Source organism: Geodermatophilus sp. SYSU D00079, from assembly GCF_054050635.1.
In genome coordinates this window covers 1-49,459 of record NZ_JBJGZS010000031.1, presented here as the reverse complement: position 1 = coordinate 49,459, position 49,459 = coordinate 1, and the positions used below count along the sequence as shown (strand labels likewise).

Below are 49,459 nucleotides of genomic sequence, written 5' to 3'. Positions count from 1 at the left end.
CCCCCCCCCCCCCCCCCCCCCCCCCCCCCCCCCCCCCCCCCCCCCCCCCCCCCCCCCCCCCCCCCCCCCCCCCCCCCCCCCCCCCCCCCCCCCCCCCTCGCCGCCCCGTCCCTCCCGCGGGCAGGATGCCCGCGTGGAGACCGCGGACCTGCTGGTGCACGACGCGGAGCTGCTGGCCACCGTCGACGACGCCCGGCGGGAGATCGCCGGCGGCTGGGTGGCGGTCACCGGCGGCGTGGTCAGCGGGGTGGGCGGGCCGGCGGACCCGCCACCGGACGCCGCCCGCCGGATCGACGCGCGCGGGTGCCTGGTCACCCCGGGCCTGGTCAACACCCACCACCACCTCTACCAGAACCTGACCCGCGCCTTCGCGCCCGCGCTGACCGGTGGCCTGTTCGAGTGGCTGGTCACCCTGTACCCGCTGTGGGCCCGGCTGGACGAGGAAGCGGCCCACGTCAGCGCCTTCGTGGGGCTGACCGAGCTCGCGCTGTCCGGGTGCACCACGTCCAGCGACCACCTCTACGTCCACCCGCGCGGCGCCGGTGACCTCATCGCGGCGGAGGTGGCCGCCGCCCGCGACGTGGGGGTGCGCCTCACCGCCACCCGCGGCTCGATGTCGCTGTCGGTCGAGGACGGCGGCCTGCCGCCGGCGTCCGTCGTCCAGGACGACGACGAGGTCCTCGCCGACTCCGCACGGCTGGTCGCCGCGCACCACGACCCGTCGCCGCACGCCATGACGCGGATCGCGCTGGCCCCGTGCTCGCCGTTCAGCGTGTCGACCTCGCTCATGACGCGCACCGCCGAGCTGGCCGAGGCGCTGGACGTGCGGCTGCACACGCACCTGGCCGAGACCCGCGACGAGGACGCGTTCTGCGAGGCCACCTTCGGCCGCCGTCCCGTGGAGTACCTGGCCGACGTCGGCTGGCTCACCGGCCGGGCGTGGCTGGCGCACGTGGTGTGGCCCTCGGCGGCCGACGTGCTGCGGCTGGGTGCCGCCGGGGTGGGGGCGGCGCACTGCCCGTCGTCCAACATGGTCCTGGGCAGCGGCCTGGCGCCGGTCGCCGAGCTGCGCGCCGCCGGCGTGCCGGTCGGGCTGGGCGTGGACGGCTCCGCCTCGGCCGACTCCGCCTCGCTGTGGCTGGAGGCCCGGACGGCGATGCTGCAGGGCAAGCTGCGGCACGGCGCCGGGGCGATGTCGGCCCGCGACGCGCTGGAGATGGCCACCCGCGGCGGGGCGACCTGCCTCGGCCGCGGCGGGGAGGTCGGTGAGCTGTCGGTCGGGGCGTGCGGTGACCTGGCGGTGTGGCCGCTGGACGGCGTCCGGTTCGCCGGCGCGCTGTCGGACCCGGTGGAGGCCTGGCTGCGCTGCGGGCCGGTGTCGGCGCGGCACACCGTCGTCGCGGGCCGGCCGGTGGTCGCCGAGGGGGTGCCCGTGCACCCGGCGCTGGAGGAGCGGCTCGCCGTCCACCGCCGGGTGTCGGCCGCGATGCAGGCCGCGGCGGGCTAGAGGGCGGCGGCGAGGGCCTCCAGGTCGTCGACGGTGGCGTCCAGGTGCGGGGAGATCCGCAGCACCGGGCCGGTCATCTCCCCGGGCGCGCGCTCCGGGCCGATCGCGGTGGTCACGATGCCGTGCTCGGTGAGCAGCCGCGCCCGCGTGGTGACGACGTCGACGCCCTCCGGTGGCCGCAGCGTGGTCGTGGCGGTCGGCTCCTCCAGCGGCTCCACGACCCGCCAGCCGGCCACCCCCTCCAGCACCTCCCGGCTGGTCCGGCCCAGCGCCGACAGCCGGGCCCGCACCCGCTCCGGCCCGGCCGCCAGGTGCTCCCCGACGGCCAGCACGAGGCCGACCCGGCCCGCGACGTGCGCCTCGCCGGACTCGAAGGCCCGCAGCGGCGGGACGTCGGCCGGCTCGGGCAGCACCGGGGTGAGCTGCGCGGTGGTCGCCGGGCGGACGCACAGCACGCCGACCCCGCGCGGCCCGGCCAGCCACTTGCGCGACGTCGAGTAGACGACGTCGGCGCCCAGGTCGGTGTCGACGTGCCCCAGCGACTGCGCGGCGTCCAGCACCAGCGGCACGCCGGCCTCGCGGCACAGCGCGGCGACCTCACGGGCGGGCTGGACGATCCCGCGGTGGCTGCCGATGTGGGTCAGGTGCACGAACCGCGGCGGCGCGGTGGCCAGCAGGCGGGCCACGCCGTCGAGGTCGGCCCGGCCCAGGTCGTCGACCGGCAACGGCTCCGGCGTCAGCCCGGCCGCCCGCAGCTGGGCGACGTTCGGCGCGTACTCGCCGGGCAGGCAGGCCACCCGCGTGCCCGGCGGCAGCCGCCACCCGGACAGCAGCGCGACGAGCGCGGCCTGCGCCGACTCCACGAAGGCGACGTCCGCGGCCGCCATGCCGACCAGCCCGCCGAGCACCGACCGGCCCTGCTGCAGCAGGTCGTCGGCGGTCGCCTCGGCCACGTACCCGCCCAGCTCGGCCTCGTGCCGGGCGTGGTGCGCGACCGCCTCCAGCACCCGGTGGCTCTGCCGGCTGCAGGCCGCGGAGTCCAGGTGCCGGCCGGCGGGGCGGGGTCGGGCGGAGCGCCAGGCGGCGCCGAGGTCCTCGTGGACGAGGTCGGGGTCGAGCAGGGTCACGGAAGCCTCCTCGCTGGCGCTCGTCGGCTCCGTGCCCGACGGTGCTCTGCTGCTGCGTGACCGCGCACGCCCGGTCACGGGCCCCACGTTAGGCGCGCGTTCCGTCGGGCGGCGGTCAGGTCTCGAGCAGGCCGCGCGCCACCGAGTCGCCGGAGTGCGTGGGGTCGCCGTCCAGGGGCTCGACGGAGACGTCGACCACCGGGTACTGCCCGAGGTCGATGCCGGCGGGCAGCGGCAGCGCCACCCGGCGGCCGCCCTGGACGACGCCGACGGACACCATGTCCTCCACGGCCTCGTCGATCAGCCAGACCTCGTAGAAGCCCTCGCGCAGGGCCGCGGCGGTGAGGTCCACCTCGAGCACGAGGGTGCCGTCGTCCCGTTCGACGACCCGCGCCTGGCCGGAGGCGCCGCTGCCGCCGAGGGGGTCGAGCGCGGTCGCGGCCACCGCGGAGCCGCCGTCGTCCCGGCTGCCGAGGGCCACCGCACCCGCGCCGATGCCGACACCGACGACGAGCGCCGCGGCGGCGGCCAGCAGCAACCGCGACCGTCGGGGTCGCAGCGGGGTCACGGTCGCCGCAGGGGCCTCCGGCGCCGGGGACGGCGGTGCGGCGGCGGTCGCGGCGACGACCTCGGGTCGCGGTTGCGCGCTCACGCCGGTGGCGGCGGCGATCGCCGCCCAGACCGCCGGCGGCGGGGGCACCGGGGCGCCGGGTGCGGCCAGCGCCGGGACGGCGAGGGCGTCGACGCCGCGCTGCAGGGACGCCACCTCCGCCTGGCACCGTGCGCAGCTCTCCAGGTGCGCGGCGTCGACGGCTGGCAGCGGCTCGCGCAGCGCGGCGAGGGCCAGTTGGTCAGGCGTGCAGTGCGGCACCGTCCACCTCCAACCGGGTCCGCAGGCGCTCCAGGGTGCGCCGGATGTGGCTCTTGACGGTGCCCAGGGGCAGCCCGGTGCGGGCGGCGATCTGGCTGTGGGTGAGGTCCTCGAAGAAGGCCATCTCGATGATGCCCCGCTGCGGTTGGCCGAGCTGGTCCAGCTCGCCGAGGAGCAGGACGCGGTCGGCGACGGCGGTGTCGACCGGCGGCCCACCGGCCTGGGGCGCCGCCTGGGCCTGGGCGACGGCCGCCTCGGCGGTGCGGCGCTGCCGGTCGCGGCGGGCCCAGGCATCGGCGATCTTGTGCCGGCAGACGCCGACCAGCCAGGCCGGCAGGGGACCCTGGTCCGGGCGGTAGCCGGCGCGGCCGGTCCAGGCCGAGACGAACGTCTGCTGGGTGACGTCCTCGGCGTCCGGACCGGGGCCGAACGCCCGGACCGCCATGCCGTGCACCTGCCCGGCGAAGCGTTCGTAGGCCCAGGCCAGGGCCTGCTCGTCGCCGGCGGCGAAGCGGCGGCCCACCTCGGCGTCGTCCGGCTCGGGAGCCGGCGTCACCGGGGCGGGGGGCACGCGCCCGACCCTAGGCCCTGCGGCGCCGCGTTCCAGGGTCCCGGTCACGGGGAGGGCTCCGCGACGACGACGACGTTGTCCCGGTAGCCGCGCAGCTCGGGGAGGAACGGCCCGCCGCAGGTGACCAGCACCAGGCGCGGGGGACCGGTGCGGGTGAACAGGCGGTCCAGCGGCAGCACCTGCTTCTGGACGGTCTCCCGCGACACGACCCGCCACCGGGTGACGGTCCCCGCCGCGTCGGTGACCAGCACCTCGACGCCGACGGCGGCGTCCCGGAGCCGTGCGAGGACCCCCAGGCCCTGCTCGCGGTCGTCGACGTGCGCGGCGACGACCGCCGCCCCCTCCGCTCCGGGGACGGGCCCGAACCGGTACCAGCCCACGCGGTCGACGTCGTCGGGGATGGCCATCTGGCCGTCGTCGCGCACGCCCACCGGGTCCACGGGGGCGGCGATGCCGGCGTCCGGCACGGCCAGCGCGACCGGCGGTGGCGCGGCGGGGACCGCGGCCGGGGTGGCCGGCCGCGCCGTTCCGGCCGGCAGGGCGGGGACTCGGGCCGGTGCCGTCGCCGGGCTGCTCGACGACGGCACCGGCGTGGTCGTGGCGGGGAGCGCCTGGTCCAGCCGTGCGCCCGCCGCCGCCGTGTCCCGGGTGCCCAGCCAGGCGGCCGGCGCCCCGACCGCCAGGGCCAGGCCCAGCACCACGCCGGCGGCGGCGGGGCGCACCATCGGACCGCTCCCGCTGCCGGTCAGGCCCGTGAGCCGGCCAGGCGGCGGGCGGCCAGACCGGCCGCGGCCAGACCGGCCAGCGACAGGGCTGCCAGCGGCGCGGGGAACGAGCCGTCGTCGGCCAGGCCGGCCGACCCGCCGGGGATGCCGGAGGGTGCGGAGTGGGCGCCGGCGATCGTCTGGACGGCCAGCTGGTAACCGGCCTGCTCGGAGCCCCAGGCGTAGACGACCGTGGTCGCGCCCTCGGTCAGGGACAGGTCGGCCGGGCCGATCGCGACGGTGTCGGTGCCGGCGAGCACGACGTCGGCGCTCACGGTGCCCGCGGGCACGGTGAGGGCGGCCTCGTCGGGGTTGGTGAGGCCGGGGGCGACGACACTCCCGCCGGCCCGCACGTCGACGGCCGGGGCGGCGGCGGTGTGCCGCACGACGGCGCGCGCCTGGCCGGCCGGGACGGGCGAGGTGTCGTTGACGAAGGGGGTCAGCGCGGGCGCGCCGCTCGCGTCGAGGTGGGCGACGACGGTGGCGTTCGCCCCCGCGGGGACGGCGACCCCGTCGGCCGACAGCAGCGGGGCGCCGGAGGCGTCGGGCGCGTCGGCCGGGTACAGCGCGAGGTCGTAGTCGCCGCCGGGCAGCTGCAGGGGGTCGGTCAGGGTGCCGGGCTGGAAGTCGTCGATGAGCCGCTCGCCGTTGGCGTAGACGTCGACCGGGGTGGCCGGCACACCGTGCAGGACCGAGACGGTCGCGGTGTCGGCGGCCAGGGCCGGGGCTGTCCCGAGGGCGAGCAGGGTGCCGGTGGTGCCTGCGGCGAGCACGAGGGCGGTGCGGGTCCGGATCACGGTGCGGTCCTCTCGGTGGTGCGCTGGGGTGTCTGTCACCCCTCCCTTCCAGGCCACCTGCGCAGCCGGATGCAGGTGAGGGCGGTGCGGCTCCCGGTCGGGCCCGGAGCGACCCCGGCACCGAGCACCTGTCTCCTGGGGAGCTCGTGCTCTGCCCGTCCACGTGGGCAGAGCACGAGCGTGCGGCGCGGGAGGTGGGGATGCGCTGCTCGTGCTGTGCCCGTCCACGTGGGCAGAGCACGAGCGTGCTCGGGGAAGGTCCCCGGGGGCGGCGGACGGTGGCCTGGGAGCGCCCGGCCCTCAGGCGGGGACGGACAGGGAGAGGGCGAAGTCGCCGTCCGGGTCGGTCCACCAGTGCGCCAGCCGCAGGCCCGCGGCGGCCAGCTCGGCCTCGACGCCGTCCCGGCGGAACTTCGCCGACACCTCCGTCCGCAGCTCCTCACCGGCAGCGAACGGGACGTCGAGGTCGAGCGCGGCCACCCGCACGACCTGGTCGACCCGCGACCGCAGCCGCATCTCGATCCACTCCTGCTGCTCGTCCCACACGGCCACGTGCTCGAAGGCGGCCGGGTCGAACGACGCCCCCAACTCCCGGTCCAGCACCGCCAGCACGTTCCGGTTGAACGCCGCGGTGACCCCCGCCGCGTCGTCGTAGGCGCGCAGCAGCCGGTCCCGGTCCTTCACCAGGTCGGTGCCGAGCAGGAAGGAGTCCCCCGGTTGCAGGGTGCCGGCGAGCTCGGCCAGGAACGCCGCGCGCGGCCCCGGTTCGAGGTTGCCGATCGTCGAGCCGAGGAAGGCCACCAGCCGCCGTCCGGACCGCGGCAGCTCGCCCAGGTGCCGGGTGAAGTCGCCGACCACCGCGTCCACCTCGACCCCGGGGTACTCGGCGGTGACCGCGGCGGCGGCGTCCTGCAGCACCGAGGGGTCGACGTCGACGGGCACGAACCGGCGCAGCGTGCCCGCGTCGCGCAGTGCGGTGAGCAGCAGGCGGGTCTTCTCCGACGTGCCGCTGCCGAGCTCGACGAGCACCTCGGCACCCGACGCCGCGGCGACCTCCCCCGCGCGCGCGGTGAGGATGGCCCGCTCCGCGCGGGTCGGGTAGTACTCCGGCAGCCGGGTGATCCGGTCGAACAGCTCGCTGCCGCGCGCGTCGTAGAACCACCGCGGCGGCAGCCACTTCGGCGTCGCGGTCAGCCCGGCCAGCGCGTCGGCGCGCAACGCGGCCGCGGCGTCGCCGGGGGCGAGGTGGCTGGTCAGCGAGTTGGGCACGGGGCTCCTCGGGCGTCAGTCGAGCGGGGTCAGGGTCAGGCCGTCGGGGGTGGCCTCGACCAGGCAGCGGTCGGGGACGTCGGTCCACGCCGGGTCGTCGTCCCACGGCTCGCTGGCCAGGGCGGTGCCCTCGGCGGTCACCAGCGCCGAGAGGGTGTCGCCCCAGGTGGTGGCCAGCAGCCGGGTGCCGTCGGCGGCCAGCAGGTTCAGCCGGGCGCCAGGGTCGGCCGCGGCGACCTCGCGGACCGTCGTCCCCAGGGCGTCCAGGCCACGGGCGAACACCAGGGCCGCCAGCAGGGCGCTGTCGACGGTGGACTCGGCGTCCCGCACCGGCGGCAGCACCGCGCGGTCGACGCGGCCGTTGTGCGAGACCAGCCACCGGCCGTCGGTGAACGGGGCGACCGCGCTCTCCTCCAGCGGCATGCCCACCGTCGCCGACCGGACGGCGGCCACCACGCACCCCGAGCTGAGCACCGGGGCGACGGAGGCGAACGACGGGTCCGCCCACAGCGGCCGCGACGACCGCCAGCGCGCCGGCTCCGCCCGGCCGGGGGAGAAGAAGCCGACGCCCCAGCCGTCGGCGTTGACCGTGCCGTAGCGCTGGCGGCGGGGCGCCCAGGACTGCACCAGCAGCGACGACGGCGGGTCGAGCACCAGCGAGGCGAGCGTGCGGGGCCGGCCCAGCCAGGCGAGGTGGCGGCACATCAGGCGTCCCAGGCCAGCCGGAACCCGCTGAACAGCTGCCGGCGGACGGGGTGGTCCCAGTTGCGGAAGCCCGGCCGCAGGATCGACGGCGCCACCGCCCACGACCCGCCGCGCAGCACCCGGTGGTCGCCGCCGAAGAAGGGCGCGGAGTAGTCGGCGTAGAGCATCGGCCGGAAGCCCGGCCACGGCTGGAACGACGACGACGTCCACTCCCAGACCTCGCCCATGAGCTGCTCGGCGCCGTAGGCGGAGGCGCCGGCGGGATACGCCCCGACCGGCGCCGGGCGCAGCGCCGTCCCGCCCAGGTTGGCCAGCGCGGGCGTGGGCTCCGCGGAGCCCCACGGGAAGCGGCGGCGCCGGCCGGTGGACGGGTCCCAGACCGCCGCCTTCTCCCACTCCACCTCGGTGGGCAGCCGCGCCCCGGCCGGGACGACGCCCGTCGCGCCCGCCCACGTCGCGTACGCCTCGGCCTCGAAGAACGTGACGTGCTGGACCGGTTCGTCCGGAGGCAGGGCCTCGACCACGCCGAAGCGGGTGCGGGTGCCGTCGGGGCCCCAGAACTGCGGCCGGGCCAGGCCCGCCTCCACCCGGTGCGCCCAGCCCCGGGCCGACCACCACCGCCGCTCGGCGTAGCCCCCGTCGGCGACGAAGGCGGCGTACTCGGCGTTGGTCACCGGCACCCGCCCGAGCCGGAAGGCCGGCACGTCGACCCGGTGCGCCGGGCGCTCGTTGTCCAGCGAGAACGGCTCGTCAGCGGCGTCCACCCCGAGGACGAACTCCCCGGCCGGCACGGCCACCGACGTCCCCGCCACCCCGGGACGGCCGGGCGGCAGCGCGGTGCCGGAACCCAGCAGTGGCGGCCCGGGGCGCAGGTTGAGCGCCTGCAGCATCGTCTCGTCGTGCTGCTGCTCGTGGCTGACCACCATCGCGACGTCGAAGGCGTCGTCGTCCGGGTGCCGGCGCTCCAGCCGGTCGAGCACCCGGCCGCGCACCTCCGCGCAGAACGCCCGCGCCTCCACCGGCGGCAGCAGCGGCAGCCGGGCCCGGACGGCGCGCGGCTGGGTGAACGCGTCGTAGAGCACCTCGACGTCCGGCGGCAGCAGGCCGGGGCACGAGGCGTCGCCACCGCGCAGCAGCCAGAGGTCCTCCTGCTGACCGATGTGGGCGAGGTCCCAGACCAGCGGGCTCAGCAACGGCGTGTGCTGGGCCAGCAGCTCGGGCTCGTCGTGGTCGGTGAGCCGCAGGGTGCGGTCGCGGGCGGCGGTCAGCTCACGGGCGAGCAGCTCCCGCAGGTCGCTCATCGGGCCTCCGGTGCGGTCGGGGCGGACAGGGCGGGCGCCGTGGCGGCGAGCAGGGCGGCGACGGGGCCGCCGGCGCGGGCGGCGGCGAGCAGGGCGTCCCCGGGGCTGCGCCCGCGGTCGACGAGGTCGGCCAGCGCCTCCACCTCCGGGCGCATCGGCGCGGGGACGGCGTCACAGGCGGCGGTCAGGCAGGCGCGCGCCGCCCGGTGCAGGGCGGGGTCGGCCAGGCCGGCGGAGGCCGCGCGGTCCCACATCCCGGCCACGGGGGCGCTGGCCGCCGCGGCCCGCTCCGCGGCGGCGGGGGAGTCGACGAGCGTCGCGGTCACCGCGGCGAGGGCCGGCCACCACGGCTCGGGGGCGGCGTCCAGGTAGCGGATCTCGAGGTAGCCGCGGGGGCGGACCGGTGGGAAGAGCGTGGTCAGGTGGTAGGCGAGGTCCGCCGGGGTCGGGCGCCGGCCACCCAGCAGCGCCTCGCCGCGCACCCACGCGGCGAAGGGCACCCGGGCCCGCACGGGCGCGGCGCCGCCGTCGACGGGGTCGCGGACCAGCATCACCGGGGCGGCCAGGGCGTACTCCGCCCACTCGCCCGCGGGGTCCGCGCCGCCCAGCAGCGGGCCGCACCGGGCCTGGTCGAGGTCGCCCCACACCTGCTGCCGGTGAGACGCCCAGCCGGTGACCCGCCCCCCGGCCAGGGGTGAGCAGGCCGCGACGGCGACGAGGACGGGGCCCAGCTGGTGGACCAGCGCGACCCGCTCGCTCCACCCGCTGCCGGGCCCGGCATCGAGGTTGACCTGCAGGGACGCCGTCCCCGCCATCATCGCCGTGCCCGCCGCCGCGCAACCCACGGCGGCGAAGTGCTCCTCCATCGCGGCGTAGCGGGCCGCCGGGTTGACCCGCCGCGGGGCACGCAGCGGATCGGCACCCAGCGGGGCCAGGCCCAGCCGGTCCGCGGCCAGCGCGGCGGTGAGCACGTCGCGGTCGGCGCGCAGGGCGGTCACCGCGGCGGTGACGCCGGGCAGGGGCGGGCCCGACAGCTCCACCTGCCCGCCCGGCTCGACGGTGACCCGGCTGCCGCCCGGCAGTGTGGGCAGGGCGTCGACGGCTCCGCGGACCCGCGACCACGGCACCCGCGCCGCCGGGGCGTCGAGGTCGACCAGGTGCGCCTCGAGCTCCAGTCCGACCGTGCCGACCCGGCCGGGGCGCAACGCCGAGCCGGCGACCTGCGCCCACGCGGTGTCGACGTCGAGGACTGCTGCGCGCTCCTCCATGACGGGGGCCACGGGCCCCACCCCCTCCAGGTCCGGACCGGTCGGGATCGACCGCGGGTCGGTGCGGGGGCGGCCGCTCGGCCGTCCTCGGACCCATCGTGCACCCGCGCCCTGACAGGAACGGCCGCGCGGCGCATCCGGGAGGCGTCCGCGCCAGGATGGGCCGGTGGATGCCGACCGGGACCGCGACCGGGAGGGCCGCGCACGCAACGCCCGCCCGCGGGACGCGCTGGGCCGTCCCCTGCCCTACGGCGCGACGGGGGTGGAGCGTGCTCCGGAGGGGGTGGTGCGGCCGCCGGCGGAGTCCCTCGCCGAGGCGCAGCGGCTGCTCGACGCCGGCCGTCCCTTCCACGCCCACGAGGTGCTCGAGGACGCCTGGAAGAGCGCCCCCGGGGCCGAGCGTCGGTTGTGGCGGGGGCTGGCGCAGCTCGCGGTCGGACTGACGCACGCCGCCCGCGGCAACCTGCAGGGGGCGGCGACGCTGCTGGAGCGCGGCGCGGGCAACGTCGAGGGCTACGCCGCGGACCCGCCGCACGGCATCGACGTCGAGGGGCTGGTGGCGTGGGCCCGCGCGCTGGCGGCGGCCGCGGCCGGGGGGCGGCCGCCGGGTGACGCTCCGCCGCGCCTGGGTCAGGGGTCCCGGTGACGACGAGACGACGTGCCGACGCCCTGCGGTCCGGGGCGGTGGTGCGCGCGGCCGCCGCCGAGTCGCGGGGAGCCCTACCGGCCGGGCTGTGGTGCGGGGCACACTGCGGGCATGACCGCCTCCACCCCCGCGCGCAGCCGGGAGGTCTGGGCGGCCGGGGACTACCAGAAGGTCGGGGTCCGGCTCGTGCCGGCCAGCGAGCACCTGGTCGCCGACCTCGCCGTCCGGCCCGGGGACCGGCTGCTGGACGTCGCCGGCGGCACCGGCAACACGGCACTGGCCGCCGCCCGCCGGGACGCGGAGGTCGTCTGCAGCGACATCGTCCCCGAGCTGCTCGACTACGCCGTCCGCCGGGCCGAGGTGGAGGGGCTGACCTTCGCCACCGAGGCCGCGGACGCCTGCGACCTGCCCTTCCCCGACGCGTCGTTCGACGTCGTGGTCTCCACCTTCGGCGTCGTGTTCGCCGCCGACCCGGCGCGGGCCGCGCAGGAGCTGCTGCGGGTGCTGCGGCCCGGCGGCCGGCTGGGGCTGACCGCCTGGCTCCCGCAGGCGCCCGGCGGCCGGCTGCTCGCGCTGGTGGCCCGCCACGACCCGGAGGCCGCCACCGGGGACCCCCTGCGGTGGGGCACCCCGGACGGCGTGGAGGCGTTCCTCGGCCGCGGGGAGCTGTGGCAGGTCAAGCACGTCGAGCGCACCGTGGAGTTCACCGCGCCCTCGGTCGAGGCGCAGTGGCAGCGCTACCGCGACTGGTTCGGCCCCGTGCACACGGCGTGGCAGCGGCTGGACGAGGCCGGGCGGGACGCCCTGGAGCGCGAGTTCGCGGACATGTGGGGCAGTGCCACCCGCGGCGGCGGGCCGGGGATCGTCGTGCCCAACACGTACCTGCAGGTCACCGGCGTGCGGGCCGGGTGAGGGGGAGCGATGAGGAGCTTCGAGGCGACCGCCCGGATCGACGCGTCCCCGGACCAGGTGTGGGCGCTGCTGGTCGACGTCGGCAGCTGGCGGGACTGGGACTCCGGCGTGGACCGGGTGGAGGGTCGGGTCGCGCTCGGGGAGCGGCTGACGCTCTACGCCACGATGATCCGCAGCCGTCCGTTCGTCGTCACCGTCACCGAGCTCCGGCCCCGCGAGGCCATGCGCTGGCGGGGCGGGCTGCCGTTCGGGCTGGCGGTCATCGAGCGCACCTACCGCCTCGACGAGCAGGAGGACGGCGGCACGGTGGTCACCGTGCGCGAGGACCACACCGGCCCCCTGGCCGCCGTCCTCGGCCGCACCACCCCCGACCTCAACCCCTCGTTCCGCCAGTTCTGCGACGGGCTCAAGGCCCGGGCCGAGGGGCGGGTGTCGCGGCCGCCGTCCTGAGCCGTCGTGGTCGCCTCCCCCGCGGGACCGGAGCGTGCGGTGGCCGACCTGGCGCACCGCCCGGCCCTGGACGACGCGGCGCGGGTGGCCCTCGCCGCCGACGGCGGACTGGAACTGGTGCTGGACCCCACACGACCGTTGTGACCGCAAGGGTCTCGGACGCCGCGCGGGGTGGGACGATGGCACCCGCCATGAGCACCGACACCGCAGCCACGCCCAGCACCGACGACACCTCCCTCGGCGAGCCGGCGACGCCGCCCCGCGGGCCGGTGACCTCGGCCTCGTACTCGATCACCGTGCGGCTCACCGCCGACGGCGACCCGGCGTCCATCGGCCGGATCGCCACGGCGGTCGGCTCGGCCGGTGGCGCGGTCACCGCGATCGACGTCGTCGACTCCCGCTCCGACGGGCTCACCGTCGACGTGACCTGCTCGGCCGCCGACGCCGCGCACTCCGAGGAGATGGTCGACGCACTGCGCGCCGTCCCCGGGGTGAAGGTCCGCAAGGTCAGCGACCGGACCTTCCTGCTGCACCTGGGCGGCAAGCTGGAGGTCGCCTCCAAGGTGCCGCTGAAGACCCGCGACGACCTGTCGATGGCCTACACCCCCGGCGTGGCGCGGGTCTGCCTGGCGCTGGCGGAGAACCCCGACGACGTCCGCCGGCTGACGATCAAGGGCAACACCGTCGCCGTGGTCACCGACGGCTCCGCCGTCCTCGGTCTCGGCGACATCGGCCCGGGCGCGGCGATGCCGGTGATGGAGGGCAAGGCGGTCCTGTTCAAGCGGTTCGCCGACATCGACGCCTGGCCGATCTGCCTGGACACCCAGGACGTCGACGAGATCGTGCGCACCGTGGAGCTGCTGGCCCCCGGCTTCGGCGGCATCAACCTCGAGGACATCGCCGCCCCGCGCTGCTTCGAGATCGAGGCGCGGCTGCGCGAGAAGCTCGACATCCCGGTGTTCCACGACGACCAGCACGGGACGGCGATCGTCGCCCTGGCCGCGCTGCGCAACGCCCTGCGCGTCGTCGACAAGCAGCTCGAGGACGTGCGGATCGTGGTCGCCGGTGGCGGTGCCGCCGGGACGGCGATCGTGCACCTCATGCTCAAGGCCGGCGCCCGGCACGTCCTGGTGTGGGACCGCGAGGGCATCCTCTCGCCCGACGACGAGCGGCTCTCCCCGGCCAAGCGCGACCTGGCCGAGCGCACCAACCCCGACTGCGTGCGCGGGGAGCTGCCCGACGCGCTCGAGGGCGCCGACGTGTTCATCGGCGTCAGCGCCGGCAACGTGCTCGACGTCGACGACCTCGCCCGGATGGCCGAGGACGCGGTCGTCTTCCCGATGGCCAACCCCACCCCCGAGGTGGACCCGGTGCGCGCCCGGCAGCACGCGGCGATCGTCGCGTCCGGCCGCTCGGACCTGCCCAACCAGATCAACAACGTGCTGGCCTTCCCCGGCGTCTTCCGCGGCCTGCTCGACGCGCGGGCCCGGGAGATCAGCGACGGGATGCTGCTGGCGGCGGCCGAGGCCATCGCGGCGGTGGTCAAGGACGACCAGCTCAACGCCAACTACATCATCCCGAGCGTGTTCGACCCCGAGGTCACCCACGCGGTGGCCGCCGCGGTCGCCGAGCAGGCGCGGCACGAGCCCGGCGCGACCGTGCGGCTGAACGGGGACACCGGCGCCACCGCCTGAGGCAGGCGCCGGCCCCTCGCCGGCCCGCGAGGGGCCGGCGAGGGGCCACCCGATCGGCGGACGGCGCGGGTGGCGGGTTCGGTGGATCATGGCCGGGTGCCCGAGTTGCCCGAGGTGGAGGCCCTGGTCGCGTTCCTCCGTGAGAACGCCGTCGGCCGGGTGGTGACGCGGGTCGACCTCGCCGCCGTCCAGGCGATCAAGACCTTCGACCCGCCGCTGTCCGCGCTGGGCGGCCTCGAGCTGACCGGCGTCACCCGGCACGGCAAGTTCCTCGACCTCGACGTCTCCGGCCTGCACCTGGTCGTCCACCTGGCCCGGGCCGGCTGGCTGCACTGGCGCGCCGGGCTGCCGACCGCCCCGCCCAAGCCGGGCAAGGGTCCCCTCGCCGTGAGGGTGCACCTGGAGGGCGGCGACGGCTTCGACCTCACCGAGGCCGGCACCCGCAAGGGGCTGGCGGTCCACGTCGTCCGGACCCCGGCCGAGGTCCCCGGCATCGCCCGCCTCGGCCCCGACGCGCTGGCCGTCGACCGGGAGACGTTCGCGGCGCTGCTGGCCGGCCGCTCCGGGCAGCTCAAGGGCGCCCTCACCGACCAGACGCTGCTCGCCGGCATCGGCAACGCCTACTCCGACGAGATACTGCACGCCGCCCGGCTCTCGCCGTTCAAGATGGCCGACAAGCTCAGCGACGACGAGGTGGTCCGTCTCCACGACGCCGTGCGGGCCACGCTCACCGACGCGCTGGAGCGCCAGGTCGGCCAGCAGGCGGCGACGATGAAGGGCGAGAAGCGGTCGGGGTTGCAGGTGCACGCCCGCACCGGCCTGCCCTGCCCGGTGTGCGGGGACACCGTCCGCGAGGTGAGCTTCGCCGACACCTCGCTGCAGTACTGCCCGACCTGTCAGACCGGCGGCAAGCCGCTGGCCGACCGGCGGCTGTCCAAGCTGCTGCGCTGAGCGCAGTCGCCCGGGGTGCGGGGCCGGCACCGGGCGACTCGGCCACACTGGGCGGGTGCTCGTCACCGTCGACCTGTTCAGCGCGCTGGTGGACTCCCGCACGGGCGGCTCGGCCGCGCTGACGCGGATCACCGGCGGGGACGGCGAGCGGCTCTACGACCTCTGGGACGCGGCCAACAAGACCTCGCAGCGCGACGAGCCCACCTGGGTCCCGTTCGCCGAGCACAGCCGCCGCGCGCTTGCCGCCGCCTACGCGCAGCTGGGCGTCGACCGGGACGCCGCGGCCGACTGCACCGCGCTGCTGGACTCGGTGGCCGACTGGCCGCTGTGGCCCGACGTGCCCGACGGCCTGGCGGCGCTGGCGCGGGTGGCGACGGTCGGCGTCCTGTCCAACGTGGACGACGCCGTCTTCGCCCGCACCCGCGTCGCGCCGCTGGTCGACAGCCTGATCGACCCGGCCGCCGTCCTCACCTCCGAGCGGCTGGGCGCCTACAAGCCCGCCGCGGAGCTCTACCGGCGGGCGCGGGAGCGGGCCGGCGGGCGGCTGACCCACGTGGCGACGTCGGCGCGGGACGTGCGCGGTGCGCTGGCCGCCGGCATCGACGTCGTCCGGCTGCGGCGGCCCGGGCACGTGCTCGACCCCGACGGCGGCACGCCGCGCCGGGAGGCCGCCGACCTGCCCGAGGTCGCCCGGCTGCTGACCTGAGCGCCGCCGGACGGGGTGCCGCTACTGGCGGCGGGCCACCAGCCAGGACGCCGCCCGCGCGAGCACCGAGCTGCCCACGCCGGCGTCGCCCTCCTCGCCCGGCTCGTCGACGGCCGAGCCGACCGGCGTCCACCAGTCCTCCAGCGGCGGCGGTGCGAGCACGTCGACCCGCTCACCCGGCCGCGGCACGGCCACCTCCACGCCCGAGCGGCGGGCCGCCGCGCACAGCCGCTGCACCGGCTCGGCCCAGCGGTGGAAGGCGAGGTTGAACGTCGCCCAGTGGACCGGCACGAGCAGCCGGCCACCGAGGTCGCCGTGGGCGCGGACGGCCTCCTCGGGCGTCATGTGGATGAACTGCCAGGCGTCGTTGTAGGCGCCGACCGGCAGCAGCGTGAGGTCGAAGGGGCCCAGCCGGGCGCCGATGCCGGCGAAGGCCGGGGTGTAGCCGGTGTCGCCGCCGAAGAACACCCGGTGCCGCGGGCCGGCGACGACCCACGAGGCCCACAGCGTGGTGTCGCGGGTGAGGAACCGGCCGGAGAAGTGCCGCGCCTCGGTGCAGGTCAGCGTCAGGCCGGCGACCTCGGCCGCGTCGTCCCAGTCCAGCTCGACGATGCGCTCCTCCGGCACGCCCCAGCCGCGCAGGTGCGCGCCGATGCCCAGCGGCACGACGAACGGCGCGGTCTGCGTGCGCAGCAGCTCGCGCACCGTCGGCAGGTCGAGGTGGTCGTAGTGGTCGTGGGAGACCAGGACGGCGTCCACCGGGGGGAGCTCGGCCAGCGGCCCCGGCGCCGGGTGGAGCCGGGTGGGGCCCAGCAGCGGGGACGGCGAGACCCGCTCGCCCCACACGGGGTCGACCAGCACCCGGCGTCCGTCGACCTCGACCAGTGCGCTGGAGTGGCCGAACCAGGTGACGGCCAGCTCCCCGGCCTCGGCCGGCAGCTCCGGGTGCGCCAGCGGCACCGGCCGTGCGGGCAGGCCGGTGTGCCGCTCCTCGTGCATCTGCCGCAGCAGCCCGCGCCGGGCGCTGGCCGGCGGCAGCTGGGGGGTGGTCAGGCGGTTGTGGAACCGGCCGCCGGCGAACTGCGGGGAGCCCGCGGCGTAGGCGCGCACCTCGCGGCGGCTGGCGCCGAGGGCGGTGGGCAGACCCCACGCGGCGCGGGCGACCCAGGCAGCGGGACCGGCGAGGGTGGCGACGAGGGCGAAGGCGGTTCGGCGGGCGGAGGCGGACGGCACGACCGCCAGCATCCCAGCCCGCGGACCGCCGAGGCGCCGATCAGGGGTCGGCGTCCCCACGGCCCGCCGCGCGTCCGGCCTTGCCGCTGCGGCACGCCCGCCCGACGATGGGCACCGTGACGCCGTCGTCCGCCGGTGGGCCGGCAGCCGAACCGGAGGGCGGGGACCCGGCCTGCTGGCTGCGGCGGGTGTGCCCCGCCTGTGGCCGCCTGGCCGACGAGGACCCGCCCACCCGGTGCCCCGACTGCGGGGAGCTGCTGCCCGCCGAGTGAGCGTGGCGGGGGCCCGGGCTCAGGCGACGCCGCGCAGCCGGGGGACGGCGTCGGCGAAGTCGCACAGCGCCTGCCGCAGGGCCACCCCCAGCCGGTCGGCCCGCACGTGCAGCTCCTCGCGCAGGTCCAGGGGCAGGCCGCGGCCGGGCAGCAGGGCCTGGACGGCGAGGTCCTCGGCGAGCACCTGCCGCTGGATGCCGACCTCGCGGGCGACGTCGTCGGGCCAGGGCAGGCGCGCGCCCGGGCCCGCGGACAGCAGCATCCGGGTGTAGACGCGGGTCGAGTCGGCGTCCTCCGGCTGCAGCAGGCAGAGGACCGTCGTCACGGCGCCGGTCTCCGGGGAGTCCAGCCGCAGCCGCAGCTGGAACGGGGCCCGGAAGGTGTAGGTGGCCCGGCGCCGGACCGGCGGGCCGTCGATCCCGTCCGGGTGGTGCGGCGTCTCGTACGGCCGTTCGAGGGCGGCCCGGAACCCGCCCGGCTCGGGGGTCACCTCGAACGGCGGGACCTCGGCGTCGTCCGGCCGGCCGCCGATCCGGCTGTGCACGAACGGGGCGTGCGCGACGTCGAGGAAGGTGTCGGCCAGCGGCCCGGCCGGTCCGGGCGAGCGCACCGGTGGCAGCCAGGTGCTCACGAACCGCCGGTCGCCGTCCTCGGGCACCTCCAGCGGCACGTCCCGCGGCTGCGCCGGTGCCAGCCAGACGACGCCGAGCCGCTCGCGCACCGCGAACGCCGGGGGATCGGCCTCCAGCCCCTCCTCCGTGCGGCGCAGCAGCCAGGTGCGGCCGAGCAGCCGGACCTGCAGCCAGCCGCCGGCGCGCAGCTCGCTGGACAGCGCCACCGGGTGCCAGGCGTGCTCGAGGGCCGGTTCGAGGTTGCCGAAGACCGGCCCGCGGGGCTCCGGCGGCGGCGGTGCCGGCTCCGCGGCGGTGCCGGCGGAGGGCCGCGGCGGGACGGCGGCGGCGGTGCGCTCGGGAGCCAGCCAGATCCAGCCGTGCCGCTCGTCGACGGCCCACGGCACGGCCAGGTCGGCGCGCGGGGGCGGGGTGCCGTCGCCGCCGAGCGAGGGGACCGACGTGCAGCGGCCCTCACCGTCGAACCGCCACCCGTGGTACGGGCACTGCAGCCGGCCCTCGCTCACGGTGGCCGTGGCCAGCGGGACCAGCCGGTGCGGGCACCGGGCGGGGAAGGCGCTCACCTCACCGCCGGGCCGCAGCCGGACCACCACGTACGCCCGCCCACCGGCGCCCACCGGCACCGGCGTCGTCCCGACCTCGCTCGCCCGCGCCACCGGGAACCAGCCCGTCGACGTGCCTCCGGATGCAGCCATGACCCATTGCAGCGTCGGCGTGTTCCCGCACCGTTACGCCTGTCGGACGGTCGTGCGACACGGATCGGTGTCGATGGGGAGACGCGGGGGTGTGCGCTGCCTACAGTGACCCCGATCACGCTTCCGCTGGTCACTGGTCCGACAGGGGAGGACACACCGTGACAGAACCAGAACGCAGGCTGCTCACGCCGGAGGAGTACCGACAGGCGCAGAACTCACCGGAGTTCACCGAGCTGAAGCGGCGTTTCCGGCGGTTCGCCTTCCCCATGACCGTGGCGTTCCTGGCCTGGTACCTGCTCTACGTGCTGCTGTCGACCTACGCGCCGGACTTCATGGCCACGCGGGTGTTCGGCAACGTCAACCTCGGCATCCTGCTGGGCCTGGCGCAGTTCCTCACCACGTTCGTCATCACGCACCTGTACGTCGCGCACGCGGACAAGCGGACCGACCCCATCGCCGACGAGATGCGCAACCGGCTGGAGCACCACGAGTACGCGCCCGGCGCCTCCGGCCCGGACAGCTCGCTGAGCGGGGGTGCGCCCCGTGGCTGACACCCTGCTCGCCGCCGACAGCGCGACGATCGGCAACCCGGCGATCAACATCTCCATCTTCGCGGTCTTCGTCGCGGTCACGCTGGTCATCACGTTCCGGGCCAGCCGCACCAACAAGAGCGCCGCGGACTACTACGCGGCCGGCCGCAACATCAGCGGCACCCAGAACGGGCTGGCCATCGCCGGTGACTACCTGTCAGCGGCCTCGTTCCTCGGCATCGCCGGCGCCATCGCCGTCTTCGGCTACGACGGCTTCCTCTACTCGATCGGCTTCCTCGTCGCCTGGCTGGTGGCGCTGCTGCTGGTCGCCGAGCTGATGCGCAACACCGCCCGGTTCACCATGGCCGACGTCCTGGCCTTCCGCATGCGGCAGGGCCCGGTGCGGACGGCGGCGGCGATCTCCACGCTGGCGGTGTCGCTGTTCTACCTGCTGGCGCAGATGTCCGGCGCGGGCGGTCTGGTGACCCTGCTGCTGGGGGTCACCGGCGAGGCGGCGCAGGCCCTGGTCGTCGTCCTGGTGGGCGCGCTGATGATCATCTACGTGCTCGTCGGCGGCATGCGCGGCACGACCTACGTGCAGATCATCAAGGCCTCGCTGCTCATCGCCGGCGCCCTGGTCATGACGCTGTGGGTGCTGGCGAAGTTCGGCTTCAACCTGTCGTCGCTGCTGGGCGGCTCGGTGGACAACGCGGTGGCCGGGCGCGACGTCCTGGCGCCGGGTGCGCAGTACGGCGCGACCAGCACCTCGAAGCTGGACTTCGTCTCCCTGGGCCTGGCCCTGGTCCTCGGGACGGCGGGCCTGCCGCACGTGCTCATGCGCTTCTACACCGTGCCGACGGCGAAGGACGCCCGGCGCTCGGTCGTGTGGGCGATCTGGCTGATCGGCATCTTCTACCTGTTCAGCCTGGTCATCGGCTACGGCGCGGGCGCGCTGGTCGGCCCGGAGACGATCACCACGGCGCCCGGCGGGGTGAACTCCGCGGCGCCGCTGCTGGCCTTCGAGCTCGGTGGCACGGTGCTGCTGGGCATCATCGCCGGCGTCGCGTTCGCCACGATCCTCGCCGTCGTCGCGGGCCTGACCATCACCGCGTCGGCGTCCTTCGCGCACGACGTCTACGCGTCGGTGCTCAAGAAGGGCAACGTGCCGCCCAACGGCGAGGTGCGGGTCGCCCGCATCACCGCCGTCGTCATCGGCGCGATCGCCATCGGGCTGGGCATCCTGGCGCTGCAGGCCGGGCTGAACATCGCCTTCCTCGTGGCGCTGGCCTTCGCCGTGGCCGCCTCGGCGAACCTGCCGACCATCCTCTACACGCTGTTCTGGAAGCGCTTCACCACCCAGGGCGCGCTGTGGTCGATGTACGGCGGGCTGATCGCCTGCATCGTCCTGATCATCTTCTCGCCGGTGGTGTCCGGTGCGCCGATCGTCGAGGCGACCGGCAAGAGCACCTCGCTGATCCAGGGCGTCGACTTCTCCTGGTTCCCGCTCAACAACCCGGGCCTGGTCTCCATCCCGCTGTCGTTCTTCCTCGGCTGGCTGGGCACCGTCCTGTCCAAGGAGCGGCCCAACGAGGAGAAGTGGGCGGAGCTGGAGGTGCGGGCGCTCACCGGGATCGGCGCGGAGAAGGCCGTCCAGCACTGACGGGACCCGGTGCCCCCACCGCTCGCGAACTCGCGGCGGGACCCTGCACGGGGCCGTTGCGGTGGGGCCCGGGACGGGGCCGTGCCAGCACGTCACCACGGCCGGGTCGAGGCGCGCGTCCCCTGGGGGGCGCGCGCCTCGCGCGTTGCCGGGGCGGACGGCGGTCAGGCGGCGGCTCGGGCCGGGGCGGTGTCGGGCGCCAGGACGGCGTCGACGGCGGGCGCGACGGGAGCGGGCGAGACCCCGGCGCGACGGTGGCGCACGGCCCAGCGGGTGACCAGGCCGGCGAGGACGACGAGACCGGCCACGGCGTGCTCGCCGGGCGCGGTGACCGCCACGGCGACGGCCGCGGCGTAGACCACCGTCAGCAGGACGGCGGGGAGGGACAGGTGCACGGTGCTTCCTCCGGGGGTGGAGGCGTCCCGCCGGCCGGCGGCCAGGTCGTCGAGGACCCGGCCACCGGCGCGGCGACGGCGCAGGACGGGGTGGATCAGCTGCGGGACGGGGCGAGCACGCTCACTTGAGCATGTCCTTGGCCTTCTGCAGCATCGACTGCCCCGGCTGCTGGGGCGTCGGGAACAGCCGCGGGTCACCCGGGGGCAGGATCGGCGCGTCGGCGGTCGCCTCGATCGGCCGGGCGGAGAACTGGCCGCGGCCGTCGACCGACGGGCCGGACGCCCAGCGACCGGCGGCGGCGTCGGGGCCGTCGGAGGCGTCGATGAAGGTGTAGCCGAGGTCGCCGACCTCCTCCTCCAGCGGGAACGCCTCGGGCACCGGGATGCCCTCCAGCCCGTCGTCCTTGAGCTCCTCGCACGCGGCCAGCCACTGCTGCTGGTGGTAGTGGTCGCGGGTGATGAGGAACCGCAACATGTCCTTGACGCCGGGGTCGTCGGTCATGTTGTAGAGCCGGGCCACCTGCAGCCGGCCCTGCATCTCGGCCGTGGCGTTGTACATGAAGTCGGCCATGAGGTTGCCGCTGGCGGTGACGTAGGCACCGGTCCAGGGGTTGCCCATGCTGTCCATGTACGAGGCGCCGGCGCCGTTGACGATCGGGTGCTGCGGGTTGTGCTGCCCGTACCCGGCGGCGGCCTCCTTGGTGCGGTCGGCGGCGTCCGGCTTGAGCGGGATGTGGTCCAGCAGCCGGTCGATCATCGTCACGATCATCTCGACGTGGGCCAGCTCCTCGGTGCCGATGGCGAGGAGCAGGTCCTTGTACTTGCCGGGCAGCCGGCAGTTCCAGCCCTGCAGCAGGTACTGGGTGGCGACGGTCATCTCGCCCCACTGCCCGCCGAGGATCTCCTGCATCTTGCGGGCGAAGTCCGGGTCGGGGCCGTCGGGCTTGGCCTCGTACTGCAGGGCGTGGGTGTGCGTGAACATGTGCGTGTTCTCCCTGGCGTCGTCGCGACCACCGCCGATGCGGTGACACCAGGGACCTGCCCGCGCCGGGTGGCCCGCCCGTGCCGAGCGGTGGCCCCCCGGTGCCAACCTGCGCGGCCGGACGACGAGGCCGTGCGCGGCCGCGTCCTCAGCGGTCGGGCAGCTGCACGGTCAGCGTGAGCGCGCCGCCGCCGACGTCCCACACGACCCGCCCGCCGAGCTCCCGGCTCTGCCGTCGCACCGACCACAGACCCAGGCCGGTCAGGTCCGGCGGCGGCAGGTCGGCGCCGAGGTGGCCGATCAGCCGCTCGGGGCGGGCGACGGCCTGGGTGAGGGCGAGGTCGACCCAGCCCGGCCGCCGGGTGACCGCCAGCTGCACGGGGGCGCCGTCCCCGTGGCGGTGGGCGTTCTCCAGCAGGTTCACCAGGATCCGCTGGACGCGGGCGTCGGCGACCCCGACGTCCTCCGCGCCGGCCTCGAAGCGCACGGTCAGCTGCTCCGGGGGGAGGCCGGCGGTGGCGGTCGAGACGCGGACGACGTCGCCCAGCGTGCGGGCCCCCCGGCCGCGGGAGATCGCCCCGCCGGTGGCCGTCGCGGTGCGCAGCATCGACGACAGGTGGGCGGTCTGGGCGCGGGCCAGCTCCAGCAGCTCGGCCGGGTCGGCCGCCTGCCCCGAGGCGCTCGCGCCCCGGCCGAGCGACCCGAGCACCGCCTCCAGGGAGGCCAGGGGGCTGCGCATGTCGTGGCACAGGGCCCGGACGACCGCGTCCTCGGGACTCGGCGCCCCCTCGTCGGGGACCTCCGGCCGGCGGTGGGGCAGGTGGGCGCGGACACGGGAGAGCAGGTCGGCGAGCAGCCGGGGGCAGGCGTGCGCGGTCGAGGGGTTGGCGGCCAGGGTCATGGGCACCTCCGTCGTGCGGTCCGGTCAGCAGCGCGCCGGGCGCAGCGACCGTGGGGAGATCTCGCGTGACCGACGCCGGGGCTGGGCGCCGTCCTGTCGACGTCGTGCTCGTCGACGACCACCCGCTGTTCAGCCGCGGGCTGGCTCTGCTGCTGCCCGAGGTGAGTGACGGGCGGGTGAGGGTCGTGGGGACGACGGATGACGCCTCGGCGGCGGCTGCGCTGGTCCGCCGGTACCACGCCGACGTCGCCGTGATCGACCTGCACATGCCGCCGCCGGGCGGGACGCGGGCGATCGCCGCGGTGCGCCGCGCGGACCCGATGGTCCGGGTCGTCGCACTGTCGGGCTTGGCCGAGGCCGACGGGGCCATCGAGGCGCTGCGCGCGGGCGCGGCCGGCTTCCTGCCCAAGACCGCCGACCCCGAGGCGCTGGTGCGGCCCCTGCTCGCCGTCCTCGACGGCTGGTCGGTGCTGCCGGAGGACCTGCTGCGCCGGCTGCTCGAGGACGCCGCCCCGACCGGCGAGCAGGGCATCGCCGAGCAGTTGACCGCCGACGAGCGGCGACTGTGGCGGCTGGTCGCCGACGGCGCCAGCACGATGGAGATCGCCACCACGCTGCACGTGTCCGAGCGCACCGCCAAGCGCCTGGTGGCCCACCTGCTGCGCAGCCTCGGCGTCGCCACCCGGGTGGAGGCGGCCGCGCTGGCCGGCCGGGTGAACCTGGAGAAGGGCACCGGTGGCCTGCAACGGTGAGTTGCGGGAGGCAACCGGTCCAGGGTGCATCGGCGCCCCGCTACCCGACCACCTCGATCAACACGCCTGGCTAGGGTCGGCCCGGTGAGCGCGCGGATCGTCCTGCTCGGTGCGACCGGCTACACCGGGTCCCGGACGGCGGAGGCCATGACCGCCCGCGGCGCCCGCCCGGTGCTCGCCGGGCGTGACCCCGTCCGGCTCGCGGCGCTGGCCGACCGGCTCGGCGGGCTGGCGACCGCGCGGGCCGACGTCACCGACCCGGAGTCCGTGCGCGCCCTGCTCGGGCCCGGCGACGTGCTGGTGAGCACCGTGGGCCCGTTCCTGCGGCTCGGGGCCGCGGCGGTCGAGGCCGCGGTCGACGCCGGCGCGGTCTACCTCGACTCCACCGGCGAGCCGCCGTTCGTCCGGTGGGTGTTCGACGACGCCGGGCCGCGGGCGGTGGCCACCGGCGCCGGCCTGGTGCCCGCCTTCGGCCTGGACCACGTGCCCGGCGTGCTCGCCGGCGCGCTGGCGCTGGTGGAGGCCGGCGACCGCGCGGACCGCGTCGACGTCGGGTACGCCGTCGACGGCACCTCCGGGCGGGCGTTCTCCCGCGGCACCCTCGTCTCGCTGGCCGGCGTGCTGCTCGAGCCCGGCTTCGCCTTCTCCGGCGGGCGGGTGCGGGAGGAGCCGGCCGGCCGGCGGGTGTGGCGGTTCCAGGCGGCCGGGCGGCCCCGCCGCGGCCTGTCGGTGGGCGGCTCGGAGCACCTGACCCTGCCGGGGCTCGCGCCGGGGCTGCGCGCGGTCGGTGTGTACCTGGACTGGTTCGGCGCGCTCACCCCGGTCGCCCACGCCCTGGCCCCGTTCGGGCCCACCGCCGGGCGGCTGCCCCTGGTCCGCCGGGGCGCGCAGCAGCTGGCCGCACTGGTCGGGACCCGGGTGGCGGAGGCGCCGTCGGAGCGCACCCTCGCCGAGGCGCGGACCCGCACGGTGGCCGAGGTCCGGGACGCCGCCGGCGCGGTGGTCAGCCGCGTGGAGCTGACCGGCCCGGAGCCCTACGGCCTGACCGCCGAGCTGCTCGCCTGGGGGGCCGTCCAGGCCGCCGGGCACGGGCTGCGGGGCGCCGGCGCGCTCGGCCCGGTGCAGGCCTTCGGGCTGGACGCGCTCACCGCCGGTGCGGCCGCGGCCGGGCTGCACCGGGCATGAGCCGCGTCGTCTGCGTCGACATCGGCTCGACCTGGACCAAGGCCGCGCTGGTGGCACTGCCCGACGGCCGGCTCGTCGCCACCGCCCAGGCGCCCACCGACCGGGCGGACGTCGTCCGCGGGGTGCTCGCCGCGACCGCCGGCCTCCCCGCCACGCCGGTGCTCGCGTGCTCCAGCGCCGGCGGCGGACTGCGGCTGGCGGTGGTCGGCTACGAGGAGCTGATCAGCGCCGAGGCCGGGCACCGGGCCGCGCTGTCGGCCGGTGCCCGCGTGGTGCACGTGGCGGCCGGGCGACTGACCGGCGAGGACGTGGCGCGGCTGGCGGCAGCCGAGCCCGACGTCGTCCTGCTGGTCGGCGGCACCGACGGCGGGGAGGCCTCCGTGCTGCGGCACAACGCGGCCGTCCTCGCCTCGGCCGGTGGGCTGCAGGGTCCCGGCGCGAGCGGGCGGGTGCTGGGGGGCGGCGGGGTCCTCCGGCGGACCGTGCCGGTCGTGCTGGCCGGCAACGCCGCCGTCCGCGACGAGGTGGCCGCGGTGCTGCGGGACGGCGGGCTGCCGGTGACCGTGACCGACAACGTGCTGCCCGACATCGGCCGCCTGGTGCCCGAGCCGGCCCGCGCGGCGATCCGGGCGGTGTTCCTCCGGCACGTGATCGGCGGGGACCGGCTGTCGGCCGACCCGCGGCTGCGGGAGTGGGTGCGCACGGTGACCCCCGATGCCGTCCTCGTGGGGGTGGGCGTGCTGGCGGGGGTCCGGTCCGGCGGCCCGGCGCCCGGCGTCGTCGTGGTGGACGTCGGCGGCGCGACCACCGACGTCCACTGCGTGCCCGACCCCGATGCCGAGCAGGCGACGCTGGGCCGGGCGGCGGTGGGCGTCCCGGCCGCGCGGCGCACGGTGGAGGGCGACCTCGGCGTCGCGGCGAGCGCCGGGGCGCTGCGCGAGGCCGCGGCCGCGGAGGAGGTGCCGGTGCCCGGCGACGACCCGCTGGACCTGGGCGTCGCGGCGGCCACGATCGCGCTGCGCCGGCACCTGCGCGCCGAGGCGGCGTACGGCCCGGGTGGCGCGGGCGCGCGGACCTGCGGCCTGGTCGTCCTCTCCGGCGGGGTGTTCCGGCACGCCGCCCCGGATGCGCTGGCCGCCGCGCTCCCGCGGCTGGCCGCCGACCGCGGGGGAGCGGGCAGCGTGCTGGCCGGCGCGGACGTGCTCGTGGACCGGCGGTACGTGCTGGCCGCGGCCGGCCTGCTGGCCGACGGGCACCCGACGGCCGCCGCCGGGCTGGTCGCCACGCTGTCGGCCCCGGAGGCCGGCCCGCCGGCCGGGCGGTGACAGAGGACCCCGCGCCGCACGGGCCGCGGACGTGGTCCCGGCACACCGGGCTCGTCCTCGGGGTCTGCGCGACCGTGGGCGCGGGCACCCACAGGGGTCAGGGGGCGAGGGTGGCGGCCCACGTGCCCGACGACGCGTCCGCGGTGAACCCGGCGACGTCGTCGGCGGCCATGTCGACGGCCGCGTACCCACCGCTGCCCGCCCCGACGCAGGCCACGACCGTGGCCACCCCCTGCCGGCGCTGGAACACGCTCTGCCGCACCTGCCAGCCCACGACGGCGCGCCGCTGCAGCACCGCCTGCTCGCGCACCAGTCAGCCGCTGCGCACGCTGAACGTGCGGGGACCCGCCGTGTGCCCGAGCGCGCGGTAGCGGCCGACGCCCATCGGGACGCCGAGGACGGTCAGTGCGGCACCCGCGGCCAGCAGCCACCACCAGCCGGAGGTGGCCGTGGTCAGGGCCCCGGCGGCGGTCAGCAACAGGCCGGGGAGGACGGCGCGGACCATCCGCCGGCGCCGCGCCGCGGGCGGGTGGGCGACCAGCGGGCCGGGGTCGTCGACCAGGCGGCGCAGCAGCGCCTCGGCCTCCGCCCGCGGGCCCAGCGGCAGCAGCTGGCCCCGCCGGCTGGCCTGGCCGAGGCCGGTGACCAGCGCGTTGACCCGGGCCGCGCGCACCCAGCGCATGCCCAGCCCCTCGCTGAGGGTGCCGCCGCGGATGCGGTCGACCTCCAGCTCGGTGTGCCGCCGGGTCAAGAGTCCGCGGACGGCGACCAGCGTGCCGCCGCGCCGCACCAGCCGGAAGCGCCAGTTGACCAGTGCGGCGCCGACCACCGCCGCGAGGGCCAGCAGCACGACCGCGAGCAGGCCCGCGACCACGACGACCTGGACGTCGGAGAGGTCCGGGCCGTCGAGCTCGGGGACGAGCCCGTCGGGCAGCTCGTCGAGGAACCGGAACAGCGTGCCGACGGCGGCCACCGGGACGACGAGGTAGCTGCCGACCAGCGGTGCGTACAGCAACCAGCGGTTGTCGAACCGGGCGAACTCCTCCTCGCGGACCTCCTCGGCGACGCCGTCGACCGGTGCGGGGGAGCCCTCCGGGGCCGTGCCGCGGCGGGCCAGCAGCGTCGCCCGCAGCCGGTCGCCCTCGGCGCGCGGCACGCCGTCGACGACGACCTCCTCCTCGTTGACGCCCACCGACCCGGCCGCGGCGTCGATGCGCACGCGCACCAGCCCGAACACGCGGTGCAGCAGCGGCGTCTCGACCTCCACGCCGCGGATGCGGTCGTTGGGCACCGTGCGCACCGACCGGGCCAGCAGCCCGCGGGTCACGACGACCGCCGTCGGCCCGTCGGCGTAGCTGAACCGCCACCAGCTGAGGGCGGCGGCCGCCAGCGACAGCGCGGTGATCGCCACGGCCAGGACGACGACCGTGGTCAGCCCGTCGTCGAAGCCGGTGACCGCGGCGACGGGGATGAGCACCGGCACCAGCTGCCGGGCCTGCCGGAAGGTGGCGGTGTGCACGGCCACGATCCGCGGCGAGGTCCGCCGGGCGGGCGGCGCCGGGGCCGGGACCGCGGTCACGTCGCCTCGTCGCGGACCAGTTCGGCGCGGCGGGCGAGGTCGTCGGCGACCCGGGCGGCGACGTCGGCCTCCAGGTGCCAGACCCGCACGGTGCCCTGGCTGGAGGCGGTGAGCACCGCGACGGTGGCCAGGCCGAACAGCTGCTGCAGCACCCCGCGGGTGACGTCGACGGTCTGGATGCGCGACACCGGCACGAGCGTCCAGGTGCGGGTCAGCCAGCCGGTGAGGGTGTAGACCGCCTCCTCGGTGACCTCCCACCGGTGCACGCGGTGGCGGAACCACGGCCGGATGCCGATCGCCACGACCGCGTAGCCGACGACCAGCGCCGGCAGCACCCAGCGCAGCACCGGCACCGGCCCGCCGACCGGGACGAAGAGCACGAAGGCCGCCACCAGCGCGCCGTAGACGAGCGTGCCCAGCACCCCCTCGGTGACCCACAACCCGATCGCGGAGCGGGACAGGGACCACGCCGGGTCCCGCACGGGGGTGGTCGCCTCGGTGCTCATCGCGGCCATCCTCGCAGCCGGGCGCCCCGGGACCGTGTGCATCATGGGTGCGTGATGCCGATGCAGGTCCCGACCGTCCCCGCCGTCGAGCTGCCCGAGGACGCCGTCGTCCTCGACGTCCGGGAGGACGACGAGTGGGTGCACGGGCACATCGAGGGCGCGACGCACATCGCGATGGGGGAGGTGCCGGCCCGGCTCGACGACCTGCCCGAGGGCGACCCGCTGTACGTCGTCTGCCGCAGCGGCGGGCGCTCGGCGCGTGTGGCCGCGTGGCTGAACGCCAACGGCTTCGACGCGGTGAACGTCGGGGGCGGGATGGGCGAGTGGGAGGCGGCCGGCCGGCCCCTGGTCAGCGAGACCGGCCAGCCGCCCTTCGTGCGCTAGGGCCCGGGGGCGGGGCCTCCCTCAGCTGTCCAGGGGGAACTCGGCGAAGCGGGCGCGGAGGTCCTTCTTCGAGAACTTGCCGACGCTGGTCTTGGGCACCTCGTCGATGAACGTCACCGCGTCGGGCAGCCACCACTTGGCCACCTGCGGTCGGAGGTGTTCGAGCACCTCGTCGGGGGTCATCTCCTCGCCCTCCTTGAGGACGACGCAGGCCAGCGGACGCTCGTCCCACTTCGGGTGCGGGATGCCGACGACCGCGGCCTCCTTCACCTTCGGGTGGCTCATGATCGCGTTCTCCAGGTCGACCGAGCTGATCCACTCGCCGCCGGACTTGATGAGGTCCTTGGTGCGGTCGGCGATGCGGATCGAGCCGTACTCGTCCATCGCGGCGACGTCGCCGGTCCGCATCCAGCCGTCGGGCGTGGACAGCTCCACCCCGGCGTCGGGGTTGTAGTAGTCCTTCGCGCACCACGGCCCGCGCACCTGCAGCTCACCGGTGGCCCGGTCGTCCCAGGGCTGCGGCTCGAAGGTCTCGGCGTCGACGATGCGCGCCTCCACCCCGAGGAACGGGATGCCGGCCCGCGCGCGCTGGGTGGCCTTGGTCTCCTCGTCGGCGTCCAGGTAGCGGCGGGGCAGGATGCCTGACGAGGCCACCGGGTGGGTCTCGGTCATGCCCCACGCCTGCAGGATCGCCAGGCCGACCTGCTCGCGGTAGGCCTCCGACAGGGCCTTGGGCACCGCCGAGCCGCCGCAGCCGATCTCCCGCAGCCGGTGGGACCGGCCGGCGAGGTGCGGCAGCACGCCCTGCCAGATCGTGGGGACGCCGGCGGTGAAGGTGACGCCCTCCTCCACGATCAGGTCGGCCAGCGCCTCGGGCTGCATCATCGGGCCGGGCATGACCAGCGAGGCGCCGGCGGCGGGGGCGGCCTGGGCGATGCCCCAGGCGTTGGCGTGGAACATCGGCACGACCGGCATCGCGACGTCCTGGATGCCCAGGCCGAAGGCGTTGGGCGCCATCACGCCCATGGTGTGCAGCCAGGTGGAGCGGTGCGAGTAGACGACGCCCTTCGGGTTGCCCGTGGTGCCGGACGTGTAGCACATCGAGGCGGCCCGCCACTCGTCGTCGACGTGGAAGTCGACCGGCGACGCCTCGGCCAGCAGCGCCTCGTAGTCCAGCACCCGCGGGTCGTCGGGGATCTCGTTGGAGCCGCCGTCGTCCATGACCACCACGTGCCGGACCGTCTTCATCGTGTCGACCAGCGGCCACAGCAGCGGCAGCACGGTGCGGTCGACGAAGACCACCTCGTCCTCGGCGTGGTTGGCGATGTAGGTCAGCTGCTCGGGGAACAGCCGGATGTTCAGCGTGTGCAGCACCCGGCCGGTGGACGGCGCGGCGAAGTACAGCTCCAGGTGCCGCTGGCTGTTCCACCCGAACGTGCCCACCCGGCCGTCGGCGCTGATGCCCAGGGTGTCGAGCACCCCACCCAGCCTGCGGGTCCGCTGCGCCCACTCCGCGTACGTCGTCCGGGTGATGCCACCGGGCCCGGCCGTGGCGATCGTGCCGTCGCCGTAGTGCTGCTCGACGTGCCGGAAGATCGCATCGATGGTCAGGGGGTACTCCTGCATCAGCCCACGCATGGTGGCGATCGTGCCAGTGACCCCGCTCACCTTCTACCGGTCCCACCCGAGGGGCAGAAATGGCCATTTCTGCCCCTCGGGGTCAGCGGGTGAGGACCACCGGCAGCTGCGCGAGGCCGCGGATGACGAACTCCGGACGCCGCGCCGGCTCCCCGCCGAGCTCCAGTCGCGACGTGCGGTCGAGCAGCGCCCCGAAGGAGGCCTGCAGCTCCACCCGGGCCAGCGGGGCGCCGATGCAGAAGTGGACGCCGGCGCCGAAGGTGATGTGCGGGTTGTCGGTGCGGCCCACGTCGAGGGTCTCCGGGTCGGCGAAGACGGCGGGGTCGTGGTTGGCCGATCCGAGCAGCGCGGCGATCTTCTGACCCTCGCGCACGGTCGCCCCGGCGATCTCGACGTCCTCCGTGGCGGTGCGCTCGAACAGCTGCAGGGGCGAGTCGAAGCGCATGAGCTCCTCGATCGCCGTCGGCAGCAGCGCCCGGTCCGCCCGGAGCCGGGCCAGCTGGCCGGGGTGCCGGAGCAGCGCGAGCAGCCCGTTGCCGGTGACGTTGACCGTGGCCTCGTGGCCGGCGTTGAGCAGCAGGATGCAGGTGGTGACCAGCTCGTCCTCGGTGAGCCGGTCGCCCTCGGTGTCGCGCACGGTCACCAGGTGGCTGACGAGGTCCTCGCCGAGGTGGCGGCGCCGGTCGGCGGCCAGCTCGCGCAGGTAGGCGACGAACTCGCCGGCGGCCCGCTCGGCGGCCTCCTCGACGGCCGTCGTCCGCCCGTACTCGTACATCTTCACGATGGCGTTCGACCACGGGCGCAGCAGCGGACGGTCGGCGTCCGGCACGCCCAGCAGCTCGGCGATGACGTCGACCGGCAGCTGCTCGGCCATGCCCGAGAGCACGTCGACCGGCTCCGACCCGCCGGAGCGCGCCACCAGGTCGTCGACCAGCCGCCCGGCCAGCTCCTCCACCCACGGCCGCAGCCGCTCCACGTGACCGCGGGCGAAGGCGGCGCTGACCAGCCGCCGCAGCCGGGTGTGGTCCGGGGGCTCCATCTCCAGGATGGCGTTGCGGTGGATGAGGTTGAAGTCGCCGAACCGCTCCGCCGGCTCCCTGTCCCGCCAGATCCGGCCCAGCCGGCGGTCGCGGAGGACGGCGTTGGCCTCCGCGTGGGTGAACGCCAGCCACAGGCCCAGCTCCTCGTGCCACTGGACCGGTGCGGCCGCCCGCGCCCGGGCGAACGCCGGGTAGGGGTCGGCGACGACGGCGGGGTCGGTGAGGTCGAGCAGGGGGGCGGTGCTGGTCATCCCCGGAGCCTAGGGAAAGGACCCCCTCGCCCCCCACCACTCGCAGGCTCGTGGCGGGCCCCTGCGAGGGGGCCGCATAGCCTTGCCCCATGGCCCGCTCCGCTACCCGCAAGCGCTCCGCTGCCCCTGCTGCTGACGGCGGCGTCAACCCCAAGGCGCCCTGCCCCTGCGGCTCCGGCCGCCGGTACAAGCACTGCCACGGCTCCGGCTACGCCCCGCCGGTCACCCGCCCGTTCGAGGGGCTGCCCGGTGAGCCGCACTGGGTGGCCCTGCGCGAGCTGGTGCCCGCGGCGACCGCGCCGCTGACGACCACCGACGGCCGCGCGGTCACCCTGGCCAGCGTGCTGCCCGGCGGTGCGCCGGCGCTGGTGCGGGCCAACGGGGAGATCCTGCTCGGCGTCCAGCTGCAGGCCTCCTCCGACGACGTCAGCCGCGACCTCGGGACGGCGCTGGCGGCGGCGCTCGAGGCGCCCAAGGGCGCGCCGGTCGAGCCGGGCCCGGTCGGCGGCGCCGGTTCGGCGGGCCCGCGGCTGCAGGAGCTGCTCGACCTCGACGCGCCGTTCGAGGTCACCGTGCACCCCGACTTCGGCTTCTGGCTGGAGGGCACCGACGCCGGACCCGCCGCGCAGGCCGGGCTCGAGCAGGCCAACGCCGCGGTGCTGCCCACCGAGCTGCTGCCCGACCTCGGCGCGGCCTACTGGGTGCGGCCCGGCGGCGAGCGGGCGCACCTGCGCTGGGTCCGTCCGGAGGCGGAGGAGCCGCTGCTGGACGCCCTGGCCCGGCTGCGCGCCGCCGAGCAGATCACCCTCGGGGAGGGCACCCGCTACGCCGGCGCCTTCCGCGCCCACGGCCTCGTCGTCCCGGTGTGGGACCTGCCGGCCGACACCCCGGCCGCGGAGTGGGCCGGCCCGGCCCGGGAGTTCAGGGAGCGGCTGGAGCAGGCGCTGGCGGTGAGCGACCCGCTCACCGCCGACGAGCGCCGGGCCCGCGCGGGCCTGCTGTCCCGCCAGATCACCCTGCGCTGACGACCGCGCCGCCCGTCGGGCGGCTCGTCTGCGAGGCCCGTGCCCCGTCCACCCCGGTGGGCGGGGCACGCGCGCGTCGGGGCCGGGGAGCGCCGGAAGTTACCGGAGGGTAATGCCTGTCGCGACGGGCTGCGACGCCGACCGGACACGGTGCACCCGAACGAGCTGGACGTTACGAGAACGTGACGGTTTCTTGTCGTCCAGGAGTTGACGCGCTGCCGTTGTTAGCGCTCACACTTATGCGCTCGCCCCGGGGCGAGCCTGAGCGCCGGGGCATTCGGCGGGCAGACGTCTCGAGGAGGAGATGGCAGTGCGGACAAGGCTCGGATTGACCGCCACGAGCGCGGTGCTGGCGCTCTCGCTGGCCGCCTGCGGTGGCGAGGGCGCCGGGGGCAGCGGCGGCGCCGGTGGCGGCGGCGACGCGGAGGACCTGACGATCGGCGTCTCGATGCCGACCCAGACCTCCGAGCGCTGGATCGCCGACGGCAACAACGTCAAGGAGCAGCTGGAGGCCGAGGGGTACGCCGTCGACCTGCAGTACGCCAACGACGACATCCCCACCCAGTCCCAGCAGATCGACCAGATGATCACCGAGGGTGCCGACATCCTCGTCGTCGCGGCGATCGACGGCACCGCGCTCGCGGGCCAGCTGGAGAACGCGGCGTCGAACAACATCCCGGTCATCGCCTACGACCGGCTCATCCGCGACAGCGAGAACGTCGACTTCTACGTCACGTTCGACAACTTCCAGGTCGGCGTGGCCCAGGGCAACGCGCTGCTGACCGGCCTCGGCGTGCTCAACGCCGACGGGTCCCCGGGCAGCGCCACCGGGCCGTTCAACATCGAGCTGTTCGCCGGCTCGCTGGACGACAACAACGCCTTCTTCTTCTGGGACGGCGCCATGTCGGTCCTGCAGCCGAAGATCGACGACGGCACGCTGGTCGTGAAGTCGGGCCAGACGAGCATCGAGCAGGCCGCCATCCTGCGGTGGCAGCAGGAGACCGCCCAGCGGCGCATGGAGGACCTGCTGACCTCCACCTACAACGACGGCTCGGTCGTCAACGGCGTGCTGTCGCCCTACGACGGCATCTCGCGCGGCATCATCACCGCCCTGCAGAACGCCGGCTACGGCCCGACGCTGGACGCGCAGCCGCGGCCGATGCCGGTCGTCACCGGTCAGGACGCCGAGATCGCCTCGGTCAAGCTGATCCAGGACGGTGTCCAGAGCTCCACGATCTTCAAGGACACCCGTCTGCTGGCCGAGCAGGCCGTCGCAGCCGCCTCGGCGTTCGCCGAGGGCAACGAGCCCGAGGCCAACGACACCGAGACCTACGACAACGGGGTCAAGGTCGTCCCCTCGTACCTGCTCCCGGTCGAGACGGTCTTCGCCGAGGACATCCAGTCGGTGCTGATCGACTCCGAGTACTGGACGCAGGAAGAGGTCGCCAGCGGCCAGGCGGACTGACCTCCGTCACCTGAGCCCGGCCGGGCCCGGCAGCGCTGGCTGTCGGGTCCGGCCGGCCCACGGGACGCCCGTCCCGTACGACCTGCCACCCCGCGCGGGGGTGGCGCACACTCTCTCCACCATCCGCGGCGCGCCCGGTGCGCACCGACGACAGGACGACGAGGTCCCATGGACGACCACATCCTGGAGATGCGCTCCATCACCAAGACGTTCCCCGGCGTGAAGGCGCTGTCGGACGTGAACCTGAGGGTCCGCCGCGGCGAGATCCACGCCATCTGCGGGGAGAACGGCGCCGGCAAGTCGACGCTGATGAAGGTCCTCTCCGGCGTCTACCCGGCCGGCAGCTACGACGGCGAGATCATCTACGACGGCCAGCCGGTCCGCTTCAACGGCATCCGCGACAGCGAGCACGTCGGGATCGTGATCATCCACCAGGAGCTCGCCCTGGTGCCCTACCTGTCGATCGCCGAGAACATCTTCCTGGGCAACGAGCGTCGCGGCCGTGGCGGGCTCATCGACTGGAACAAGGCGAACGCCGAGGCCGCCGAGCTGCTCCGGTCGGTGGGCCTGGACGAGAACCCGGTCACCCCGGTCGGCCAGCTCGGCGTCGGCAAGCAGCAGCTGGTGGAGATCGCCAAGGCGCTGTCGAAGGACGTGCGGCTGCTGATCCTCGACGAGCCGACCGCGGCCCTCAACGACAACGACTCGGCGCACCTGCTCGACCTGCTCCGGCGCCTGCGCGAGCGCGGGATCACCTGCATCATGATCTCGCACAAGCTCAACGAGATCACCGCGGTCTCCGACAACGTCACCGTCATCCGCGACGGCCAGACCGTCGAGACGCTGAGCCTGCACGCCGGCGAGGTGACCCAGGAGCGGATCATCCGCGGGATGGTCGGCCGCGACCTGGAGAGCTACTACCCCGAGCGCGAGTCCCACCCCGGCGAGGAGGTGCTGCGCGTCGAGGACTGGACCGTCTGGCACCCCACGCAGGACCGCAAGATCGTCGACGGCGCCAGCTTCACCGTCCGCGCCGGCGAGGTCGTGGGCATCGCCGGTCTGATGGGCGCCGGGCGCACCGAGCTGGCCATGAGCATCTTCGGGCGCGCCTACGGGCGGAACATCAGCGGTCGGATGTTCGTGCACGGCAAGGAGGTCCGGCCGAAGAACGTCGCCGAGGCGATCGACGCCGGCATCGCCTACGCCACCGAGGACCGCAAGCACTACGGCCTGAACCTCATCGAGGACATCCGGCGCAACGTCTCCGCCGCCGCCCTGGACAAGCTCGCCAGCAAGGGCTTCGTCAACGGCAACGAGGAGATCAAGGTCGCCGAGGGCTACCGGAAGAGCATGAACGTCAAGGCGCCGAGCGTCACCTCCGTCGTCGGCAAGCTCTCCGGTGGCAACCAGCAGAAGGTCGTGCTGTCCAAGTGGCTGTACACCGACCCCGAGGTGCTCATCCTCGACGAGCCCACCCGCGGCATCGACGTGGGCGCGAAGTACGAGATCTACACGATCATCAACCGGCTGGTCGCCGCCGGTAAGGCGGTGCTGGTCATCTCCTCCGAGCTGCCCGAGCTGCTGGGCATCAGCGACCGGATCTACACGCTGTCGGCGGGCCGGATCACCGGCGAGATGCCCGTCGAGCAGGCAACCCAGGAGAACCTCATGGAGCTCATGACCAAGGAGAAGGAGCTCGTGGCATGACCAGGACCGTTCCCCCCTCGTCGGAGCCGGAGGCCCAGTCCGCCACGGCTCCCAAGGACGTCGCCCCCGCTGTCGCGCTGCACACCGGGACCAGCAACGTCCGCACCCTGCTCACGAGCAACCTGCGCCAGAGCGGCATCTACGTGGCCTTCGTGGTCATCGTCGCGCTGTTCGCGATCCTGACCGGGGGCACCTCGCTGAGCCCCGGCAACGTCACGAACATCGTCCTGCAGTACAGCTACATCCTGATCCTGGCCATCGGCATGGTCATCGTGATCATCGCCGGGCACATCGACCTCTCCGTCGGGTCGGTGGTCGCGCTCACCGGGGCGGTCTCCGCCGTCCTGGTCATCCGCCAGGGGATGCCGTGGTGGGCCGGCGCGCTCGCCGCGATCGCCGTCGGACTGGCCATCGGTGCCTGGCACGGCTTCTGGGTCGCCTACGTCGGGATCCCGGCGTTCATCGTGACCCTCGCCGGCATGCTCCTGTTCCGCGGGCTCACCCTGCAGGTGCTCGACAACATCTCGCTGTCGCCGTTCCCGGCCGAGTACAGCCGCATCGCCAGCGGCTTCCTCAACGGGCTCATCGGCGGCAACGGGTACGACGCGTTCACCCTACTCATCGGGGCGGTCGCCGTCGCGGGCTACGCGTTCAGCAACTTCCGCACCCGGGTCGCCCGCATCAAATACCAGCAGCCGGTGGAGAGCTTCCCGCTCTTCGTGGCCAAGATCGTCGCGGTCGGGGCCGTGGTCATGGCCTTCGCCTGGCAGCTGGCCCACGCCCGCGGCCTGCCGATCGTGCTGATCATCCTGGCCGTGCTGATCATCGCCTACGGCGTCGTCACCAACCGCACCGTCTTCGGGCGTCAGGTGTACGCGATCGGCGGCAACCTGGCCGCCGCGACGCTGTCGGGCGTCAAGGTCCGGGCGGTCAACTTCTGGATCTTCGTCAACATGGGCTTCCTGGCCGCGATCGCCGGCATCGTGTTCTCGTCGCGGTCCAACGGCGCCCAGCCCAGCGCGGGCAACATGTTCGAGCTCGACGCGATCGCGGCCTGCTTCATCGGCGGTGCGGCCGTCACCGGTGGTGTCGGCACGGTCGTCGGCGCCATGGTCGGCGGTCTGATCATGGCCGTGATGAGCAACGGCATGCAGCTCATGGGCATCGACCAGTCCATCCAGTCGGTGGTCAAGGGCCTGGTCCTGCTCCTGGCCGTGGCGTTCGACGTCTACAACAAGCGGCGGGCCGGCGCCTCGCGCTGAGTCCAGAGGGTGGCCCCGCGGACACCGCGGGGCCACCCCCGCCCGCACGGGGCGACCACACGGGGCAGGGTCGCCCCGTCGACGGGAGGGGTGGACGGTGGAGCCCGAGGGGGCGACACGCTCGCTGGTCATGTCGGACGTCGCCGCCCGGGCCGGTGTCTCGCACCAGACGGTCTCCCGGGTCATCAACGGGCACCGCAACGTCGCACCGCAGACCCGGGAACGGGTCGAGCGGGCGATCCGGGAGCTCGGTTACCGGCCGAACTCCGCCGCGCGGGCGCTGGTCACCGGCTCCACCCGCACCATCGGCTTCGTCACCGTGAACATCAACCAGTACGGCCCGGCGCAGACGCTGGTCGGGCTGGAGCAGGCCGCGCGCGCCGCCGGCTACTCGCTGCTGGTCACCGTCCTGGAGGACGGCACCGCCGAGGCGATGCGCGCCGCGGTGGACCGGTTCGTGGGGCAGTCGGTCGACGCGGTGGTGGCGCAGGCCACCTACGACGACGCGGCCGAGGCCCTGCACCTGGTCGACACCCCCCTCCCGCTGGTCACCGTGCAGAGCGGGGGCGCGGTGGAGGAGCCGGCCGTGGGCGTGGACCAGGTGACCGGCGCGCGGCTGGCCACCCGGCACCTGCTCGACCTCGGCCACCGCACGGTGCACCACGTGACCGGCCCGGCCGACTCCCAGGAGGCGCGCGACCGCATCGCCGGCTGGCGGGCGGAGCTGTGCGCGCACGGGGCGCCGGTCCCGCCGTACCTGCGCGGGGACTGGACGCCGTCGTCGGGCTACGCCGCCGGCAAGGAGCTGGCCGCCCGCGTGCACGCCGGGGAGGAGGTGACTGCGGTGTTCCTCGCCAACGACCAGATGGCGCTCGGGCTGCTGGCCGCCTTCCACGAGGAGGGCCTGGAGGCGCCGCGCGACGTCAGCGTCGTCGGCTTCGACGACCTGCCCGAGGCCCCCTACTTCACCCCGCCGCTGACCACCGTCCGCCAGGACTTCGCCGAGCTCGGCCGCCGCGGGGTGCGGTTGGTGCTGGCCCGGCTCCAGGGCGAGGAACTGCACCCCGACCCCGTGCCGGCGACCCTGCTGGTGCGGTCCAGCACGGGGCCGGCCCCGGCATGAGGAGACGTCGTGTTAGCGCTAACATCCCGGGACGTGCCGTCTCCCGCGATCGACCGGATCGCCGGGACAGGGCTGTCCACGCCGGTCGAGAGGGTCTCCTGACATGACGACGGATGCCGCCGCAGCCATCACCGGCGGCCGCACGGCCCTGGGGATCGAGCTGGGGTCGACCCGGATCAAGGCGGTGCTGATCGGTCCGGACTCCGCGCCGCTGGCCGTCGGCAGCTCCGACTGGGAGAACCAGCTCGTGGACCGGTTGTGGACCTACTCGCTGGACGACGTCTGGGCGGGGGTGCAGCAGAGCGTCGCGACCCTGGCCGACGACGTGCGACGACGCCACGGGGTCGAGCTGGCCGGCCTCGGCGCCCTCGGTGTGTCGGCGATGATGCACGGCTACCTCGCGTTCGACGCCGACGGTGCGCTGCTCACGCCGTTCCGCACGTGGCGCAACACGAACACCGGCCGGGCGGCCGAGCGGCTCAGCGCGGAGTTCGGCTGCAACATCCCGCACCGGTGGAGCGTGGCGCACCTCTACCAGGCGATCCTGGACGGCGAGGAGCACGTCGCCCGCCTGGACCACCTGACCACCCTGGCCGGCTACGTGCACTGGCAGCTCACCGGCGAGAAGGTCCTCGGCATCGGGGACGCCAGCGGCATGCTGCCGATCGACGACCGCACCCGCGGCTACGACGCCACGATGCTGGCCCGGTTCGACGAGCTGGCCGCCGAGGCGGGGGTCGAGCTGACCCTGGCCGAGCTGCTGCCCGCCGTCGCCCCCGCCGGCCGTCCGGCGGGCACGCTGACCGAGGCGGGCGCGGCGCTGCTGGACCCGACCGGGCGACTGCGCCCCGGCATCCCGCTGTGTCCGCCGGAGGGGGACGCGGGCACGGGGATGGTCGCCACCAACTCGGTCGCCCCGCGCACCGGCAACGTCTCGGCCGGGACGAGCATCTTCGCCATGGTGGTGCTCGAGCGGGAGCTCACCCGGGTGCACCGCGAGCTGGACCTGGTCACCACGCCGGCCGGGGACCCGGTGGCGATGGTGCACTGCAACAACGGGGCCAGCGAGCTCGACGCCTGGGTCGGGATGTTCGCCGAGTTCGCGCGGGCGCTGGGGGTCGAGGCCGACCCGTCGGCGGTCTTCGGGACGCTGTTCACCGCCGCACTGGGCGGAGCGAGCGACTGCGGCGGGATGCTCGCCTACAACTACCTCTCCGGGGAGCCGATCACCGGCCTCGAGGAGGGCCGGCCGCTCTTCCTGCGGTCGCCGGACAGCCGGCTCGACCTCGGCACCTTCATGCGGACGCACCTGTTCTCGTCCCTGGCCACCCTGCGGATCGGCATGGACGTCCTGCAGAAGACCGAGGGCGTGCGGCTGGACCGGATGTTCGCGCACGGCGGCATGTTCAAGACCGAGGGCGTCGCCCAGCGCTTCCTGGCCGCGGCCATCGACACCCCGGTCTCCGTCGGCGACGTCGCCGGCGAGGGGGGCGCCTGGGGCATCGCGGTCCTGGCCGCCTTCGCCGCCGCCGGCTCGGCAGGGCCGGGTCGCCCGGAGGGACAGAGCCTGGCCGACTACCTGGACACCGCGGTCTTCGGCAGCGCGACCCTGCAGACGGTCGAGCCCGACCCGGCCGACGTCGCGGGCTTCGACGCGTTCGTGCAGCGGTACGTCGCCGCACTCCCGGTCGAGCGGGCCGCCGTGGACCACGTGGGCGTGGGCCGGCGGCAGACCGCCGAACCCGACCCGACCCCCGCACTCCCCGAGGAGCAGCTGGCATGACCACCACCGAGTCCCGCACCGAGCGGGGCACCCACCGCGCGCAGCGGGAGCACGTCGCGGCGCTGCACACCTACCTGACCCGGTACGCGCTGGTGACCTGGACCTCCGGGAACGTCTCCGAGCGGGTGCCGGGTGAGGACCTCTTCGTCATCAAGGGCAGCGGGGTCGAGTACGACGAGCTGACCTGGGAGGGCGTCACCGTCTGCGACCTGGACGGCAACGCCGTCGACGGGGTCAAGAAGCCCTCCAGCGACACCGACGCGCACGCCTACGTGTACCGGCACATGCCCGAGGTCAACGGCCAGGTGCACACGCACAGCCCGTACGCCACCGCCTGGGCCGCGCGGGCCGAGCCGATCCCGTGCGTGCTCACCGCGATGGCCGACGAGTTCGGCGGCGCCATCCCGGTCGGGCCGTTCGCGCTCATCGGCGACGACTCGATCGGCCAGGGCATCGTCGCCACGCTGTCGGGCTCCCGCTCGCCGGCGGTGCTCATGCAGAACCACGGCGTGTTCACCATCGGCCCGTCGGCGAAGGCCGCGGTCAAGGCCGCGGTCATGACCGAGGACGTCGCCCGCACGGTGCACCTCTCCCGCCAGCTGGGCGAGCCGCTGCCGATCGCCCAGGCCGACGTCGACTCCTTGTACGCGCGCTACCAGAACGTCTACGGACAGTGAGGAAGGCTTGATGCGCACGGACCCGTTCACCGGGCACGAGCTGTGGTTCCTGACCGGCAGCCAGGGGCTGTACGGCGAGGAGACGCTCCAGCAGGTCGCCGAGCAGTCCCAGCGGGTCGCCGCCGCGCTCGACGCCGCCGGTGAGGTCCCGATCCGGGTGGTCTGGAAGCCGGTCCTCACCGACGCCGGCGCCATCCGGCGGGCGATGGGCGAGGCCAACGAGGACCCCTCCTGCGTCGGCGTCATCACCTGGATGCACACCTTCTCCCCGGCGAAGATGTGGATCTCCGGGCTGGACGCGCTGCGCAAGCCGCTGCTGCACCTGCACACCCAGGCCGACGCCGCCCTGCCGTGGGCGACGATCGACATGGACTTCATGAACCTCAACCAGGCCGCCCACGGCGACCGGGAGTACGGGTTCGTCCTCACCCGGCTGCGCATGCCGCGGACCACGGTGGCCGGGCACGTCTCCAACCCGCGGGTGCTCGCCCGGGTCGGCTCGTGGGCGCGCGCCGCGGCCGCCGCCTCCGCCGTGCGGTCGCTCCGGCTGGCCCGCTTCGGCGACAACATGCGCAACGTCGCGGTCACCGAGGGCGACAAGGTGGAGGCCGAGATCCGGTTCGGCGTCTCGGTGAACACCTGGGGCGTGAACGACCTGGTCGCCGTCGTCGACGCCGTCGAGGACCCCGCCGTCGACGCGCTGGTGGCGGAGTACGGCGACCTCTACGACTTCGCCGACGACGCCGCGCCCGGCGGGCCCGCGCACGAGGCGGTGCGCTACCAGGCCCGCATCGAGGCCGCGCTGCGCACCTTCCTCGAGGACGGCGGCTTCGGCGCGTTCACCACCAACTTCGAGGACCTCGGCGGCCTGCGCCAGCTGCCCGGCCTCGCCGTCCAGCGGCTGATGGCCGACGGCTACGGCTTCGGCGGTGAGGGTGACTGGAAGACCTCGGTGCTGCTGCACACCCTCAAGGTGGCGGCCCACGGGCTGCCCGGGGGCACCTCGTTCATGGAGGACTACACCTACCACCTGGCCACCGACACCCCGAAGATCCTCGGTGCGCACATGCTCGAGGTCTGCCCGACGATCGCCGGTGGGCGGCCTCGGGTCGAGGTGCACCCGCTGTCGATCGGTGGCCGGGAGGACCCCGCCCGGCTGGTGTTCACCGCGGCGCCGGGCGAGGGCGTCGTCGTGGGCTGGTGTGACCTGGGCGACCGGTTCCGCTGGGTGGCCAACGAGATCGACGTCGTCGAGCCCGACGAGCCGCTGCCCAACCTCCCCGTCGCCCGCGCCGTCTGGGAGCCCCGGCCGGACTTCGAGACGGCGACCGAGGGCTGGCTGACCGCCGGCGGCCCGCACCACACGGTGCTGTCGACGGCCCTGGGCGCCGACGAGCTCACCGACCTGGCGGAGGTGTTCTCCACCGAGCTGGTGCTCATCGACGCGGAGACCACCCGGCGGTCGCTGGCCAAGGAGCTGCGCTGGTCGGCGGCCTACCACCGGCTGGCCCAGGGCCTCTGACGCCGTCCCTCGACGGGCCGACCCTCCCTCCGGGGGACTTCGTGCTCTGCCCACCAGGGTGGGCAGAGCACGAGCTCACCGGGGTCGAGCCGGTCGCTCCCTGAGCCGGCGGCTCGGCCGGGGAGGGGCGCGGCGGGTCACCGGGCCGGCAGCGGGGCCCGGGAGACCGGGCAGGACATGCACCGCGGGCCGCCGCGCCCGCTGCCCAGCTCCGAGCCGGCGATCCGGACCACCTCGATGCCCGCGGCCTCCAGCGCGGCATTGGTGACGGTGTTGCGCTCGTAGGCCACGGTCAGCCGCGGGGCCAGCGCCAGGGTGTTGTTGCCGTCGTCCCACTGCTCGCGCTCGGCGGTGACGGGGTCCAGGCCGGTGTCGATCAGCCGCAGCCGGTCGATCCCCATCGCCGCGGCCGCCGCCTCGAGGAACGGCGCCGGCCCCCGGACGGCGAGGTCGGTGCTGTCGTCGTCGTCGGGCGGCTCGTCGCCGGCGGTGACCGTCCAGGCGACCAGGGAGTCGGCGACCGCGGGGTACATGACGAACGCGTCGACGTCGACCATCGTGGCGATGGTGTCCAGGTGCATCGTCGCCCGCTCCTGGGCGATGGGGACGACGAGCACCGTGTGCGCCAGCCCGCGGGCGAACACCCGCCGGGCCAGCCGCTCCGCACCGCCGGGCGTCGTCCGCTCGCCCACGCCGACGGCCAGCACGCCGGGGGCGAGGAGCAGCACGTCCCCGCCCTCCAGGTGCTCCAGGGAGGCGTCGTAGAGCTGCTCGGCGCCGGCGAACCGCGGGTGGTGGGCGTAGACCGCCGCGGTGATCGTGCTCTCGCGGTGCCGGGCCGGCATGGCCAGCGACGTGACGGCGACCTGGTCGCCCACCCACACCGAGGAGTCGCGGGTGAACAGCAGGTTGGGCAGCGGCGGGACGACGAAGTCGCCGCGGCCCATCAGCTCGAAGGACAACCCGCGGGCCCCGGGGAGCTCGTCGTGCGCCAGCCCGGCGATCAGGGCACCGGCGAGGTCGGCGGGGGAGAGGTCGGCCAGGTGGGCGGCCGCGGCCCGCTTCAGCGTGGCCCCCAGCCGCGGGTCGTCGACCGCCGCGGCCACGAGTTCGTGCCGCGCGGCCGGGACGGCCAGCACCTCGGTCAGCAGCCGGTCCAGGTACAGCACCTCCACCCCGCGCGCGGCCAGCTCGGCGGCGAAGGCGTCGTGCTCGTCCTGCGCCCGCCGCACCCACGGGACGCCGTCGAACAGCAGCTGGTCGTTGTTGCGCGGGGTCAGCCGGCGCAGCTCGGCGCCCGGGCGGTGCAGCAGCACCGTCCGCAGCGGCCCGACCTCGCTGGTCGCGCCCAGGGCGGCGGTCTCGACGGCGGTCATGGGGCGAGGCTGGCACAGGGGGCGCCCGGTCCGCTGGGCGTGCATCCTCGACCGGTGGCCCGGCTCCGCTTCGACGGCTGGATCCTCGGCGTCGGCACGGCGTCGGGCACGCGGATCGTCGTCGGGCACTGGCCGCGGTCCCCGCTCGGGCCGCTGTCCGACGTCATGGTCCAGCGCCCCGACGGCGTCCGGGTGCTGCTGGCGCCGTCGTCCGCGGCCGTCGACTTCATCACGGCGACCTACACCTTCGACGAGGTGCGGCTGGTCGACGTGACCGTGGCCCGGCCGGACCCCGCGACCTGGACGGTGACGGCCGGGCCACTGCGGCTGCGGGTCGTCACCGGCCGCCGGTCGCCCCTCGGGTGGCTGCTGCACGCCGTCCCGGCGCCCCTGGCCCGGGCCCCGGCGTGGGTGCGGCTGCTCGACCGGCCGGCGCGGGTGCTGACCGGCCTGCGCACCACCGGGTCGGCCGGCAACGGGCGCACCGAGTGGTACGGCGTGCAGGACCTGCACACGGTGACGGCGGTGGACGCCGCGTGGGACGGCGCACCGCTGGGCGCGCTGGCCGCGGTGCGGCCGCCGGTCACCTTCGGGTTCGGCTCGGTGCCGCCGGAGCCCAGCCTGGCCCGGGTGACGACGACGGTGCACCTGCCCGACGGCTGACCGGCAGGACGACGAGCGGGGTCAGGCGGACCGGGGGGCCGAGCCGTTCCGGCCGGGGCCGGTGGCCGTCTCCTCGGGCACCCGCGCCAGGTGCGAGTCGGCCAGGGCCACCTGGTGCGGCGACCCGACCGCGAGGCCCTGCCGGCGCGCGGCCCGCCACCACTCGCGGGCGGCGTCCGGATCGCCGGTGTGCTCGGCGATCCGGCCCAGCAGCTCGTCGTAGGCGCCCAGGCTGAACGACGGCGTCCCGAGCACCGCCTGCCGGCCGTGGAACGGACGCAGCTGGACGGTGGCCGCCTCGAGCTCCGGCTCGTCGCCGATCTGCAGGGCCACCTCCGCCTCGAGCAGGACCGCGACGTCGCTGGCCCAGTCCCGGACGTGGGTGCGGCCCCACCGCTTGCGCAGCCGCCGGGCCTCGGCGAGGTCCCCGGACTCGGCCGCCGCGAGCACCGCCATCAGCTGCAGCAGCGGGTTGCCCTCGTCGCCGGTGCGCACGAGCAGGTCGATCGCCTCGGGCAGCCGGTGGTCGCCCCGGCGCAGCGTGAACTGGTGTGCGGCGTAGGCGTGCAGGGCGTGCGGGGTGACCTTGCGGTACAGCTCGTAGGCCTCGGTGGTCAGCTCCTCGGCACGGGCGGCGTCCCCGCGCAGCCACGCCGCCCCGGCCTGCTGCCACAGCACGTGCGGGCGCACCTCGGGCCCGGACAGCGAGATCGACAGCCGGCGACCGGCGTCCAGGTCGGCCTCGAAGCCGCGCAGGTCGGCCAGGTGCAGCCGGATCGCCGCACGGTGCAGCCGGGCGTAGAACTCGGTGCGCCGCGGCAGCCCGCGGCCCGCCCGCGCCAGGGCCTCGTCGGAGGCCGCCAGCCGCAGCTCCGCGGCCCCCGGGCGCCCCCAGACGGCGAGGGAGAGGTTGTTGAGCGTGCGTCCGAGCAGCTCCGGGTCGTCCAGCTCCCGGGCCAGCTCGACGGCCCGCTCCGCGTAGCGCGGACCCTTCTGGAGGTCCTCGCTGAAGGCCAGCTCCACCCCGAGGGTGCCCAGCAGCCGGGCGGTCAGCCGGTCGCGTTCGGCCGGGTCGGGGGCCAGCTCGTCCCGCTCCTCGAGGAGGTCCTCCAGCAGGGTGACCATCTCGTGGTCGACGACGCCGTGCGGCCGCCAGTTCCACAGCGTCGGGGAGCCCCAGACCGCCGCGGACTCCAGCAGGCAGCGCCGGTCGCCCAGCTCCCGGGCCACCGCGATCGCCTGGGCGACCACCTCCTGGGCCTCGGTGCGCTCGCCGCTGCGCAGCAGGTCGTTGCCGAGGGCGGTGAGCAGGTCGTGGCGGGTACGGGCCGCGCCGGCCTCGGCCGGGTCCAGCAGCGACAGGGCCCGCCGCACGTGCGTGGCGGCCTCCCCGTGCGCCAGCCGCTCGCGGGCCGCCCGCGCGGCGGCGGTCGAGTAGCGCAGCGCCGGCCCCGGGCCGACGACGGGGACGGCCTCGACGAAGTGGTGGGCCAGCCGCTCGACCAGGGCGTCGTCGGCCCGGCCGCCGGTGGCCCGCCGCTCCAGTGCCGCGGCCAGGGCGGCGTGCAGGCGGGCCCGGCGCAGCCGCGGCAGGTCCGCGTACAGCACCTCCTGGACCAGGGCGTGGGTGAACCGCCAGCTCCACGGCCGGCTGCCCTCCACGACCAGCCCGTAGGCGGTCGCCGAGTCCAGCGCCGCCAGCGCCTCCTCGGCCGGGGTGCCGGTGGCCTCGAGCAGGTCCAGCCCCACCTCGCGCCCGGCGACGGCGGCGAGCTCCAGGACCTCCCGGGTGCCGGCCGGCAGCCTCTGCAGCCGGTGGCGCAGGACCTCACCGACCGACGGCGGCACCGGCAGCCGGTCCAGGTGCAGGTCGTGGGCGCCCACCATCCACCGGGCCAGCTCGACGACGAAGAACGGGTTGCCCGCGGTGCGGTCGTGCACGGTCTCGGCCAGGGAGCGCCCGCCGACGGCGCCCAGCTGCCCGGCCATCAGCGCCCCGACGTCCTCGGTGCTCAGGCCGGTCAGCCGGATCCGGCTGGCCGCGGGCTCGCGGTTGAGCCGGGCCAGGCAGTCGACCACGGCGGACGGGAGGTCCTCGCCGATCGACCGGACGGTGACGATGAGCATCAGCGGTGCCCGCGGCAGGTGCCGGGCCAGCAGCCCCAGCAGCTGCACCGACGTCGTGTCGGCCCCCTGCAGGTCGTCGAGGACCACGAGCACCGGGCGCCCGGCCGCGGCGGCCAGGCGCGCCCGCAGGTCCTGGAACAGCGCGAACCGGGCGGCGTCGGCGTCGGCGTCGGTGTCGTCGGGCAACGGGGGCAGCGGGTCCTGCCCGAGCTGCTCGAGCACCTGGGTCCACGGCCACAGCGCGGGCGCGCCGGCGTCGTCGGCGCACCGGCTCCACGCCACCGACCACCCGGCCGCCCGGCCGGCGTCGGCGGCCGCCTCCGCCAGGCGGGTCTTGCCGATGCCGGCCTCCCCGCCGAGCACCACGATGCCCGGCCGCCCGGCGGCCGCCTGCTCGGAGACCGCGCGCAGGTGGGCGAGCTCGGCCTGCCGGCCCACCAGGGTCTCGCTGCCGGGGACCGCCGCGGGCATGGGCGCCGGCGGCGGGACGACGGCGAGCACCGGGCGGGGCAGCCGGTCGGTGAGGCGGGGGTCCTGGCGCAGCACCGCCCGCTCCAGGTCGCGCAGTTCCGGGCCCGGGTCGATGCCGAGCTCGTCGCGCAGCAGCTCGGTGCACCGGCGCAGCGCGTCGAGGGCGTCGGCCTGCCGGTCGGCGGCGTAGAGGGCGGTCACCAGGCGACCCCACAGCCGCTCGCGCAGCGGGTGCTCGGCGACGAGGCGCTGCAGGTCCGTGACGGCCGCCTCGGCCCGGCCCATCGCCAGCAGCGCGTCGCAGCGCCGCTCCCGGGCCCGCACGTACAGCTCGGTCAGCCGCAGCCGGTCGGTGCCCGCGCCCGGCTGGTCGCCCAGCTCGGCGAGTGGCTGGCCGCGCCACAGCCCCAGGGCCTGGTCCAGCAGCGCCACGCCGCGCGCGGGGTCACCGCCGTCCACCGCCCGGTCACCCTCGTCGACCAGCTGGGCGAAGCGCAGGCTGTCCAGCTCGCCGGCGTCGGCCTGCACCAGGTACCCCGGCGGGCGGGTGAGCAGGATCTTCGGCGCCTCCCGCGGGCCGCGGTCGGGCTCCAGCACCCGCCGCAGGTGGGAGACGTAGGCCTGCAGGGTGCCGGTGACCGTGGGCGGTGGGTCGTCGCCCCAGAGGGTGGCGACGATGCGGTCGATCGCGACCGCGCGGCCGGGCTCGGCGAGCAGGAGCGTCAGCAGCGCCCTCGGCTTGGCGCCACCCACGTCCAGCAGCCGACCGTCGGGGCCCGTGACCTCGAGCGGCCCGAGGACGCGGTAACGCACGAGGCGGGATCCTCGCAGGTCCGGGAGGAGAGCGGGAGCCCTTTCCGGTCGCCGGCGCCCGCAAGTGGGCGCCCAAGCCGGCTGCAAGTGCGCGGCAAGTCCCCGCGGCCAGGGTCGTCCCCGTCAGAAACCGAGCCCGCGGCACCGTCGCCGCGACCGTCGTCACGAGGGAATCCCCCGCCATGAGCGTCACCGAGGCCCGTTCCGCGACCATCCCCGCCCCGCGTCCCGCCGCCGACCCGTCGCCGCCGGCGGTCCCGGCCGCCGACGTCGAGGCGCTGCGCAGCCGCGTCCACGGCCCGGTCTACACCGCCGGCGACGAGGGCATCGCCGCCGAGGTCGCCGCGTGGAACGTCGCGGTCCGGCACACCCCCGCGGTGGCGGTGGGCGCCACGTGCGCCGCCGACGTCGCCGCCGCCGTCACCTGGGCGGCCGCCCACGGCCTGCCGGTCGCGGTCCAGGCCACCGGGCACGGGCCGGTGCGCAACGCCGACGGCACCGTGTTCGTCTCCACCCGCCGCATGCAGGGCGTCACCGTCGACCCGGTCCGCCGCACCGCCCGCGTGGAGGCGGGCGTGAAGTGGGAGAAGGTCCTCACCGCCGCGGCCGAGCACGGGCTGACCGGGCTGTGCGGCTCGTCGTCCGACGTCGGCGTGGTCGGCTACACCGTCGGCGGCGGCATGGGGTCGCTCGGCCGCCGGTACGGCTTCGCCGCCGACTCCGTCGTCGCCTTCGACATCGTCACCGCCGACGGAGCGCTGCGCACCGTCTGCGCCGAGAGCGAGCCCGAGCTGTTCTGGGCCGTCCGCGGCGGCAAGGGCAACTTCGGCATCGTCACCTCGCTGGAGTTCGAGCTGGTCCCGGTCGGCTCGATCGTCGGCGGCGGGATCTTCTTCGCCGCGGAGGACGCCGCCGCCGTCCTGCACGCCTTCCGCGTCTGGGCGCCGGCCCTGCCCGAGGAGGTCGGCACCTCGATCGCCGTCCTGCGGCTGCCGCCGCTGCCGGACCTGCCCGAGCCGCTGCGCGGGCAGACCGTCGTCCACCTGCGCTACGCCTACTGCGGGGACGACCCGGCCGAGGGCGAGCGGCTGGTCGCGCCGATGAGGGCCGCCGGCCGGGTCCTGCTCGGGTTCATCGGCCCGCTGCTGACCACCGAGATGGACGCCGTGCACATGGACCCCAAGGACCCGATGCCCGGCTGGGAGAAGGGCATGCTGCTGGCCGAGCTGACCGAGCAGACCGTCGACGCCTTCCTCGCCGCGGCCGGGCCCCAGGTCGAGGTGCCGCTGGTCATGGCCGAGCTCCGGTTGATGGGCGGCGCGCTGGCCCGCCAGCCGCAGTCGCCCAACGCCGTGGCCGGCCGGGACGCCGCCTGGTCGGTGATGGTGCTCGGCCCGGCGGTGCCGGAGCTGGCCGACGTCCTGCCGCACGTCGGCCGCGGGGTGCTCGCCGCGCTGGCGCCCTGGGCGGCGCCCGGGTGCATGGTCAACTTCCTCGGCGACGTCGCCGGCCCCGCCGAGGTCGCCGCGGCCTACCCGCCGGCGGTCGCCGAGCGGCTGCTCGCGCTCAAGCAGGCGGTCGACCCCGACGGCGTCTTCAGCACGGGGTACGCGCTCGACCCCCGTGCCTGAGGAGGACGACGAGGAACGGCGGGACCAGCCACCCTGGCCCCGCCGCCTCCCGAAGCACCTGCGCCGCCGGCGTCCGCTCGTCCCCGGGTGGGACGAGGAGCCGGCACCGGACGACGGCGGCGACCCGGTGAGGGGCGCCGCCGCCCGCTGGACGGCTCCGCCGGTACGCCCTGACCCGCGTGCCGGAGGGGCCTGCCCTCCCGGGGGGGGGGGGGGGGGGGGGGGGGGGGGGGGGGGGGGGGGGGGGGCGCGGCGCGGGGGCGGGGGGGGGGGGGGGGGGGGGGGGGGGGGGGGGGGGGGGGGCGGCGGGGGGCG

The 49,459-nt window shown here is 75.9% G+C and carries 45 protein-coding genes; 24 read left to right on the top strand and 21 right to left on the bottom strand.

Annotated elements, in window-relative coordinates; translation table 11 throughout:
- Window positions 1–133 precede the first annotated feature (133 nt).
- Window positions 134–1,507, top strand: a complete 1,374-nt coding sequence (locus tag ACI79E_RS19840; protein WP_456934294.1) for an 8-oxoguanine deaminase — start codon at window positions 134–136, stop codon at window positions 1,505–1,507.
- On the opposite strand, the gene egtE is transcribed toward ACI79E_RS19840, so the two are convergent.
- The 9 genes from egtE to egtA all read right to left on the bottom strand — a co-directional run bounded on the left by egtE (window position 1,504) and on the right by egtA (window position 10,192).
- Window positions 1,504–2,634, bottom strand: coding sequence for an ergothioneine biosynthesis PLP-dependent enzyme EgtE (gene egtE, locus ACI79E_RS19835; protein ID WP_456934293.1), 1,131 nt, complete (start codon window positions 2,632–2,634; stop codon window positions 1,504–1,506). The two genes, ACI79E_RS19840 and egtE, sit on opposite strands and share 4 nt — an antisense overlap.
- Window positions 2,635–2,749: 115 nt before the next feature.
- Window positions 2,750–3,505: an anti-sigma factor gene (locus tag ACI79E_RS19830; RefSeq protein WP_456934292.1), complete on the bottom strand. Its 756-nt coding sequence runs from the start codon at window positions 3,503–3,505 to the stop codon at window positions 2,750–2,752.
- Window positions 3,486–4,076: an RNA polymerase sigma factor gene (locus ACI79E_RS19825; protein WP_456934291.1), complete on the bottom strand. Its 591-nt coding sequence runs from the start codon at window positions 4,074–4,076 to the stop codon at window positions 3,486–3,488. The genes ACI79E_RS19830 and ACI79E_RS19825 overlap by 20 nt, the downstream gene beginning before the upstream one ends.
- A 44-nt stretch (window positions 4,077–4,120) precedes the next feature.
- Entirely contained in the window at window positions 4,121–4,801 is a 681-nt protein-coding gene (locus ACI79E_RS19820; protein ID WP_456934290.1) for a class F sortase, read from the bottom strand.
- 20 nt (window positions 4,802–4,821) lie between these two features.
- Window positions 4,822–5,637: a DUF4397 domain-containing protein gene (locus ACI79E_RS19815; RefSeq protein WP_456934289.1), complete on the bottom strand. Its 816-nt coding sequence runs from the start codon at window positions 5,635–5,637 to the stop codon at window positions 4,822–4,824.
- A gap of 300 nt (window positions 5,638–5,937) precedes the next feature.
- Complete coding sequence (egtD, locus tag ACI79E_RS19810; protein ID WP_456934288.1) at window positions 5,938–6,906, bottom strand: L-histidine N(alpha)-methyltransferase; 969 nt, start codon at window positions 6,904–6,906, stop codon at window positions 5,938–5,940.
- Between the two features lie 15 nt (window positions 6,907–6,921).
- Window positions 6,922–7,611, bottom strand: coding sequence for an ergothioneine biosynthesis protein EgtC (gene egtC / locus ACI79E_RS19805; RefSeq protein ID WP_456934287.1), 690 nt, complete (start codon window positions 7,609–7,611; stop codon window positions 6,922–6,924).
- Window positions 7,611–8,912 (bottom strand): ergothioneine biosynthesis protein EgtB, encoded by a 1,302-nt coding sequence (gene egtB / locus ACI79E_RS19800; protein ID WP_456934286.1) that lies wholly within the window; start codon window positions 8,910–8,912, stop codon window positions 7,611–7,613. The genes egtC and egtB overlap by 1 nt, the downstream gene beginning before the upstream one ends.
- Window positions 8,909–10,192: an ergothioneine biosynthesis glutamate--cysteine ligase EgtA gene (egtA, locus tag ACI79E_RS19795; RefSeq protein WP_456934285.1), complete on the bottom strand. Its 1,284-nt coding sequence runs from the start codon at window positions 10,190–10,192 to the stop codon at window positions 8,909–8,911. Before egtA ends, egtB begins: the two co-directional genes overlap by 4 nt.
- 154 nt (window positions 10,193–10,346) lie before the next feature.
- Here egtA and ACI79E_RS19790 point away from each other — a divergent pair, with 154 nt between their 5' ends.
- The 6 genes from ACI79E_RS19790 to ACI79E_RS19765 all read left to right on the top strand — a co-directional run bounded on the left by ACI79E_RS19790 (window position 10,347) and on the right by ACI79E_RS19765 (window position 15,539).
- A complete protein-coding gene (locus ACI79E_RS19790; RefSeq protein ID WP_456934284.1) occupies window positions 10,347–10,826 on the top strand; it encodes a DUF309 domain-containing protein in 480 nt (159 codons plus the stop codon).
- A 111-nt stretch (window positions 10,827–10,937) separates the two neighbouring features.
- On the top strand, window positions 10,938–11,738 hold the full coding sequence (locus ACI79E_RS19785; protein ID WP_456934283.1) for a class I SAM-dependent methyltransferase: 801 nt from the start codon (window positions 10,938–10,940) through the stop codon (window positions 11,736–11,738).
- 9 nt (window positions 11,739–11,747) lie between these two features.
- Complete coding sequence (locus tag ACI79E_RS19780; RefSeq protein ID WP_456934282.1) at window positions 11,748–12,188, top strand: SRPBCC domain-containing protein; 441 nt, start codon at window positions 11,748–11,750, stop codon at window positions 12,186–12,188.
- Window positions 12,189–12,379: 191 nt separating this feature from the next.
- Window positions 12,380–13,882 carry a malic enzyme-like NAD(P)-binding protein gene (locus ACI79E_RS19775; RefSeq protein ID WP_456934281.1) on the top strand — a complete coding sequence of 501 codons (1,503 nt, stop codon included), beginning with the start codon at window positions 12,380–12,382 and terminating at the stop codon, window positions 13,880–13,882.
- Window positions 13,883–13,978: 96 nt separating this feature from the next.
- The gene (locus tag ACI79E_RS19770; protein WP_456934280.1) at window positions 13,979–14,833 is read left to right on the top strand and encodes an Fpg/Nei family DNA glycosylase; all 855 of its coding nucleotides are present in this window, start codon (window positions 13,979–13,981) and stop codon (window positions 14,831–14,833) included.
- Window positions 14,834–14,888: 55 nt separating this feature from the next.
- The gene (locus ACI79E_RS19765) at window positions 14,889–15,539 is read left to right on the top strand and encodes a haloacid dehalogenase (protein WP_456934279.1); all 651 of its coding nucleotides are present in this window, start codon (window positions 14,889–14,891) and stop codon (window positions 15,537–15,539) included.
- Window positions 15,540–15,560: 21 nt separating this feature from the next.
- Here the strand turns inward: ACI79E_RS19765 and ACI79E_RS19760 are convergent, their stop codons facing one another.
- Complete coding sequence (locus tag ACI79E_RS19760) at window positions 15,561–16,772, bottom strand: MBL fold metallo-hydrolase (protein WP_456934278.1); 1,212 nt, start codon at window positions 16,770–16,772, stop codon at window positions 15,561–15,563.
- A 116-nt stretch (window positions 16,773–16,888) separates the two neighbouring features.
- Here ACI79E_RS19760 and ACI79E_RS19755 point away from each other — a divergent pair, with 116 nt between their 5' ends.
- Complete coding sequence (locus ACI79E_RS19755) at window positions 16,889–17,044, top strand: hypothetical protein (RefSeq protein WP_456934277.1); 156 nt, start codon at window positions 16,889–16,891, stop codon at window positions 17,042–17,044.
- A gap of 19 nt (window positions 17,045–17,063) precedes the next feature.
- On the opposite strand, the gene ACI79E_RS19750 is transcribed toward ACI79E_RS19755, so the two are convergent.
- The gene (locus tag ACI79E_RS19750; RefSeq protein ID WP_456934276.1) at window positions 17,064–18,371 is read right to left on the bottom strand and encodes a Rieske 2Fe-2S domain-containing protein; all 1,308 of its coding nucleotides are present in this window, start codon (window positions 18,369–18,371) and stop codon (window positions 17,064–17,066) included.
- A 158-nt stretch (window positions 18,372–18,529) separates the two neighbouring features.
- On the opposite strand from ACI79E_RS19750, the gene ACI79E_RS19745 reads away from it, so the two are divergent.
- Both ACI79E_RS19745 and ACI79E_RS19740 read left to right on the top strand, forming a co-directional pair.
- Window positions 18,530–18,922 carry a DUF485 domain-containing protein gene (locus ACI79E_RS19745; protein ID WP_456934275.1) on the top strand — a complete coding sequence of 131 codons (393 nt, stop codon included), beginning with the start codon at window positions 18,530–18,532 and terminating at the stop codon, window positions 18,920–18,922.
- Complete coding sequence (locus tag ACI79E_RS19740) at window positions 18,915–20,561, top strand: solute symporter family protein (protein WP_456934274.1); 1,647 nt, start codon at window positions 18,915–18,917, stop codon at window positions 20,559–20,561. The genes ACI79E_RS19745 and ACI79E_RS19740 overlap by 8 nt, the downstream gene beginning before the upstream one ends.
- A 164-nt stretch (window positions 20,562–20,725) precedes the next feature.
- On the opposite strand, the gene ACI79E_RS19735 is transcribed toward ACI79E_RS19740, so the two are convergent.
- The 3 genes from ACI79E_RS19735 to ACI79E_RS19725 all read right to left on the bottom strand — a co-directional run bounded on the left by ACI79E_RS19735 (window position 20,726) and on the right by ACI79E_RS19725 (window position 22,839).
- Window positions 20,726–20,956, bottom strand: a complete 231-nt coding sequence (locus ACI79E_RS19735) for a hypothetical protein (protein WP_456934273.1) — start codon at window positions 20,954–20,956, stop codon at window positions 20,726–20,728.
- Between the two features lie 121 nt (window positions 20,957–21,077).
- A complete protein-coding gene (locus tag ACI79E_RS19730; RefSeq protein WP_456934272.1) occupies window positions 21,078–21,938 on the bottom strand; it encodes a manganese catalase family protein in 861 nt (286 codons plus the stop codon).
- Between the two features lie 148 nt (window positions 21,939–22,086).
- Window positions 22,087–22,839, bottom strand: a complete 753-nt coding sequence (locus ACI79E_RS19725; RefSeq protein WP_456934271.1) for a sensor histidine kinase — start codon at window positions 22,837–22,839, stop codon at window positions 22,087–22,089.
- Between the two features lie 65 nt (window positions 22,840–22,904).
- Here ACI79E_RS19725 and ACI79E_RS19720 point away from each other — a divergent pair, with 65 nt between their 5' ends.
- The 3 genes from ACI79E_RS19720 to ACI79E_RS19710 all read left to right on the top strand — a co-directional run bounded on the left by ACI79E_RS19720 (window position 22,905) and on the right by ACI79E_RS19710 (window position 26,101).
- Complete coding sequence (locus tag ACI79E_RS19720) at window positions 22,905–23,591, top strand: response regulator (RefSeq protein WP_456934270.1); 687 nt, start codon at window positions 22,905–22,907, stop codon at window positions 23,589–23,591.
- 84 nt (window positions 23,592–23,675) lie between these two features.
- Window positions 23,676–24,776 (top strand): saccharopine dehydrogenase family protein, encoded by a 1,101-nt coding sequence (locus tag ACI79E_RS19715; protein ID WP_456934269.1) that lies wholly within the window; start codon window positions 23,676–23,678, stop codon window positions 24,774–24,776.
- Window positions 24,773–26,101 (top strand): glutamate mutase L, encoded by a 1,329-nt coding sequence (locus tag ACI79E_RS19710; RefSeq protein ID WP_456934268.1) that lies wholly within the window; start codon window positions 24,773–24,775, stop codon window positions 26,099–26,101. The genes ACI79E_RS19715 and ACI79E_RS19710 overlap by 4 nt, the downstream gene beginning before the upstream one ends.
- A 97-nt stretch (window positions 26,102–26,198) precedes the next feature.
- Here the strand turns inward: ACI79E_RS19710 and ACI79E_RS19705 are convergent, their stop codons facing one another.
- Genes ACI79E_RS19705 through ACI79E_RS19695 form a run of 3 tightly spaced genes read right to left on the bottom strand, consistent with a single transcriptional unit; the run spans window position 26,199 to window position 28,186 of the window.
- Window positions 26,199–26,411, bottom strand: a complete 213-nt coding sequence (locus tag ACI79E_RS19705; protein ID WP_456934267.1) for a PH domain-containing protein — start codon at window positions 26,409–26,411, stop codon at window positions 26,199–26,201.
- Window positions 26,412–26,414: 3 nt separating this feature from the next.
- Window positions 26,415–27,680 carry a PH domain-containing protein gene (locus tag ACI79E_RS19700; RefSeq protein ID WP_456934266.1) on the bottom strand — a complete coding sequence of 422 codons (1,266 nt, stop codon included), beginning with the start codon at window positions 27,678–27,680 and terminating at the stop codon, window positions 26,415–26,417.
- A complete protein-coding gene (locus ACI79E_RS19695; RefSeq protein WP_456934265.1) occupies window positions 27,677–28,186 on the bottom strand; it encodes a PH domain-containing protein in 510 nt (169 codons plus the stop codon). Before ACI79E_RS19695 ends, ACI79E_RS19700 begins: the two co-directional genes overlap by 4 nt.
- 54 nt (window positions 28,187–28,240) lie before the next feature.
- On the opposite strand from ACI79E_RS19695, the gene ACI79E_RS19690 reads away from it, so the two are divergent.
- Window positions 28,241–28,570, top strand: a complete 330-nt coding sequence (locus tag ACI79E_RS19690; protein WP_456934264.1) for a rhodanese-like domain-containing protein — start codon at window positions 28,241–28,243, stop codon at window positions 28,568–28,570.
- A 21-nt stretch (window positions 28,571–28,591) separates the two neighbouring features.
- Here the strand turns inward: ACI79E_RS19690 and ACI79E_RS19685 are convergent, their stop codons facing one another.
- Window positions 28,592–30,196: a long-chain fatty acid--CoA ligase gene (locus ACI79E_RS19685; protein ID WP_456934263.1), complete on the bottom strand. Its 1,605-nt coding sequence runs from the start codon at window positions 30,194–30,196 to the stop codon at window positions 28,592–28,594.
- Between the two features lie 94 nt (window positions 30,197–30,290).
- The gene (locus ACI79E_RS19680) at window positions 30,291–31,499 is read right to left on the bottom strand and encodes a cytochrome P450 (RefSeq protein WP_456934262.1); all 1,209 of its coding nucleotides are present in this window, start codon (window positions 31,497–31,499) and stop codon (window positions 30,291–30,293) included.
- 89 nt (window positions 31,500–31,588) lie between these two features.
- Here ACI79E_RS19680 and ACI79E_RS19675 point away from each other — a divergent pair, with 89 nt between their 5' ends.
- From ACI79E_RS19675 to araA, 8 genes are all read left to right on the top strand, one after another.
- Window positions 31,589–32,524: a DUF5926 family protein gene (locus tag ACI79E_RS19675; protein ID WP_456934261.1), complete on the top strand. Its 936-nt coding sequence runs from the start codon at window positions 31,589–31,591 to the stop codon at window positions 32,522–32,524.
- Window positions 32,525–32,852: 328 nt separating this feature from the next.
- Window positions 32,853–33,989, top strand: a complete 1,137-nt coding sequence (gene chvE / locus ACI79E_RS19670) for a multiple monosaccharide ABC transporter substrate-binding protein (protein WP_456934260.1) — start codon at window positions 32,853–32,855, stop codon at window positions 33,987–33,989.
- 168 nt (window positions 33,990–34,157) lie between these two features.
- The gene (gene mmsA, locus ACI79E_RS19665) at window positions 34,158–35,696 is read left to right on the top strand and encodes a multiple monosaccharide ABC transporter ATP-binding protein (protein WP_456934259.1); all 1,539 of its coding nucleotides are present in this window, start codon (window positions 34,158–34,160) and stop codon (window positions 35,694–35,696) included.
- Window positions 35,693–36,958, top strand: a complete 1,266-nt coding sequence (gene mmsB, locus ACI79E_RS19660) for a multiple monosaccharide ABC transporter permease (RefSeq protein WP_456934258.1) — start codon at window positions 35,693–35,695, stop codon at window positions 36,956–36,958. The genes mmsA and mmsB overlap by 4 nt, the downstream gene beginning before the upstream one ends.
- 130 nt (window positions 36,959–37,088) lie before the next feature.
- Complete coding sequence (locus tag ACI79E_RS19655) at window positions 37,089–38,081, top strand: LacI family DNA-binding transcriptional regulator (RefSeq protein WP_456934257.1); 993 nt, start codon at window positions 37,089–37,091, stop codon at window positions 38,079–38,081.
- Window positions 38,082–38,184: 103 nt separating this feature from the next.
- Window positions 38,185–39,864, top strand: a complete 1,680-nt coding sequence (locus tag ACI79E_RS19650; protein WP_456934256.1) for a xylulokinase — start codon at window positions 38,185–38,187, stop codon at window positions 39,862–39,864.
- The gene (locus ACI79E_RS19645) at window positions 39,861–40,541 is read left to right on the top strand and encodes an L-ribulose-5-phosphate 4-epimerase (protein ID WP_456934255.1); all 681 of its coding nucleotides are present in this window, start codon (window positions 39,861–39,863) and stop codon (window positions 40,539–40,541) included. The genes ACI79E_RS19650 and ACI79E_RS19645 overlap by 4 nt, the downstream gene beginning before the upstream one ends.
- A gap of 10 nt (window positions 40,542–40,551) precedes the next feature.
- Entirely contained in the window at window positions 40,552–42,063 is a 1,512-nt protein-coding gene (gene araA / locus ACI79E_RS19640; protein ID WP_456934254.1) for an L-arabinose isomerase, read from the top strand.
- A 137-nt stretch (window positions 42,064–42,200) separates the two neighbouring features.
- Here araA and ACI79E_RS19635 read toward each other — a convergent pair whose 3' ends face one another.
- The gene (locus tag ACI79E_RS19635; protein WP_456934253.1) at window positions 42,201–43,439 is read right to left on the bottom strand and encodes an arginine deiminase; all 1,239 of its coding nucleotides are present in this window, start codon (window positions 43,437–43,439) and stop codon (window positions 42,201–42,203) included.
- A gap of 54 nt (window positions 43,440–43,493) precedes the next feature.
- Between ACI79E_RS19635 and ACI79E_RS19630 the strand changes: the two genes are divergently transcribed.
- Window positions 43,494–44,102 carry a hypothetical protein gene (locus ACI79E_RS19630; protein ID WP_456934252.1) on the top strand — a complete coding sequence of 203 codons (609 nt, stop codon included), beginning with the start codon at window positions 43,494–43,496 and terminating at the stop codon, window positions 44,100–44,102.
- 21 nt (window positions 44,103–44,123) lie between these two features.
- Here the strand turns inward: ACI79E_RS19630 and ACI79E_RS19625 are convergent, their stop codons facing one another.
- Entirely contained in the window at window positions 44,124–47,513 is a 3,390-nt protein-coding gene (locus ACI79E_RS19625; RefSeq protein WP_456934251.1) for a BTAD domain-containing putative transcriptional regulator, read from the bottom strand.
- A 182-nt stretch (window positions 47,514–47,695) separates the two neighbouring features.
- Here ACI79E_RS19625 and ACI79E_RS19620 point away from each other — a divergent pair, with 182 nt between their 5' ends.
- Window positions 47,696–49,144: an FAD-binding oxidoreductase gene (locus ACI79E_RS19620; protein WP_456934250.1), complete on the top strand. Its 1,449-nt coding sequence runs from the start codon at window positions 47,696–47,698 to the stop codon at window positions 49,142–49,144.
- The last annotated feature ends 315 nt before the right edge of the window (window positions 49,145–49,459 follow it).

Bases quoted from the DNA above. Each gene is read 5' to 3' on its own strand.
- ACI79E_RS19820 (WP_456934290.1), bottom strand. From the start codon at position 4,801: ATGGTGCGCCCCGCCGCCGCCGGCGTGGTGCTGGGCCTGGCCCTGGCG.
- egtC (WP_456934287.1), bottom strand. From the start codon at position 7,611: ATGTGCCGCCACCTCGCCTGGCTGGGCCGGCCCCGCACGCTCGCCTCG.
- egtB (WP_456934286.1), bottom strand. From the start codon at position 8,912: ATGAGCGACCTGCGGGAGCTGCTCGCCCGTGAGCTGACCGCCGCCCGC.
- ACI79E_RS19785 (WP_456934283.1), top strand. From the start codon at position 10,938: ATGACCGCCTCCACCCCCGCGCGCAGCCGGGAGGTCTGGGCGGCCGGG.
- ACI79E_RS19780 (WP_456934282.1), top strand. From the start codon at position 11,748: ATGAGGAGCTTCGAGGCGACCGCCCGGATCGACGCGTCCCCGGACCAG.
- ACI79E_RS19775 (WP_456934281.1), top strand. From the start codon at position 12,380: ATGAGCACCGACACCGCAGCCACGCCCAGCACCGACGACACCTCCCTC.
- ACI79E_RS19750 (WP_456934276.1), bottom strand. From the start codon at position 18,371: ATGGCTGCATCCGGAGGCACGTCGACGGGCTGGTTCCCGGTGGCGCGG.
- ACI79E_RS19730 (WP_456934272.1), bottom strand. From the start codon at position 21,938: ATGTTCACGCACACCCACGCCCTGCAGTACGAGGCCAAGCCCGACGGC.
- ACI79E_RS19725 (WP_456934271.1), bottom strand. From the start codon at position 22,839: ATGACCCTGGCCGCCAACCCCTCGACCGCGCACGCCTGCCCCCGGCTG.
- ACI79E_RS19710 (WP_456934268.1), top strand. From the start codon at position 24,773: ATGAGCCGCGTCGTCTGCGTCGACATCGGCTCGACCTGGACCAAGGCC.
- ACI79E_RS19695 (WP_456934265.1), bottom strand. From the start codon at position 28,186: ATGAGCACCGAGGCGACCACCCCCGTGCGGGACCCGGCGTGGTCCCTG.
- ACI79E_RS19690 (WP_456934264.1), top strand. From the start codon at position 28,241: ATGCCGATGCAGGTCCCGACCGTCCCCGCCGTCGAGCTGCCCGAGGAC.
- ACI79E_RS19685 (WP_456934263.1), bottom strand. From the start codon at position 30,196: ATGCAGGAGTACCCCCTGACCATCGATGCGATCTTCCGGCACGTCGAG.
- ACI79E_RS19680 (WP_456934262.1), bottom strand. From the start codon at position 31,499: ATGACCAGCACCGCCCCCCTGCTCGACCTCACCGACCCCGCCGTCGTC.
- ACI79E_RS19675 (WP_456934261.1), top strand. From the start codon at position 31,589: ATGGCCCGCTCCGCTACCCGCAAGCGCTCCGCTGCCCCTGCTGCTGAC.
- mmsA (WP_456934259.1), top strand. From the start codon at position 34,158: ATGGACGACCACATCCTGGAGATGCGCTCCATCACCAAGACGTTCCCC.
- mmsB (WP_456934258.1), top strand. From the start codon at position 35,693: ATGACCAGGACCGTTCCCCCCTCGTCGGAGCCGGAGGCCCAGTCCGCC.
- ACI79E_RS19655 (WP_456934257.1), top strand. From the start codon at position 37,089: ATGTCGGACGTCGCCGCCCGGGCCGGTGTCTCGCACCAGACGGTCTCC.
- ACI79E_RS19650 (WP_456934256.1), top strand. From the start codon at position 38,185: ATGACGACGGATGCCGCCGCAGCCATCACCGGCGGCCGCACGGCCCTG.
- ACI79E_RS19645 (WP_456934255.1), top strand. From the start codon at position 39,861: ATGACCACCACCGAGTCCCGCACCGAGCGGGGCACCCACCGCGCGCAG.
- araA (WP_456934254.1), top strand. From the start codon at position 40,552: ATGCGCACGGACCCGTTCACCGGGCACGAGCTGTGGTTCCTGACCGGC.
- ACI79E_RS19635 (WP_456934253.1), bottom strand. From the start codon at position 43,439: ATGACCGCCGTCGAGACCGCCGCCCTGGGCGCGACCAGCGAGGTCGGG.
- ACI79E_RS19620 (WP_456934250.1), top strand. From the start codon at position 47,696: ATGAGCGTCACCGAGGCCCGTTCCGCGACCATCCCCGCCCCGCGTCCC.